The organism is Luteimonas sp. GW821-FHT14E02 (assembly GCF_058803905.1).
On the sequence record NZ_JBXAPK010000004.1, the window covers coordinates 340,958 to 381,743 of the forward strand.

Sequence of the window (40,786 nt, forward strand, 5' to 3'; positions counted from 1 at the left end):
CGTGGCGATCGCGGTCGCGAGGGTACCGGCCTCGGATTGACGATCACGCGTGGCATGATTGGCGCGCATGGCGGCGAGGTGGAGGCCTTACCTGGCCTTGACGGGCGCGGCACTATCATCCGCATTACATTGCCGTTGATCGAGCCGCCACGCTCCGAGGAACAAGACAGACTGCCGCATGGAGATCAGTAAAGTTCCGCAAGCGAATCGTCCTTCCCCGGCAAGCAGGAAAAGCATGTGCTTCGAGGTGCCGCATGAGCAATGAAACCACTGCTTCCGTGCCTCCGGCGCGCATCCTGGTGATCGACGACGAGCCGCAGATCCGACGTTTTCTCGACATCAGCCTGCGCTCGCAGGGATATGGCGTGGAGCTTGCCGAGAACGGCAAGAACGGCCTGTCCGCGCTTGCCACGCACGGCGCGGACCTGGTGATCCTGGATCTCGGCCTGCCCGATCTGGACGGGCATGAAGTCCTGCGCACGCTGCGCGAATGGTCGCAGGTGCCGGTGATCATGCTCACCGTGCGCGCGGGCGAGGCGGAGAAGGTGTCCGCGCTCGACGGCGGTGCGAACGATTATGTGACCAAGCCGTTCGGAATCCAGGAGTTGATGGCGCGCGTGCGCAATCTGCTGCGCCTGCATGCCGCGCCGTCCGAATCGCTGCCGCAGTTCGACGATGGCACGCTGCATATCGATCTGGCGCGTCGCGAGGTGCGCCTGTCGGGCGAGGCCGTTTCCCTGACGCGCAAGGAATTTGCGTTGTTATCGCTGTTGCTGCGCAATGCCGGCCGCGTGGTCACGCAACCGCAATTGCTGCGCGAGGTCTGGGGTCCGACGCATCAGGAGGACACGCATTACCTGCGTATCCTCGTCGGGAAACTGCGGCAGAAGCTTGGAGATGACGCTTCGTCGCCGCGCTATATCGCCACCGAGCCCGGAGTGGGGCTGCGATTCATCGAGGCTACATCCCAATCCTCTTCCCGCGAGCGGGACAAGGGTTGAAACAAGAACGACATCACTAAAACCCCTCTCCTGCGAGCAGGAGAGGGGTTGGGGCAGTGCAGGTTCTACCCCTCACTCGATGGGCTGATCCAGCATCAGCTGCCGCACGAACCGCACCGGCGGCGCGCCGTAGGACAGTACCTTGTCGTTGTAGGCCTTCAGGTTGAACTTGTCGCCGAGCTTGGCCTCGACGGCCTTACGCGTATCGAAGTGTTCCTGCACGCCGACGAAATACGTCGGCAGCTGCGTCGACGACAGTTGCGCGCGTACCCACTTGCCGGCCGCTTCGCGTTCTTGTTGGAACGCTTGCTTGGTCATCAGTTCCATCGCCTGCTCGCGCGTCCAGCCGTCCACGTGCACGCCCTGGTCGAGGATGGCGTTGGAGATCGTGCGCAGATAGAACTTCAGCTGCACCAGCTTGAACAGCGGATCGCCGCCGAGATAACCGGCATCGGTCATCATTTTCTCGGTGTAGACGGCCCAGCCTTCCGCGAACAGGCCCGAGCGCAGCACCGCCCGCAGTGTCGATGGGAACTGCGCCGAATGCGCGCCCTCGAGGTAATGCCCGGGCATCGCCTCGTGGATCGACAGCAGGTGGATCATGCGGTTGTTGTATTCGCGCAGGAACGATTCGACCTGCTCATCGCTCCAGTCATCCGGAATCGGAGAAATCGCGTAATAAGTGTCCAGGCCCTTGTCGAGCGGTCCAGGAGAATCGCAGTAGGCCACGGAGAATCCGCGCTGGAATTCCGGCATCAGGATGATCTTGACCGGATCGTTCGGCACGGTAACGAGATTCTTCTCGCGCGTGAAGGCGGTGGCCTGTGCCAGCGTCTGCTTGGCGAAATCGACGACCTGATCGCGCTTGGGATGCTCTTGGTAGGCCAGTTCGAGCGCGGCCTCGATCGCCTTCTGCTGTTGCTCGGGCGTGGGCTGCGCCGGCATCTCGGGCGCGTTGGGCTTGTCCTTCAGCACGGTTTGCGCGATGCCGTACATTTCCTCGCGCACGCGCTTCATCTCGGCTTCGGCGCGCTGGCGGATCTCGGTGCGGGACAGCGCTGAATTGAGCGAGAACTTCAGCTTCTGGTCGTAGTTCGCCGCGCCGATGCGGAAGTCGCCCTTGGCGTTGGGGACGAGCGTCTTGTCGAGCCAGGTCTGCTGTTCGGCGACGGCCTTGCGCAGGGCGGCCACTGCGTCGTCGAGCTGCTTGCGGTCATCACCCGAAAGTTTGTCGGCGTTCGGCGTGATGAACTGGTCGATCAGTTCCAGCAGGCCGTTGTTCTGCTTCGCCACGGTTTCGGCGTGGATCTTGGGTACGCGCGCCGGATCGAGGTTCTCGCGCATTTGTGCGAACAATCCCGGGATCTTGCCCATGCGCACGGTCGCGGATTTCAGTCGCTCCGGAATCGGTGCGAATTCGCGCGCCATCAGGTTGTAGATCGCGCCGCCCGCCAGGCCGCTGTAGATCTGCGGATCCCAGGCCCAGCTCTGCAGGGTGTCGGTGCTCCAGATGTCGCCCTGCAGCTGGTTGCGCAGGATCAGCGCGTCGACCTGGTTCTCGCGCGAGAGTTGCTTGGCGTCGATGGCATCCAGCTCGGCGAGGAGTTTCTTGTTGAACTCCAGCGCCTTCTGCCGGCCAGCGGCGCTGAGGTCGTCGACTTCACTGTCGAAGCGATGATCGCCAACCTGTGTGGCGTTGATCGGGTTCAGCTGCAGCCAGCCTTCGAGCCAGCGCTTGGAGAGGTCGGCGAAAGCGCGATCGGCCTGCGAAGGCTGCGTGGCTGTGGCGGATTCGGGCTTCCCGCTGTCGGCGGGCGCGGCATTCTGGGATTGCGGCTGGCAAGCGGCCAGCGCGACGGTCAGAAGGGCGAGGGGCAACAAATGTTTATGCATTGCGGGTTCCGGAAGCGACGAATGGGGCGCGGACGCGAGCGCCGGCGCGCGGCCGATAGCCTGCGGCAGCGCATGCGCAGCGCGCAAGTGCAATAGGTGCGACCGGAAGTCCGAAAGCGTATCTTGTAAGCCCCATGACTTGCTGGAGAGCGCATCATGAAATATCAGGGGAGCTGCCATTGCGGCGCGATCGCTTTCGATCTCGACGGCGATGCTGGCAAGGTCGATGAAGCGATCGATTGCAATTGCTCGATGTGTCGCCGGAAAGGCGCCTTGCTCGCCGCGTTCCCGCGTGAAGCCCTGACGCTGACGACACCGGAAGCGGAGATGGGCACCTATACCTTCAACAAGCATCACATCCAGCATCATTTCTGCCCGAAATGCGGTGTCGCGCCTTTCAGCGAAGCCGAGAATCCGACGACGGGCGCGAAAATGACGATGGTGAACCTGCGTTGCCTGCCGGATGTCGATCTGTCGGCCGTGAAGGTGACGCATTTCGATGGCGCCAGTTACTAGCATTACGGAAATACCGTTTGGTTGACCCGATATCCCTGCGGGAGAGGCGGCAGCGATCAGGGCGCAGATGGCCATTGGCCGATGCGGGCCAACAGGCGCGGATAACCCCGTTTGCCGGTGTCGAGCGTTGGCAGCGGCGATACGTCATCAGGCGTGGACTTCGGGAGAACGAAATGCGCGACACCGTGAAGTGGGCCGTACCGTTGCTGGCGATGGGCTTGCTCGCCGCCTGCAGCAAGCATGAGGAAGCGGCAGTGCTGGGGGGCGGGTATGCGACAGCGGCTTCCGCTCCGATGCGTGAAGTGGCGATGGCGGATGCCGCCGCGAACGGTGCGGCGAGCGCCGCTCGCGAAAGGGCAATGCTGGCCTACGAACACGATGTCGAGATCCGGTTGCCGGCCGGCGAGATTCCGGCCCGCCTTCAGGCCGCGCAGGCCGCCTGCAACAACAGCAAGTTCGGCGAATGCGTCGTGCTCAATGTCAGCCAGCGCGGAGGTGACGCGTTGCCCGGCGGGAGCCTGACAGTGCGGATCGTGCCGGCGGGCGTCGAACCGATGATCAAGCTGGCCAGCGCGGACGCCGAACTGGGCAATCGCAGCACGCGTGCCGAGGATCTCGCCGTGGTCGTGCGCGACAACAATGTCGCGCAGACGCGGCTGCGCAAGGAACTCGAACGCTTGCGGGAATTCCAGGAGCGCCGCGATCTCGCCGTCGCCGACATGATCGCGCTGTCGAAGCAGATCGCGGAATCCGAAGCGCAGCTGGAAGCGGCCGAGCAGGAAGGCGCGCAGCACAAGCGCAGGATCGATACGCAGCTGTTGACCTTGAACTTCCAGCCGCCAGGCGGGGAGAGCGGTCGCAGCGAGATCGGACAGGCGTTCCGCGATTTCGGAGAAATCCTCTCCTCGGGCACGGCATGGCTGATCCGCGCATTCGCGTTCCTGATTCCGCTTGCGGTGCTGCTGACCGTGCTCGTGGTCGTGGTGCGGCGGATGCGCAGGCGCAAGCATCAATAAGCGAGACTCGTCACACGTCACTCGGGTTTCGCCGAGGTGATGTGCGGCGGGCTCGGATGGCCCAGGAGGTGCGTGTCGATCCTCCCGGGCTTATTCGTCCTCATCGTCCTCGAACTCGACCAGCGCATCGAGATCGAACGCCAGCACTTCCACCGCGTCGCGAACCCTGCGCTCGGTGGAAGGATTCGGCACGTCGATTTCGATCTCGTGGACCTGCGGTCCTTCGACATCGCTGAGTCCGGCGGAACTGGAGTCGACATCGTCCATGTGCGGCATCAGATCGTCGATCTCCTCCACGTGCTCGATGCCGTCCAGGCTCTGCAGCAGGTTCATCACCGCGCGCACGGCATCGTCGCTGCCGGTGAGTCGGATACGGAGCAGGGACATGTTCTGACCTCGCCCATCGTGGGATGGCCGCAGGCTAGGCACGGTGGGGCTAAGTCGGTGTGATGGCGGGCCGTGTGGACGGCCACGCCGGGACAATCTGCAAAAATTTCGTTAGGCTGCATCCCCGGGGGGATTTTTTTCCATCGGGGAGAGTGGCATGAGGTCGATTCGCAAGACGGGCCGTGGGGCGGGAACGTTGACCCTCGGACTGATCGCCGCCGCCATGGCGGCACCGGCAGCAGCGCAGGAAGCCGCGGCCGCGGCAACGCAGCAGGGAGAGGAGACGCAGGCGAAAACGCTCGGCACCGTCAGCGTGCTGGGTTCGCGTCGCGTGCAACGTTCCTCGGACACGGAAACACCGGTGCCGGTGGACGTAATCCCGATGGAGAAGGCGGCTGAGCAGGGCGCGCAGTTCGATCTGGCGCAGACGCTGCAGTACACCGCGCCTTCCTTCACCTCCACCCGCCAGACCGGCGCCGATGGCGCCGACCTGATCGACGGCGCCGCCCTGCGTGGCCTCGGCTCCGACCAGACGCTGGTGCTGGTCAACGGCAAGCGCCACCACACCGTCTCGCTGGTCAACATCTACGGCGCGCGCAATCGCGGCAATACCGGCACCGATCTCAATGCGATTCCGCTGCTGGCGATCGAGCGTGTCGAGATTCTGCGCGATGGCGCCGCGGCGCAGTACGGTTCCGACGCCATCGCTGGCGTGATGAACATCGCGCTCAAGCGCCGGCCCGGATGCGAGACGATCGTCGGCTGGGGCCAGTATTCGCGCGGCGACGGTGATAACTGGCTGGCGTCTGCGTATTGCGGCCTGGAATTCTCGATGGGCGGCGGTCTCTCGGTGACCGGCGAATGGCAGGATCGCGGCCGCTCCAACCGCTCGACCGACGTCAATCCGCTGCGCATCATCGGCGACAGCAAGGTCAAGAACAAAACCGTCTACCTCAACGGCGACATGCCGCTCGGTGAATCCAGCGAGGCATACTTCACTGTCGGCATCCAGAGCCGCGCGGCCTCCTCGGCGGCGTTCGCGCGTGGCGGTATCGGTTCCGACGACATCCCTTCGCGCAATTCGGCGGCGATGTATCCCGATGGCTTCGTGCCCTTTATCGACGGTGATCTGGAAGACCGCTACGCCATCCTCGGCGCGCGCGGTGACGCCGGTGCCTGGCATTGGGACCTGTCGCACACCTACGGCTACAACGAACTGCGCTACACCATCAACCACACGATCAACGCCTCCATCGCCAATCTCGATCTGCAGAACGGCGGTCGCGGCATCAGCCCCGACAGCTTCGACGCAGGCGGGTTCTCGTTTGAGCAGAACACCACCAACTTCGACGTCTCCCGCTATTTCGATGGTGTGCTGAAAGGATTGAACGTGGCCTTCGGCGTCGAGCGTCGCGAGGAGAACTACCGCATTCGCGCCGGCGTGCCGGGTTCCTACGCCGATTACGATGGTGCCGGCGGTGGCAATCCTGGAAGCCAGGGGTTTCCGGGCTTCCAGCCGGGCGATGTCACCGACAAGAGCCGCGACAGCTGGGCGGGGTATGTCGACGTCGAACTCGATGTCACCGAACGCTTGCTGATCGCAGCCGCAGCGCGTTACGAGGACTACAGCGACTTCGGTTCCACGGTCAACGGCAAGCTGGCACTCGCCTTCCGCGCCACCGACAACCTGTTGCTGCGCGGTTCGGTGAGCACCGGGTTCCGCGCGCCGTCGTTGCAGCAGAAGTATTTCTCCTCGACGATCACCGAGTTCGCCAGCGGCACGCCGGAGGACATCGTGATCGCGGCCAACGACAGCGAACTGGTGCGGCTGGCCGGTCTTCCGCAACTCAAGGAAGAAACCTCCGAGAGCGCCACGCTCGGCTTCACCTGGACGCCCAGCGACAACCTGTCGCTGACGTTGGATGCCTATCGCATCGACATCGACGATCGCGTGGTGCTGGGTGGTGATTTCAGGGCGGACGATCCGGATAATCCGATTGCGCCGATCCTGCAGGAATTGCAGGTCGGCTCGGCGCGCTTCTTCGCCAACGCCGTGGACACCAAGACGCAGGGCGTGGACCTCACGCTGACGCACGACACCGAGCTGTGGGGTGGCAAACTCAACAGTTATCTCGGCGCCAGCTACAACAAGACTGAAGTGACCAAGGTGAACCTGCCGGCGGCGCTGGCCGGGCGCGAGGATACCTTCCTGCCGGAGCGTGACCGTCTCTTCATTGAGAACGGCGCCCCCCGCACCAAGGCCGTGATCGGTTTCGACTACACCTACGGCGCGTGGAATCCGAACCTGAAGGTGATCTACTTCGGATCGCAGACGCTCGGTACGTTCTCGGGCACGTCGGGCGGGGTGCCGAACCAGCGCTACGAGGCCAAGACGTCAGCCGATCTCAGCCTTACCTATGCCTTCAACGAGCGCGCCAAGCTGACGGTCGGTGCGACCAACATCTTCGATGTGTTCCCGACCAAGCAGGATCCGAACGAGACCGACAACGGGCATGTCTACGAGAGTGTGCAGTTCGGTCTCAACGGCCGGGCTTACTTCGCGCGCTTCTGGTACAAGTTCTGACGGTATTGGCAAGGCGTTTCATCGGGAGACTCGGATGAAGCGGGCGAAACTCCTCGCGGTGGCGATGCTTTCGTGCATCGCCACCGCGGGATCGCTGCATGCGGAGAAGAAAACGTCTGCCGCCGCGCAGCGATGGACGCCGCTGGCGATTTCGACATCGGACTACGAATCCACGCCGACATTCACGCCGGATGGGCGCGAGATGTATTTCTTTCGCGCGGATCGCAATTTCGGCAATTACCATCTGTTGTGGTCGCGTTGTATCGACGGCGCCTGGTCGATGCCGGTGGCGCCGGCTTTCGCCGCGAAACCGCCGATCCTCGAATCCGATCCGTTCGTGACCGCGGACGGCAAACGGCTCTACTACGTCTCGTCGCGACACAACCATGCGGCGAGCGGCGGCGAGGACCTGGACATCTGGTATGTCGAGCGCGGACGCGACGGTGCCTGGGGCGAGCCGCGGCGCCTGCCGGAACCGGTGAACTCGCCGGGTTCCGAACTGCTGCCGCGTGCGTTCGCGGATGGCCGCCTGATTTTCGGTTCCAACCGTCCGGGCGGGTTGGGGCAGGGCGACATCTACTTCGCCACGCCAAAGTCCGACGGAACATGGACGGTCACCAGTGCCGGCGCGCCGATCAGCACGTCCGCCTACGAATACGAAGCGGAAGTCTCGCGCGACGGACGCACGATGGTGGTCGTGGCCGATCGTGGCGATCGCTCGCACCTGTATCACTTCACGTTGCGCAAGGGGGCATGGGTGGAGCGGGGGCGTGTCCCGGCGCGTGGCGATGTTTTCCAGGTGGGGCCACTGCTGTCTCCGAACGGTGACCGGCTTCTGTTCGCACAGGCCGAAGGGGAGAGGTCGGGCGAATTCTTTCTCGTTGATCTCGAACCGAATCCACGGAAGGGTTGGCCGCCGGACTGCCGACGCTGAAATATCGCGGCTTTCTTCAAGCCGTCACGGCATTGCGCTAGAGTGGCGGGCATGGGCAAGGCCATCGCTCCGAAGATCTCGCTGCGGCCGCTGGAACGCGGCGATCTGCATTTCGTGCACGAGCTCAACAACAACCGCAGCGCGATGGGCTACTGGTTCGAGGAGCCTTACGAATCCTTCGTCGAGCTGGAGCAGCTCTACAGCAAGCACATCCACGATCAGAGCGAACGCCGCTTCATCGTCGAGCTTGAACCGCGCAGTCAGCGCGGTGAGGGCATGGGCGGCGAGGGCGAGCGTGCCGGCATGGTGGAACTGGTGGAGATCGACCATCTGCACCGACGCGCCGAGTTCCTGGTGATGATCGCGCCCGAGCGGCAGGGCCGCGGCTACGGCAGCGTGGCGACGCGGCTGGCGATCAACTACGCGTTCCGCGTGCTCAATCTCTACAAGCTGTATCTGCTGGTCGACGTCGACAACGTCGCCGCGATCCGCATCTATGAGAAATGCGGTTTCCAGCGGGAAGGCGTGCTGATCGACGAGTTCTTCAGCGACGGCCGCTACCACAGCGTGATCCGCATGTGCCTGTTCCAGCACCAGGTGCTCAACGGAACGGGCGACAAACGCGGCGCCTGAGGCGCCGACGATTCTTCACGCGGGCGGCTTGCGTACCGGGGTGCGCACGGGAATGGGCACGTTGCACAGGTCGATATGGCCGGCCGGGCGCTTGTACCAGTCGTCGCGGCGGTTGCGGCGGGATTCGACCACGCTGTCGAAGAAAGGCGTGTCGGTGCGCAGCACTTCGAGGGACGTGCGCTCGGATTCCGGTACTTCGGAAGCCAGTTTCACCGCCTTGATCGGCGCGCGCTGCTCGGCCTTTTCGTAGAAACCCAGCGGGCCGGTGCCGCGCGGCATCACGCTGAGCAGTTCCATGCCCTGCACGACGCGGCCGACAAGGGTGATGTTGCGATCGAGCGCGCGCGGCGATTGCCCCGTCACCACGTACAACTCGGCGCCAGTGCTCGAATCGGCGGCGACGTCACGACCGGCGCCGACCGCGCCGTAGCAGTGCGTCAGCCAGATCTTCTTGTCCTTCGGGTCGCGGGCGGCGGGGAAGCCTTCGGAGAACCCGGCTTGCGCCGCCCATCCGTCCTTGTCCGGCAACGCGTGGAAGGCGATGCCGTCGCTGGAACGCTCGAACTCGGCCGGCAGATGCGATTTGGCGCCACCGAGCGACTTGTGCGGCTGGCCTTCCTCGGCGGGATCACCCCATTGCACGACGTAGTTGTCCTGCGAGCGCAGGATGCTCAGGCCGTCCCAGTAGTGTTCCTTCGCCAGCGCGCGGATGTTGGCGACGTGTTCCGGTGCGAAGTCGGGTGCCAGTTCGATGATCACACGGCCGCTGTCGAGTTCCAGGTACAGCGTGCGCGCCGGGTCGAGCGTGCGCCAGTCGCCGGGCTTCGAGGCTTCAAGCAGCTCCTGCATGGTCTTCGGCTTGGGCGGCGCTTCCTCAGGGGAAAGTGCGAGTGCCGAGGTGGTGGTCAGCAGGGAAGCGATCAGCAAAGCGAGCGGGGCGAAACGCATCGGCGGCACCTCGGATTGCGGGTTGTGAGGATTGGCGAGTGTAAACGCCGCGCCAGCGCCCGGTGAAACGCGTCGCTCCGGCCTGCCGGGGGCCGAATTGGGGCTTGAGGCCCGGAATCGACGGCTAAGTCGCTGATATGACTACCGGCACATTCGCTATACCGAACTTAGCAATAGCATCCTCTCCAAGCCTGACAGGGGCAGGCTGGGTGAGGGACATGGGCGAAGCCGACGGCCAGTTGAAGAAGTTCCAGAAGGAGTTGAGCGCCGGCACTGTGTCGTTGGCCTTGCTCGCGGTACTGGGCACGGCGCGCGAGCCGATGTACGGCTACCAGATCGCCAAGCGGCTGGAACGTTTCGGTGATGGGGTGCTGAGCGGCAAGCAGAGCGCGTTGTATCCGGTGCTGCGCAATCTGGGCGCGGCCGGTTTGCTCGACAGCTTCGTCGAACCGTCCTTGTCCGGCCCGCCGCGCCGTTATTACCGCATCACCGACGCAGGACGCAGCACCTTGCATGATTGGGCCGAAGCCTGGCGCGCGACCCGCGATTCCGTCGATTCCATTCTTGGGGAACTGATTCCATGAACACCGCCAACTCGACACCTTCCGGCGAACCGCTGCCGAGGAGCATCCCCGAATATCTCGAACAGCTGCGCCACGCGCTGGCCGGTGCCGATCCGGCACTGTTACAGGATGCGCTGTACGACGCGGAGGAATATCTGCGCTCGGAACTGGCCGAGAACCCGGGCAAGTCGGAAGCCGAGGTGATCGCGGCGGTCGCCTCGAGCTATGGCGCGCCGGAGGAAGTCGCGGACATCTATCGCGACACCGAAGTGAAGGTACAGGCGGCGCTGCGCCCGCCGCGTCCGCCGAAGCAGCGCTCGCTGCTCGGTCGCTTCTTCGGCGTGGTGGCCGATCCGCGCGCCTATGCCGCGTTGTTCTACATGCTGCTGTCGCTGGTGACCGGTATTTTCTACTTCACCTGGGTGACGACGGGCGCGGCGCTGTCCCTGGGACTGGCGATCCTGATCATCGGCATTCCGTTCGTGATCCTGTTCTTCGCTTCGGTGCGCGTGCTGTCGCTGGTGGAGGGGCGCATCGTCGAGGTGATGCTGGGCGAACGCATGCCGAGGCGTCCGGTCTATGTGGATCGCGAGAAGTCCTTGCTGAGCCGCATCGGCGAGATGTTCACCGATCCGCGTACCTGGACGACGATGCTGTATTTCCTGTTGATGCAGCCGCTGGGGACGCTCTACTTCTCTGTCGCGATCACGCTGATCGCCCTGTCGCTGGCCTGCGTCGCGGTGCCGGTGCTGGTTTGGGTCGGCTTTGGTTCCATCGACACCAGCGGCGGCTGGCCGCTGGCGCTCTTCTCGGGCGAAGGGGTGACCACGACCTTGGCGGCCTGGATGCTGCCGCTGTGCCTGGTCGTGGGTGTGCTGTTGTTCTTCCTCACGCTGCATCTGTCGCGCGGCATCGGCAAGGTGCACGGCCTGATCGCCAAGCATCTGCTGGTGCGCGCGTGAGCGGACGATCGCGTGGGCGCATGAAGAGATGAAGCCGGTGGAGACGGTGAAGCTCTGAGGATTCAGGCTCAGCGATAGTCTCAACCATTCCAAAATCCGTCATCCCAGCTTTCGCTGGGATGATGGGGAAGGGGGCGGCCGAGTCAGCCCGCAGACTTGCGCTTGATCGGCGTCACCTTGCCATCGTCACTCGCGGCCTGCCGCTTCGCGGGCTGCGAGGAATGTGCGGCGATGAATTCCCGCACCTGCGGATAGACCTGCTCGCGCCAGCGGCGGCCGCTGAAGATGCCGTAATGCCCGGCGCCCTTCGCGGTGAGGTGCAGGCGATCGCCCTCGGCGATACCGGTGCAGAGCTTGTGCGCGGCGCGCGTCTGGCCCTGGCCGGAGATGTCGTCGAGTTCGCCCTCGATGGTCATCAGCGCGGTGCCGCGGATCGCCGACGGCTTCACGCGTTCGCCATTCACGTCCCAGGTGCCGCGCGGCAGCTTGAATTCCTGGAACACGGTCTGGATGGTGTCGAGGTAGTAGCGCGCCGGCATGTCGAGCACGGCGTTGTATTCGTCGTAGAAACGGCGGTGCGAGGCGGCGTCTTCGAGATCGCCCTTCACCAGATCCTGATAGAAGTCCCAGTGCGACTGGAAGTGGCGTTCCGGGTTCATCGCCATGAAGCCGGCGTGCTGCAGGAAGCCCGGATACACGCGCCGTCCGCGGCCGGGATAGTTGGCCGGCACGGTGTGGATGACGTTGGTCTCGAACCACCACAGCGGTTTCTCGGTGGCGAGGTTGTTCACCGCGGTCGGGTTTTCGCGCGGATCGATCGGGCCGCCCATCATCACCAGCGAGTTCGGCGTCGGTTCGCCGCGCGCGGCCATCAGCGAGACGGCCGCCAGTACCGGTACGGTCGGCTGGCACACGCTCATCACGTGCAGGCCGTCGGCACCGATGAAGCGGATGAATTCCTCGATGTAGGCGACGTAGTCGTCGAGCGAGAACGTGCCGTGTTCCTTCGGCACCATGCGCGCGTCGACCCAGTCGGTGATGTAGACCTTGTGCTCGGGCAGCAACGTGCGCACGGTGTCGCGCAGCAAGGTGGAGTGGTGGCCGGACAGCGGCGCCACCACCAGCACCGTGGGATCGTTCTTCATGTCCTTGATGTTGGACACGTCATCGGTGTAGCGCTTGAAGCGCAACAGGCGGCAGAAGGGCTTTTCCAGCGCCACCTTTTCCATCACCGGCACGTCGAACTCGTCGACCTTGACGGCGTGGATGCCGAACTCCGGCTTCTCGTAATCCTTGCCCAGCCGGTACAGCAGCTCGTTGCCGGCGGCGATGCGCGAGGCGCCGGGCAGGGCCGAGAGCCAGCTGTCGGGCGCCGAGAACACGCGTGCGTTGGCTTCGGCCCAGTAGGTGAGCGGGGCCATCCAGGCGCGGTTGAGTTCATGCAGCTGATAGAGCATGGGCAACTCTTTGGCGGATGCTGCGCCGCAGCATAGCGGATCGGGTCCGGGATGTCGCGGATCTGGGGAGTCGTATTCAGGTTGGTCGGATGCCGACAGGATCGCACTGTCCGCCCTTCCAGGAACCTGTCAGGACTTTCAGCCCGGCACTTCCAGCGCCGTGGCGCCTTCCGCCAGCGTCGACGAGAGCCAGCAATGGGAGCCGAGCGGCTTGAATCCGAGCGCGGCGAAATGCCTCCGATAGAAAGAAGCCGGGCGCGGCTGGTAGTCGTGGTTGTCGCCCTCGGTCTCGTCTTCGCGCGCGAAGATTTCGAGGAAGGCGACGCCGCCGCACAGCTCGGCCAGGCCGGGCAGGCCGCGGGCCAGTTCGCGCGTATCGAGGTAGTGCATGACGTCGCTGCAGATCAGCAGATCGACCGGCGCGCACGGACGCAGTTGCGCGAAATCGCCGAACTGCGCGAAGCGCAGATTGCGGCGGCGCCCATAGCGGGCAATTGCGTATTCGCTGCTGTCGAAGCCGAGGTAGTTCGCCTTCGGCCGCAGCTTGAGCAGCGGCGCGCGCCAGGCGCCTTCGCCGCAGCCGATGTCGAGCACGGTGCGCAGCGGCCGTTCGAGATGGTATTCGGCGGTGGCGACGGCCACGGCCACCTTGCGCGCGAGGCGTTGTTTTCCGCCGATGCCGCCGTGGCGGTACCAGCGATCGAAGTAGTTGCGGTCGTAGCGTTTGGTCATCGCGACAAGATACCTTGTCGCGCGGGTTCGTTATCGCGCGGCCGGACTATCGCGGGCTTTGCGTGCCCGCGAACGAGCGCCGCAATCCGAAGGCCGCCGCCACCCCGATCACCGCCGCCGCGACGACCGGAATCGACGCCGCCGGCCAGCCCGCGCTCTGCACGATGCTGCCGAACAGCGCCGGGCCGCTGACCTGGCCGAGATAGTTGCCCTGCATCGCCAGTCCCACGGCCACCGCGACCAGCGCCGGGCTCGACATCAGCTGCGCCGCACCGCCCATCACGTTGGCCGGAAGCATTCCGCCGACCGCCATGAACAGCACGGCGAGCGCGAACAGGGCGATCGGCGGCAGGCCGGAGGCGAAGACGCCGATCGCGCACACGGCCATCGTTACGCTAGCGATGGCGATCAGCGACCAGCGCGGCACGCCGCGACGCAGCAGCAGTCCGCTGGCGAGATTGCCGATCACGTTGGAGCCGACGGCGATCGCGCTCAGCAGTCCCGCCGTGAACGTCGAGGCCTGCATGCGTTCCATCAACAGCGTCGGCAGGAAGCTCAGCATCGCGTAGAACTGCAGCGCGTACATCGCGAACGCCAGCGCCAGCAGCAGCGGGCCACGCGCGGTGGCGACGGCGAGGGTGTCGCGGGCGATCGCGCGCCAGCGTGGCGGCACGATCGTGGCCTGTTGCGCGCGCACGCCGAAGGCGAGCAGCACGGCGGCGACGGCGCACAGCACCGCGTTGATCACCCAGAAACCACGCCAGCCCTCGAGCAGGGCGCCGGTGGCGAGCGCGATCGCCATGCCGGCCGGCATGTAGCAACTCCAGATCGAGAACACGAGATTGCGATCCTCCGGCCGCGACAGCCGTTGCAGCACGCTGGCGCCGGCCACCGCGAACAGCAGGAAGCCCGCGCCTTCGAGCACGCGCGTGGCGAGCAGTGTCATCAGTGTGTGCGCGAAACTGCCGAGCAGGCTGCCTAGGGACATCGCCAGCAGACCGACGACCTGCAACGTCTTGTCACCCAGGCGCGCCACCAGCGCACCCGCGGGCACGCTGGCGATGAGGCCGAGCACGCCGAACACCGCCATCACCCAGCCGCCGGCGCGCAGATCCAGGCCGAGATCGGCACTGAGCGCGGGCAACGCGATCGCGGTCTTGCCGACCTGCAGCGCGGCGACGAGGCCGGCGACGAACACCGTGGCGACGGCGGTCCAGTCGGTGCGCGCGACAATCACGGACGCGGGCCCGGATGCCCGGGCGGCGGGGATCGGGGCGTTGTTGCGCAAATTCATGGCAATGGGATGCATGGCGGAAGACGCGTGGTCCTGACGATGCGTGGCATTCTGTGACCTCAAGTGCGCTTGAGGTAAAGGACGATCGCTGGAACGATCCGATCCGCAGGTCCGTCGATTGCGATGCGGCGCGATGCGGATGGTGTGCACGACCGCGCAGATCGGCTCATGTCATGCTAATGCACGCATTTTTGTGGAAAGCCGCCATGCAGCACGCCTATTTCCTCGTCAAAACCTTTCATCTGCTGTTCGTGATCGCCTGGATGTCGGCGGTGTTCTATCTGCCGCGCATCCTGGTCAATCTGGCCGAGATCGGCGATTCGCCGGCGGTGCGCGAGCGCCTGCTGCTGATGGGGCGGCGGCTGTACCGCTTCGGCCACATGATGTTCGGCTTCGCCGTCGTGCTGGGGCTGGTGCTGTGGCTGTATTTCCACGTCACCGGCGGATGGCTGCATGCCAAGCTTGCGGTCGTGGTGTTGCTGCTGGGGCATTACATCTTCGCGGGGCGCTGGCTGAAGGGTGCGGCCGCGGGCAAGTCACTGCCGTCGTCGAAGACGCTGCGCTGGTTCAATGAGCTGCCGGTGGTGCTGGTGCTGGTCGTGATCTATCTGGTGCTCGCCAAGCCGTTCTGAGCAGCGTTTCGGGCAGGCAAAAGAAACCCGCGCCGACACGACGGCGCGGGTCTGGAAAGAAAACATCAATCGAACGGATTGACGAAGTCGATGACGGCTTCGGCACCATCCCCGATCTTGTCGGCGACATTGCTGATCAGGTCGCCAGCGGAATCAAACGCATCCTGGATCGTGTCGCCGCCAGGGATGTTGAGATAGTCGAACGCGGCATCGATGCCGCTGCCGAGTCCGTCGACGCCGAAGTTGGTGAGTTCGCCGACGACATCGACGCCGACATCCGCGGCATTGCCCGGGTCTTTGATCACGTTGCCGAGGGCCTGACCCCAGGATTCGAGCAGGTTGCTCGCCGAGAAATCGGTGCCGATGCCCTTGAAGTCGGGATCGCCGTTGAACTGCCCGTAGATTTCCTGATGCGCGTTCTGCCAGGCGATGTGCTGGCCGGTGGCGATCGGCGTGATCTGTTGCAGTTCCTCCGGCAGCTGCGAGCTGGCCTGGAAGCGGGCGTCCTGCGTCAGCACCGCGCCGCCGTTGCCATCGTCGGTGAAGGTGAAGGTCTGCTCGCCGCGCAGCACGTGGCCGTCGAGCGTCTGGATGCTGATCGCGTTGTTGGCCGGATCGAGATTGATCTGCACCGGCAGCCACGTCGGCACCGGCGTGCCGATCTCCAGCATGTAGCGTCCGCCATCCTCGAGGCGCTCGGTCGGCGGCCGGATTTCCATGCCGCCAGCGCCGAACACTTCGCCGGGATTGTTGACGAAATGGTCGTAGCCTTCCGCGGCGGTCGCATTCGGAATCTGGCTCTGATAGACCGCGTGGGTGACTTCTTCGCCATCCGTGCCGATCGGCGGGTTCGGATTGAGTCCGTCGAGGATGTCCTCGACCTGGCCATCGTTGGGCACGCGCGGCGTGGCGGGCGTGTGGCCGGTGGTGTAGCTGCCGAGCGCCAGCGTCGCCAGCGCCAGCAGTTTGTCGCGCTGGCCTTCCTGCTGATCATGGCTGCCGCCGACGGCCAGGTTCGGATCCGGCCCTTCGATACCGAGCTGGAACTGGTTGTCGCCACGCTGGACGTCGTCGCTGGGGCTGAGCCCGGGCGCGTAGGGGCTGGCGGGCGGATCCTCGCGCGGGGGCGGCGCAGGCGGGGGCGGAGGCGGCTGCTGCGGGAAATAACTCGGAGGGACGGACATGGCGGGCACCCGGATGCGTGGAATGCCGTGAACCTACCGCGATCCCTCACCCCGCGTAATCTGGGGCCGACCCTAGTGAAATGAGGGGAAGGGTGGCCTGGCGGCGGCGAATCAGCCGCCGTTCGCCGAGGCCGATCCGTTCTGCTCCAGCCGGTCCATCACGCGATGGACGTCGTGCGTGGCGACGCCGCGCCTGCGATCGGGCAGGGCGAAGAAGGCCGGGTGCTCGAGTGTCCGCGTCATGTCCTGCAGGCCGCTGCCCCAGTGCTGCCGCATGGTGGTGGTGGCGAAGGCGTAGTCCTTGAACTGTTCCTCGAGCGGCTTGGCCTGATAGATCAGCTGGATGATGTTGTAGACGCGATCGTCGAGATAGGGCGCGAGCGTGTCCTGCAGATGTTCGGGCGCCTTGCCGTCGGGCAGGGTCTGGATCAGTTCCGTCAGCGCCGCGCGCAGTTGCTGGATGCGCGCGACGAGCGTGGTGCCGCGGCGGGTGCGGCTGGAGTACTGGATGTCCTTCACGCGTTCCAGCACATCCATGATGGTTTGCGGACGTGGACCGCGCGCGCTCCATAGATCGACCTGCAGCGCGAGCGTGTCCTGCCGCGGCCATTCGCCGAGGACGCGTTCCAGCGGCGTGTTCGAGACCAGGCCGCCGTCCCAGTAACGCTTGCCGTCGATCTCGACAGCGGCGAAGGCGGGTGGCAGCGCGCCGGACGCCATGATGTGCTCGGGCCGGATGCGCGTGCTGGCGCTGTCGAAATATTCGAAGTTGCCGGTGTCGGCTTCGGTGGCGCCGACGGTCAGGCGCACGGTCTTGTCGCTGTGGATGCGGTCGAAGTCGACCAGGCGTTCGAGCGTTTCGCGCAGGGGCGCGGTGTCGTAGAAACTTACCGCGGCATCGCTGCCGTCCTGATAGAGGAACGGCGGCAGGTGGCGCGCGATGAAGAATCCGCGCTGCCCTTGCAGCAGCGCCGCCATCGCGCTCATCCAGCCGATCCAGGTATCGTGCTGCGCATTGCTCGGCGACATGCTGTTGGGCAGCAGACCGAGCGCGACGCGAATGATATCGGCGGGCAGACCGAGCGCGCCGGTGGGCCGGCAGATCAGTTCCCAGAATTCGCGCAGCCGGTCGAGACGATGCTCGGGGGCGTTGCCGGCGAGGATCGCCGCGTTGATCGCGCCGATGGAGATGCCGGCGAACCAGTTGGGACGGATGCCGGCCGTGTGCAGGCCTTCGTAGACACCGCATTGATAGGCGCCGAGCGCGCCGCCGCCTTGCAGGACGAGAGCGACGGAAGGATATTTCGCGACGGACGCACAGACCGCCGCGAGCGGATCGCGTGGCGGCGCGGCCTTCTTCACCGTCTTGCTGTCCGTGGAAGCGGCTTTCGCGGTTTTCTCTTTCGTGGCTTTGTCTTTCGCAGCTTTGTCTTTCGTAGCTTTGCCTTTCGCCGCGACAGCTTTCGTCGCTCGGCCTTTCGCGGCCTTGCGAGTGTCCATTGCCTGTTTTTTCACTGCATGTACCAGCCGTGGCTGACCACCAGGCTCTGCCCGGTCAGCGCATTGGTCTCGAACGCGGCCAGGAACAGCGCGGTGTTGGCGACGTCGTCGACGGTGGTGAACTCGCCGTCCACGGTGTCCTTGAGCATCACGTTCTTCACCACTTCCTGTTCGCTGATGCCGAACTCCTTGGCTTGTTCGGGAATCTGCTTCTCCACCAGCGGCGTGCGCACGAAGCCGGGGCAGATGACATTGGCGCGAACACCATATTCGGCGGCTTCCTTGGCCACCACGCGGGCCAGGCCGAGCAGGCCATGCTTCGCGGTGACGTAGGGCGCCTTCAGCTTGGAGGCTTCGTGCGAATGCACCGACCCCATGTAGATGATCGCGCCGCCCCCGCCGTTGCCTTGCGTGTGGCGCTTCTGCATGTCCTTCAGGCATTCGCGCGTGGTGAGGAAGGCGCCGTCGAGATGGATGGCGAGCATCTTCTTCCAGTCGGCGAGACTGAAGTCGGTGATGCGGTTGACGATCTGGATGCCGGCGTTGGACACCAGCACGTCGACGCGGCCGTAGTGCGCGACGGCCTTGGCGACGCCCTCCACGACCTGCTGTTCGTCGGTGACGTCCATCGCCACCGCGAGCGCGTCGCCGCCGGCGTTGCGGATTTCGGCGGCCGTGGCTTCGGCGGCGTCGAGCTTGAGGTCGGCGATCACCACCTTGCCGCCGTTGGCGGCGTACACCTCGGCGATGCGCTTGCCGATACCGCTGGCGGCGCCGGTGACGAGGCAGACTTTGTTGTCGAGACGGGACATCGGGAGTTCTCCGAACGGAATGACGAACTGCTTAGGATTCAGGCTGCGGGTTTAGGCCGCGGGTTCAGGCCGCGTAGCCTAGGAGCATGGATGTTCAAGGGCCGTCAGGGTTGCCGGCATGCACGCAACGGTTCGTTTCACTTCCCGTCGCGCGTGAAGCTGGCGGGTTCGGGCAATTCCACCGGCACGCCATCGGCGTTGCAGCCGCCCGCCGCGCACAGGCGCGCGCGCAGCGTCGGCATGGCCTGCACGATGAAGTGGTAGATCGTGTTCTGCTCCACCGAACCACGCACCGCGTCGCTGCCCGGGCCGCGTGCCCAGATGCCGACGTCGTCGCCGCCGTGCGATTCGGCCTTGGTCGGCACCAGCGCTTCCTGCAGGTAGTCGGGATCCTCGGTATTGACGTTGGTGAGGTCGGGGCGGCCTTGCACGGGCTCGAAGCTGCTGGCGACGTGGTCGTAGCGCTTGGGTCCGGCCGGCTGCTGGTTGCTGGCGCCCGTGTTGCCGGGGCCGTTGCTGTAGTTGAGCGTGGTGTAGGGCAGGCCGGTGGCATCGCGCGCATAGTCGCCGGCGTTGTCGTCCTCGCCGCTGCTGCCACGCACCTTGCCGAGGATGGGATTGCCGCGCACCGGATAGCCGACGAAGCTCAGCGTATGCGAATGATCGGCGGTGACGATGATCAGGGTGTCATCGCTGGAGGTCGCATCGGCCGCCGCCCGCACCGCTTCGGAGAGCGCGATGGTATCGGTGAGCGCGCGATAGGCGTTGCCGTAATGGTTGGCGTGATCGATGCGGCCGCCTTCGACCATCAGCACGTAACCCTTGGGATTGCGCGACAGGATGTGGATGGCGCTGCGCGTCATCTCGGCGAGGCTGGGTTCGCCGCCCTTGTCTTGCGGCCGGTCGTGTTCGAACTGCATGTGGTCGTAGTTGAACAGGCCGAACAGCGAGGGCGCGTCCCGCGCTTCCTGCAGCTGTTTCGCGTTCCAGACGTAGCGACCCTGCGGATGTGCGCGCTGCCACTCTTCGATCAGGTTGCGGCCGTCGAGGCGCTGGCCGACCTTGTCGTCGTCTTCGGCGTCCTGCAGCGTCGCGGGCGCGAATTCGCCGCGTCCGCCGCCCATGACCACGGTCGGGCCCGAACCGAAGCGCGGCGCCAGCAACTGTTGCGCGATGTCCTTGCAGCCTTGCTCGATCGCGGTCGCCGGCATCTCGGCGTCGTTCTCCCAGTTGCGCTCCGGCACGTGCGCGTAGGTGGCGGCAGGCGTGGCATGGGTGAGGCGCGTGGTGGTGACGACGCCGGTGCTGAGGCCGGCGCTGTCGGCCAGTTCCAGCCAGGTGAGCCTGGGATGCTGCAGCGCCGTCGCGCAGTCGCCGCGCTTGCCGGTGCCGTCGACGCTGATCACACCGGCACGCGTTTTCACGCCGGTCATGATCGCGCTCATGGTGCCGGCCGAATCCGGCGTCTGCGCGTCGGTGTTGTAGGTGTGGCTGAACGCCGTCGCCGGGAAGCGTTCCCACGAAAGCTGGCTCTCCTCGCCCGACTGGCCCTTGCGCTGGCCGTCGAGAATGCGCGCGGCGGCGACCGTGGTGAGGCTCATGCCGTCGCCGAGGAACAGGATCACGTTTTTGGCGCGGCCGCGCATGGCGCCGTTGGCCACCGCGCGCGCCGCGCCGTTGCGATACCACCAGGCCGGGGTCTCGCCTTGCGGGTGCTTCACGGCCGGGACTTCGATTGCCGCCACGTTGGCGGTGGCCGGCGCGGGACCGCTTTCGCGAACGTTGCCGCTGCAGGCGGCCAGCAGGGTGGTGAGACAGGCGATCGGCAGCGGGCGCATGCAAGGGTCCTGGATTGCGAGCGCGCCATTATGCCGCCTGGAGATGACATTCCGGCCTTTTGGACGCTGTGTCGCGCCCGCAACGCTGCGCCGGGGCCGAGGCTGCGCTATCGTGCGGCGTCTCCTGTGCGGTGTGCGGAAACAAGAATGATGAAGCTGGTCTCGGCCTGGTTGAGGATCCCGTTCTGGCAGCGCGTGGTCGCCGGCTTCGTGCTCGGCGCGCTGTCCGGCTGGCTGCTCGGGCCGGCGGCGAAGACGTGGCTGGAACCGCTCGGCGATCTCTACGTCACGCTGATCAAGATGATCGCGATTCCGCTGGTGTTTTTCGCGGTGATCAATGCCGTGTCATCGCTGCACGGGCAGAAGTCAGTGGCGGCGCTGGGCGGACGCACCTTCCTCTGGTTCGTGATCACCGCCGTCTTCGCCGTTGCCGTGGGATTGGCGATCGGCACGCTGCTGCAGCCGGGCGTCGGCGTGATGAATCTGAGTGTCGATGCCAGCTATACGCCGCGTGACGTTCCAAGCATTGCGAAAGTGCTGCTGGACGTGGTGCCGTCGAACCCGTTCTACGCCCTGGCCGGCATCGGCACCAAGACCAATGCCGCGGGCGAAACCGTGCTGGCGGCGGGCCGCGGCTCGATCCTGCCGGTGATCTTCTTCGCCGCCTTGCTCGGTTTCGCCATGGTCAAGCTCGGCGATCGCGTGGCCGGCGCGCGCAAGCTCACCGCGGAGATGAGCGAGATCATGGTGCAGGTCACGCGCTTCGTGCTCGAAGTGACGCCGATCGGCACCTTCGGCCTGATCGCGGGGCTGGTGGGCGCCTACGGCTTCGGCAAGCTGCTGCCGCTCGGCAATTTCGTGTTCGCGCTGTATCTGGCCTGCGCGCTGCACATCATTGTGGTGTACAGCGGTTTGCTGCTCGCGCATGGGCTGAACCCGCTGAAGTTCTTCCGTGGCGCGGCGCCGGCGATGCAGGTCGGGTTCGTGGCCTCGTCGAGTTTCGCGGCGATGCCGGCGGCGATCCGTTCGGTCACCCACAACCTTGGCGTCAACAAGGATTACGCGTCCTTCGCCGTGCCGCTCGGCGCCAGCATCAAGATGGACGGCTGCGGCGCGATCTATCCGGCGCTATGCGCGGTCTTCATCTCGCAGTACACCGGTACGCCACTGACCGCCGATCAATATCTGATCGTGCTGATTGCCTCCGTGCTCGGCAGCTTCGGCACCGCCGGCGTTCCCGGCACGGCGGTGGTGATGGCGACCGTGGTGCTGAGCGCGGCCGGATTGCCGCTGGAAACGATCGGCTATCTGTACGCGATCGACCGTGTCCTCGACATGATGCGCACGATGACCAATGTCACCGGCCAGATGCTGGTGCCGGTGCTGGTGGCGAAGGAAACCGGATTGCTCGACCGGCAGGTGTACGACGCGGCGTCGAGCAACATCGGTCTGGTCGAAGGCGATCAAACCGATCCGGACAGGAAAGCATCGTGAGCCTGGAAGAGATCGTGCTGATCGAACGGTTTCCCGATGCGGAAACCTATTGCCGCATGCGCGTGGCGGCCGGGTTGTCGCCGAAAACTCTGGAAGCGGCACGACGCGGACTTCCCAACACGCTCTACGGCGTGAGCCTGCTGCGCGAGGACGAAGTGGTCGGCATGGGCCGGATCATCGGCGACAACGGCACCGTGTTCACGGTGGCGGACATCGCGGTGCAGCCCGCGTTGCAGGGCAGAGGCCTGGGAAAACGCATCCTCGCGGCGTTGGATGCGTGGTTGCGGGCCAATGTGCCCGAATCGGCATACGTGACCCTGGTCGCCGACGGCGATGCGAAGCATCTCTACGCCAAGTTCGGCTTCGTCGAGACCGCGCCGCATTCGGTGAACATGGAATACGTGATGGGCACGGGCGGAAAGCGCCTCAGCGGCCCGGGATATTCCTGACGCGCCGACAGGCCTCCGTCAGAGGCGGGACACCGCCACGACACCATGCGCCCGTCGCGAGATAGACCACACGTGGAGGAAAGCGAAGCGAAACCCGGAGGGCGGGCGTGTGCGGAGCGGCCCGATCTGCGTTTGATATCTCGTATTGCAGGCGCTTGCCTATTGACCGGCACCGCGGGAAGTCGTTGGCTCGTCGTACATCGTTTCGCCGATGGCCTTGAGCAGGAACCAGTCGTAATCCGTCTTCGCCAGCGTGTCGTGGAGTTGCGCGGTGAACGTGGCGATATGGGGTTCCTTCACATGCTGGTCGAACGCCGCTTGATCGACAAAGCCCTGGAAGATAACGAATTGCAAGGGATTGTCCGCCGAGCGATAGATGTTGTAGCCAAGATTGCCGGGCTCGCCACGCGTGCCCTTGCGGATGGCGCGTAGCTGGTCGAGCAGGGCTTCGGCTTTGCCTTCTTTGGCGAGCAGAATGGCTTGGGCATAGACGCGTTTGGCCCTGTCGGCGGCATTGGTTTTGCCTGTTGGCCGGAGGGTGTCGAAGACGAGATCGTCCATCGGACGCAGCACGATGGCGTCGAAACGGCCACCCTGTAAAGTCTCGTGCGACTCGCGGCCAACGAAGTCGGTGATCAGCGGAGTCTTGATATGCCGCTGCAGCGCTCCCGTGTCGCGCCAGGCTTCGATGACGATGAAGGTGTCCGGAGTTTTGACCGCGCGGAAGATGTCGTAGGCAAGATTTCCTTCCTCGGCACGGGTGGCGCGTTGAATGGATTGCAGTCGCGCCGAGAGTTGCTCAGCCTTGCCCGATTGCGCGCGCAAGAGGGGGGTGGCGAATACGGTGGCGCTAGCGCTGGTCTGGGTGAAGTCGCTGGATTCAGCTGGTCTTTTCGTTTGATGCATCGAGGTGTTCTCCGCTCGCGCCGTCGTATGGGCCGCTGCCGTACACAGGGCGAGCACGATGGCTGCTGTGGGAAGACAAGTCAGGTTCCGCATGTCGGATGGCTCCTATCGCGTCCTGGGAGGGCGTGGCCGCCTTGATTCATCGAGTTCCGGCGGATATTTCGAGGTGGCGTGGCTTGCGCGGTCTCGAACGAAGCGCACTATAGTTGGATAAAAGCCAGTGATAACCTAGGATTCTCCCCATAGATTGATGCCAATAGGCCATTAATGCGCGGATTCGAGTTCGCGGAGCTGACAGCCTTCGTGGCGATTGCCGAAGAGCGCAGCTTTCGGCGAGCGGCCGCGCGGCTTGGCCTGATGCCGTCGACGCTGAGCCATGCTTGCGGGATCTGGAGGAGCGCCTGGGCGTCCGACTCATCAACCGCACCACACGCAGCGTGTCGCCGACCGAGGCCGGGGAGCGCCTGCTACTGACATTGGCGCCCGCGCTGCGCGACGTCAGGCATGCGGTCGAAACGGTCAACGATTTTCGCGAGACCCCGGCGGGCACCGTGCGCCTGAGCGTGCCGCGCATGGCCGCGATGATGATTCTTGCTCCGGCCTTTGAGCGCTTCGCCTGCGATTATCCGGACGTCATCCTGGAAGTGGCCCTCGAGGAAGGCTTCGTCGACATCGTCGAGCGGGGATTCGATGCAGGCATCCGGCTGCGCGAAAGCGTTGCGGCCAATATGATCGCGGTTCCGGTCTCGCCCGATCAGCGCATTGCCGTGGTGGCATCGCCTGCGTATCTTGCCGATCGTCCGCCGCCGCAGACTCCCTTCGATCTTGCGCATCACCGCTGCATCGGCTATCGCCAGGTCGCCAGCGGCGCGCTCTATCGCTGGGAGTTCGAGAAGCAGCGGGAGGAAATCGCCATTCCCGTGCCGGGCGCTTTCATCCTCGACGATCCCGAATTGATGATCGCGGCGGCGTTGGCCGGGGCGGGACTGGCCTATACCACGCAGGCGTATGTGGCCCAGCACTTGCAGGAGGGCCGTCTGGTACGCGTGCTTGAGGACTGGTGTCCGTTTTTTCCGGGCTTCGTGCTCTATTACCCCAGCCGTCGGCAAGTGCCGGGGGCTTTGCGGGCACTGATCGAAGTGCTGCGGATCTGACCGTCGGAGCGAATGTCGGGCGTCACGCCCGCGAGTACCGCCACGACACCATGCGCCCGTCGCGATACGGCATCACGCCGTGGAACGGGCGCGGATCGTCGTCGAAGACCAGCGGTAGGAAGTTGCGGTCGCCTTCCCACATCGGCAGGGTGGAAAGATCTTCGATCGCAACCCATTCCAGCGTGCCTTCCGGATTGCGCTCGAAGGGCGTGCCGGAGAAGCGCGTCACCACGAACACGAAGCCGAGCCAGTCTTCGCCATGCTTGCCGAATCCCGGCCAGCTGATCGTGCCGCGCAGCGACATCGCCTCGCATTCGATGCCGGCTTCTTCCAGGATTTCGCGACGCATGCCGGCGAGTACGTCCTCGTCCGGCTCGATCTTGCCGCCGAGGCCGTTGTACTTGCCGAGATGGTGATCGTCGACGCGCGTGTTGCGGTGGAGCATCAACACGCGCTTGCCGTCGGGCGAAAGCACATAACCGAGGGTGGCGACGATCGGGGTATAGGGCATCAGGGCTTGTCTTGCTTGCGTTGTTCGGACAGCTGCGCGTTGAACTTGCGCTCGGCATTGTCGGCGACAGTGCGACAGGATATCGGAGACGGATGTGGACGGGCGGTGTTGGTGAAATCCCAGCCGCTGAGATCGGCATGCGGCGTGATCGCGATGTCGCAGGGCAGGGCGCGCACGGTGGCGAAGCTGCGGCGGAAGTCGTCGATGATATGCGGGTAGCGCGAGTTGCCGATCAGCTGGTAGCCGGGAGCGCTGAGGCTGTCGACGTAGGCGATGCGTGCCGGCTTGCCGTCCCGGGTGTCGGTCCAGGTCCAGCTCATGCTGCCGGGCGTGTGTCCGGGTGTGAAATGCACAGTGAAGGTGGTGCTGCCGAGCGTGACGGTTTCGCCGTCCTGGAGGATGCGGTCGGGCTGCACCGGCGGATAGAGGATGCCGTCGCCGAAGTGGATGTCGTCGGTGCCGCCGTGCGTGAGCAGGACGGCGGATTCGGCATTGGTGAGCAGCTGTGCGCCGGTGGCGCGTTTGATCGCGGCCAGTGGTCCGACGTGATCGCCGTGCGCGTGGCTGTGCAGGATGAGCTTGAGATCGCCGGGTTCGACACCGAGTGCGCGCATGTGCGCGAGCAGCATGTCGGATGCCTGCATCAGGCCGCCGTCGATCAGGACCGCGCCCGCATCGGTCTTGATCAGCAGCGAAGTGATCGCGGCCGTGCCGATCTGCCAGGTGTGATCGGCGATGCGCACGGGGGCGACCGGCTGTCGCCACGATTCATCCGTTTCATAGCGCTGGCCTTGCGGCAGCGGCGCTTCGGCGGCGAGGGAAAACGAGGAAGCCAACAACAGGCCGCATGCGGCGAGGAACGAGGAGAGTCTGGGCATGTGCGACGGAGACGTGTGCGCGAAAAGGAGCGCTAGTGTCGACGGTCGCGAGGCGCATAAGCCAGTGTCGATGTCCTGCGTCGCCGCATCCGCGACGTAACCGCCGTCACCTGCATCACACGCGAAGACGATGCGAACGACGAAAGTGTCGCGTGATGTGCGAGGCGATCAGAACTCGTGCCGCGGCATCGCCAGGCGTCCGCCGAGCAACGCGAACGGCATCGGCAGCAGCACACCGAGGACGGTGACCCAGGGCGGTCCGGGAATCAGCGTGCCGTACACGATCACGAGCACGGTGAGCAGCGCGCCGATCAGGGTCGCCGTGCCGCCACGATGCGGTCTGGCGATGGCCGCGCCGAGCCAGCCGCCGAGCAGGGCCGCCAGCGCCCAGCCGGTGAGCAGGAGGGAAAGGGCTTCCGTCGGCGCCGTGTTGACGTAATTCAGCACGTCGCTCGGTCTCCCGTTCGTGATGAACGACGCCACCGCTTCAGGCGTGCCCGGCGCTGTTCCAGGCGGGGAGGGATGGAAATAGGCGTAGCCGTACTGCGCGCCGTACAAAGCCAGCGCGGCCAGGATGACGCCGGCCAGAATCCCCAGGGTGGTGCGTAGCATCGCGCTTCCTCTGCGTTGATTGCTTCATAAGCATGGCGCGCACGGGTCGAACTGGCAACTGTTTGGTGTTGGTGCCGATTCTGTCGGTGCGTCCTGGCGGCACGGCACCGGCCGAGGCTGTCGGCGATTGCGTGCATCCGTCACAATGACGGCATGCACAGTGACAGCCTGCACAATGACAGCGCGGCTATCCCCCGCCGCATCCCGGAGCCCGCATGAGCGGTCGTCAGCGCGAACTCAATTTCCGTTTCCTCGCCGAACCGGCCGACGTCAACTACGGCGGCAAGGTCCACGGCGGCGTGGTGATGAAGTGGATCGACCAGGCCGGCTACGCCGCGGCCGTGGGTTGGAGCGGGCATTACAGCGTCACGGTCGCCGTTGGCGGCATCCGCTTCGTGGCGCCGATCCGCATCGGTGATCTGGTGACCGTCTCGGCCAAGCTGGTGTACACCGGCACGACCAGCATGCATTTTTCCATCGACGTGCGCGCCCGCGACCCCATGCACGAAGGCAGCGACCGCCTGTGCACGCATTGCGTGATCGTGTTCGTCGCGATGGATGCGGTCGAGGGCAAGCCGACGCCGGTGCCGGCCTGGGCGCCGCAGAACGACGAGGACCGGCGTCTGGCCGAATACGCCATCCAGGTGATGGCGCTGAGCAAGGACATCGAGGAGACCGTCGCCCGCTATCGCAACGGCGGTGAATAAGAAAACAGGGCCGCCGTTTCAGGCGACCCTGCCGGATCTCACGGCTTCATCCGTGATTATTCGACCGGCGGTTCTCCGTTGGTGTTCGGGCAGTCCAACACCTCGACGGTGCTATAGGGAGAGCTCTGCGCGCCCCAGGTGGTGTGATAGATCTGGCACTGCGAGCCCCTCGCCACGTTCCTGACGCCGATGACGTTCGTGCGCGCGGCATCGCCGTAATACGTGACGATCGTTTCCTGTCCCGGTCCGGGCATCGGATATGCCCAGCAGGCCAGCGACACCAGGATCCCCCCTGCGAAGGTGCTCAACGCGACAACCTTCTTCATTCGACTCATGCTGCTTCTCCTTCGGTTAGATGATTCAACGATTTGTTTCACCTACACCTCGGCGCGCCCATGGAAAGCAGGAGCGGCCGGGCTGCATCCATCGCACAGCAGCCGGAGCATAAAAGGGCGGAAAAAAGAAAACCGCCACATAGGGCGGTTTTTTCGATGCTGCGGTCGCGGCGGAATTCAGATGCCGGAGACGCGTCGCGCCTGCATGAACTTGCGGCTCCAGTAGCCTTCGGTGAGGCTGGAGATCGTCACGTCCTTGCCAGTGCGCGGGGCGTGCACGAAGTTGCCGTTGCCGACGTAGATGCCGACATGGTCGACGCGACGGCCACGGCGGCTGAAGAACACGAGGTCGCCGGCGGTGAGCGAGTCGCGGTCGATCTTCTCGCCGCTGGCCGCCATCTCGCGCGAGACGCGCGGCAGCTCGATGCCGAGCGCACTGCGGAACACGTAGCCGACCAGTCCGCTGCAGTCGAAGCCTTCGGTCGAGGTGCCGCCCCAGCGATAGGGCGTGCCGAGCAGGGCGAGGGCGCGCTTGAGCACGTTCTGCACGCGGCCGCCGGTCTCGGCCGGTCCGGCCAGGGCCGGGGTGACGGCGCTGGACTGGGTGGCGGCGATCTGACGGCTGACGTCGTTCGCGAACAGGCCACGGTCGGGCGCGGCGGCCTGCAGCACCGGAACCGGTGCAGTGGCCGTCTGGCTGAGGGAGGTATCGGGGGGCGGCTGATCGGCCGAGTCACCGGTCAGGCCGGTGCTGGCCATAGCCGGCGCGGCGGCCAGAAGACCGATGAGGAAGAGGGGAAATGTTCTCGCGAGGGGGGAAGTCGAGACGGCGCGGCGGCCTGAGGATGGGTCGATAGTCGTCACGCGCAATTAATGAATGAATCGATGAGCAGGGATAGTGCCTTAGCAAACCGTTGATTTGGTTCAAAATTCGTTATAAATATGTAAAGCGGGGTGTCAAAATGTAATAAAATTACTTCAGCACCCGTTTAGCTCCGCTGTAATGGTCGCGCCAGTAGTAGCCGTCCAGATAGTCCAGCCGGACGGTGCCGCCGGTGCTCGGGGCATGCACGAAACGGCCCTCGCCGACGTAGATTCCGACATGGCTGACCTGCCCGCCGCTGCCGAAGAAAACCAGATCGCCACTGGCCAGCCGCTCGGGCGGGATGCGGGGGCCCTGGTAGGCGGCAAGGTCGCGAGAGGTGCGGGGCAGGCGCAGGTCGAGCATGTCGCGATAGACGTAGTTGACCAGCCCGCTGCAGTCGAAACCGCCTTCCGGCGTGTTGCCGCCATAGCGATAGGGCGTGCCCACTAGCCCCAGCGCCCGCATCAGCACGGCGTTCGCGGCGACCGGATTGTCCGGCTGCACGGTCGCCCAGGTGCGCGAGGGCGGCGGGGGCGCGTGCGGTCGCGCCTTGCGGATCTGCTTGTGTCCGCCGCAACCGGCCAGCGCCAGCAGCATGGTGCCGACAAGAAGCCACCTGAGAAGTCGAGACAAGGACGAGCGGAAGCGGCGTGCGGGAGCCCCTTGCATGCCGCCCTGGTCCGTGAGGATTGGCGTCGGGTCGGCGGAGCCGGGATAATGCGCGGCATGGTTCGTCACGGCCGCATCTTGGCCGAATCCCCTTCACGTTCACAAGCGGCGGTTGCGCCGCCTCAGCGAGTTGCCTGCCCATGAAAATAGCGAAAGACAGCGTCGTCCGTTTCCACTACACCGTGTCCGAGCAAGGGCAGGAGCCGCTCGAGACCTCGAAGGAGCGCGATCCGCTGGCGATCCTGATCGGCCACGGCAACATCATCCCTGGCCTGGAGAACGCCCTCGACGGCCACGAGGCTGGCGACAGCTTCGGCGTCGACGTCCCCGCCGCGGAAGCCTACGGCGAGCGCCGTGATGGACTCACCCAGCGCGTGCCGAAGAAGCATTTCGGCGACCAGAAGCTGGCGCCGGGCCAACAGGTCGTGCTCAACACCAACTTCGGCCCGCGCGCGGTCACCATCGAGAAGGTCGGCATGAGCGTGGTCGACGTCGACCTCAACCATCCGATGGCCGGCAAGGACCTGCATTTCGACATCGAGATCGTCGACGTGCGCGAGGCCAGCCAGGAAGAGCTCGAGCACGGCCACGTGCATGGCGACGGCGGACACGCGCACTGAGCCGACCCTCCAGCGAATGAAAAAACGGCCCGCTCGCGCGGGCCGTTTTCTTTTGCGCGCTACCGCAGGGCGGATGGATCAATTGACGCTGACGGCGCTCCAGGCACGGGCGACCGCGCTGTACTCGGCCGACCCCGAACCGTAGAGATCGCTGGCTGCGTTGAGCGTGGCGGTACGGGCGCCCGGATAGGTGGTGGAAGAAGTGAAATAGACGGTCAACGCGCGATACCAGATCTTGCCGGCCTTCTCGCGACCGATGCCGGTGATCGTGGTGTCGCCGTTGCAGACCAGATTGGACGAAGTGAGGTTGTAGCTCGTGCCCGTGCCGAAGCCGGCCGGCACCACCGCGCCTTCCGCCAGCAGATAGAAGAAGCGGTTGGCCACGCCCGAGGTGTAGTGCGGATCGTATGGGCCGTTCTGGTAGGTCTGACTTGCGGTAAAGCCGTTGGAGGGATAGCAGCCATAGGAGCCGCCATCGAGATCCGGCTTGAACATGTAGCGCAGTGCCTTGGTGTTGTTCGGATTGGAGACGTAGATCTCCTCGCCGATCAGGTAGTCGCCCGGGTCGCTGGCATTGTTGACCGAATACTCGACCAGCGTGCCCATGATGTCGGAGTTGCCCTCGTTCAGGCCGCCGGAATCCTTGATGTTGTAGTAGCCGAGGTTGGCGGTGGCCGAGTTCACACCATGGCTCATCTCGTGGCCGGCGACGTCGAGCGCGGTCAGCGGGCGGTAAGTGGACGCACTGTTGCCGTCGCCGTAGTACATGGCGCCGTTGTACCACGCGGCGTTCTGCCAGCTGTTGCCGACATGCACGTAGCTGGTGACGCCGGAGCCATTGTTGAAGATGCCGTTGCGGCCATGGGTATTCTTGTAATAGTCCCAGGTCGCGGCGACGCCGAAGTGTGCTTCGGCGGCGGCCGTGGCGCGATCGGAAGTGGCGTTGTTGCCCCAGATATTGTCGGTATCCGAGAACTTGACCGAATTGCTGGCGGCGTTGGTATAGGAATAATTCCTGCCGTCCTTGGTGGTGCCGTTGCCGCGCGAGGGATCCGTCAGTTCGTATCCGCCGGTGACCGAGTTGGTGGTGATGCCGACGTTGCCCAGACTGATCGTCTTGCCTGTGCCCGCCGCTGCGGCCGTGCGGACTTGGTCGTCCTCGGCGAGAATCCTGCCGTTGTTGGCGTCGATGTAATAGATGATGTCACCGACCGGAAGCTCGCGGTTGGCGGGACGGTCGCCCAGCAGGCGGACCTGGTAGATCAGCGATGGTTTGTCCTCGCGCGCGTAGATGGCAAGGCTGGCGTCGCGCACTTCGTTGACTGTGCCGGGGAAGGCCGCGCCGGCGATCTCGACGGCTTCGTCGCGGCCGATCTTCGGTGTCACCGACGGGCGCGAGGTCGTCTTCAAGGTCAGGCTGGCCGGGATGGACACACTGTTCGTGCCGATCAGGCGAGCCTGCTTGAGCTTGCCGTTCTTGGAATGCACCACCACATCGCCGCCGATCACGGGAAGGCCGCGATAGGTGCGGTCGAAACGCACATGCTCGGTGCCATCGGCATCGACGATGGTGTCCTTGGCGACGAAGCCGTCGTAGTCCGCGCGCTGCAGGACCTTGGCGTTGGCGGGAACCTCGATCAGTCCTTGCGCGCGCTGCGCAACGGCGGAGTGCAGGGCAGGCGGGGCGGCAATGGCGGACAGCGGAAACGCGATCGCGGACAGGATGGCGAGCTTGAGGGGAGAGGCTTGCATTTGCATTTTTATGCCCTGTGAAAGATGGGGGGACATGTCGTTCGCGATCGACGTGGGAGTGGCGTGTTCATATCGCGACCGCATTTACGGCGGTGGAATTGCCTGCACCGTGCGCGCATTGATTTAGGATCGAAGTGCTTCGGTTCTGGCGCGTCCGACCTTAGGAGAAGCCGATGGCGGCTGTCATGTTGCGTGCGCAGCAGTGATGACTTGTGTCGCGCACGAATCGTCACGCAGTCTTCACGTTGTGGCGTATCGATGCATGGAGTCCGTTGTGTTTTGCAGTACGAAAAAAACGGCCGGCGAATGCCGGCCGTTTTCGACGCATGTAGAAGTGAAAAAAGTGATCAGTTGACGTTGACCGCGCTCCATGCGCGACCCACCGCGTTGTACTCGGCCGAACCCGTGCCGTAGAGATCACGCGCGGCATTGAGCGTCGCCGTGCGGGCGCCCGGATAGTTCGTGGTGGACGTCATGTAGACGGTCAGGGCGCGATACCAGATCTTGCCGGCCTTCTCGCGTCCGATGCCGGTGATCGTGGTGTCGGCGTTGCACACCAGGCTCGAAGCCGTCAGGTTGTAGCTCGTGCCCGAACCGAAGCCGGCCGGTACCACCGCGCCTTCGGCCAGCAGGTAGAAGAAGTGATTGGCGACGCCGGAGGAGTAGTGATTGTTGGTGTTGGTGAAGCCGCGCTTCGGATAGCAGTCGGAGGATCTGGTGTCGATCGACGGCTTGAACATGTAGCGGAGCGCCTTGGTGCCGTTAGGATTGTTGAGATAGATCTTCTCGCCGACCAGGTAGTCGCCGGCATCGGCGCTGTTGTTGGCGTAGTACTCCACCAGTGCGCCCATGATGTCGGACGTTCCTTCGTTCAGACCGCCGGAGTCCTTGGTGTTGTAGGCCAGGTTGGCCGTGGCACCAGTCACGCCGTGGGTCATTTCGTGTCCGGCGACATCGATGGCGACGACCGGGGCAATCCCCTGCGCGGCATTGCCGACGCCGTACTTCATGTAGGAGCCGTTCCAGGACGCGTTGACGCCACTGTACGCGGCGAAAGCGACATGGGTGTAGCTCTTCACGCCGACGCCATCGTTGAAGATGCCGTTACGGCCATGCACGTTCTTGTAGTAGTCCCAGGTGGTGGCGACGCCGAAATGCGCGTCCGCGGCTTCGCTGGCGCGATCGGAAGTGGTGTTGTTGCCCCAGTTGTTGTCGGCATCGGTGAACAGCGTGGCGCCGGTGAGCGTGTCCGAGTCGTGGGCGTCGTAGGTGGAGCCGCCGCCGCGGGTCGGATCGACCAGCTGATAGCCGCTGCTCGTCGAGTCGGTGGTGATGTTGATGTCGCCCAGGAGCAGGCTCTGGCCGACGCCGGTGACGGCGGCGGTCTGGATCTGGTTCCACGCATCCAGCACGCGGCCATTTTGTGCGTCGATGAAGTAGCGGATGTCCGATTCGCCTTGCGACTTCGACACGCCCCGCACATTGATTTCATACGCGAGCACCGGCTTTTCGCCGCCCGCATAGACCACCAGGCCCTTGCTGCTGATGCCGCTGATGCTGCCGTCGAAGTCGGCGCCGGCTTCCACCTTGGCCTGGTCGGCGTCGATGCGCGGCGTCACGTCGGGACGTCCCTTGGTTTTCAGCGCCTGGCTGGCTTCCTTGAACCTGCCATTCCGGGAGTGCACCACCACATCGCCGCCGATCACCGGCAGGCCACGGAAAGTACGGCTGAAGCGCACGTGCTCGGTGCCGTCGGCGTCAATGATGGTGTCCTTGGCAGCGAAGCCATCCTGATCGGCGCGCTGCAGAGCATTGGCATTGGCGGGGCTGTCGATCAACCCTTGCGCGCGTTGCGCAACCGCGGAATGCACGTTGGGGGACGCGGCAAAGGCGGACAGCGGCAGCGCGATCGCGGACAGGATGGCGAGCTTCAACGGATGAACTGACATTTGCATTTCGTAGGCCCTGTGAAAGAAGAACGAGGAACATGCCGTTCGCGACCCGTGCCCGAGAGCTGCACGTCACGGCCGCGCATGCATTGCGTTGGGGTTGCCTGCGTCAAGCGTGTTCTGCTCACGAAGCAGCTTGTCTTGGTTTCGGCGGTAACGAACTTAGGAGAAACGATCGATCGCTGTCATGTTGCGAATGCAGCAGCGACGGTCCGTGCTGCGGACGCAGCAACGCATGCATTTGTTCTGTTTCCGACGGCTGCATTCGCATGCGAGGCGATGGCCGTGCAAAAAAAGAACGGCCGGCGAATGCCGGCCGTCTTTTACGCATGAGGAAATGAAGAAAAGTGATCAGTTGACGCTGGCCGCACTCCAGGCACGTGCCACCGTGTTGTATTCGGCGGAACCCGTTCCATACAGCTCGCTCGCCGCTTCCAGTGTCAGTGCGCGCGCCTGCGGATAGGTGGTGCTCGACGTGAATTTCGTGGTCAGGGCGCGATACCAGATCTTGCCGGCCTTGTCGCGTCCGATGCCGGCGATGGTGGTGTCGCCGTTGCAGACCAGTTGCGATGGCGTGAGGCCGGAGCCGGCAGGCACGACCGCGCCTTCGGCGAGCAGATAGAAGAAGCGGTTGGCGACGCCGGAGGTGTAGTGCGGGTTGTGCGCGCCGTCGGACTGATTCGGATCGAAGCCGCCCGTGATGTAGCAGTTGAACGACCTGCCGTCGGCGGCCTGGTTGTACATGTCGCGCAGCGCGCCACCATCGGTGCGCAGCGTTTCGCCGATGCGGTAGTCGCCAGGATCGGCGGCGTTGTTGGTGTAGTACTCGACCAGGGTGCCGAAGATGTCGGAATTGGCCTCGTTGAGACCGCCCGCGTCGCCGGAGTAGGCGAGGTTGGCCGTGGCGGCGTTCACGCCATGCGACATTTCGTGGCCGGCGACATCGATGGCGACCACCGGGCCATATCCGCGCGAGGCGTCGCCGTCGCCGTAGAACATCGACTTGAACAGGGCGACGTAGGCGGCGTTGACGCCGGAGGTGCCGCCGCTGGCCGTCCGGAAGGTGGCGTGAGCGTAGCTCTTGATGCCCTTGCCGTCGTTGTAGAGGCCATTGCGACCGTGGACGTTCTTGTAGTAGTCCCAAGTGGCGCCGACGCCGTAATGGATGTCGGTGGCGACCGTGGCGCGGTCGCTGGTCGTGTTGTTGCCCCAGACGTTGTCGCTGTCGGTGAACAGGGTCGCGCCGAGCGTCGCCAGCAGGATGTCGAAGACGTTGGAGATCGTGGCGCCCTTGACGTCGTAGACGCTGCCGCCGCCGCGCGTGGTGTCGATGAGATCGTACTTGGTCGTGCTCTTCTGGTCGGTGGAGATGCTCAGGTTGCCGTAGTAGTACGACTTGCCGGTGCCGACCGCAGCGGCGGTCTGGATCTGGTCCTGCAGATCGAGCACTTTGCCGCTGTTCGCATCAATGTAATAGGTCACGAATCCCGAGTGCCGGCGGGTGTCATCGCCTTGCAGCGTCACCTCGTAGGCCAACACAGGTTTGGCGCCGCGCGCGTAGATCACCAGCTCGTTGCTGAAGACCTGCTGGACCTTGCCATTGAAGCGTGCGCCGGCTTCCACGGCGGCATCGTCCTTACCGATGCGCGCGGCCAGCGAGGGGCGCAGCTTGGTGCGCAAGGTCATTTGCGCCGACTTCATCAGGCCGCGTTGCGAGGTGACCACCGTGTCGCCGCCGATGACGCGCAGGCCGCGGTAGGTGCGGTCGAAACGCACGTGCTCGGTGCCGTCGGCGTCGACGACGGTGTCCCTGGCGACGAAGCCGTCGTCGTCGGCGCGCTGCAGGACCCGGGTGTTGGCGGGAACGCCGATCAGCCCCTGCGCGCGCTGCGCGGCGGCGGGCGACATGCCGGGCGAGGTGGCGACGGCGGACAGCGGCAGTGCCAGTGCGGTCAGGATGGCGAGCTTGAGCGGGCGGACTTGCATGTGCATGGGAATCTCCTTCGGCAGAGTGATGCGGGACATGCGGTTCGCGATCGGCGCGGCGATACGTTGCGGTCGCGTTCGTGCTTGTATTACGGGGATTGCCTTGGCCAGATGCCTGTGAAACAGGCGTGGATCGATGGGAGGGCCAAGCCCGATCGACCTTAGGGCAATCCTGAGACGTCTGTCATGTTGCGCGCGCAGCAGCCCCGGTGAAGCCCACGAATGCCAGCGCACCTGGCGGCACGATGGCCAAAATCCCCTTCGCGACCGCCGGTTCCGCACCCGGCCGGTCTTGGCCGCACGCAGCCGTCACCGCGGGGCGATACGCAGCGATGCGCGAATGAACGGCGAAACTCCCACGCGGCCCATTAAACTGGTGTCATGAACCAACCCGATGACGTCCTGATCATTGGCGGCGGGGTGATCGGGCTGACCAGCGCGCTGGCACTGCTCGACGCCGGCCGCAGCGTGCGCGTGCTGGAAGCGAAGACCGTGGGCAGCGGCAGTTCGCACGGCAACTGCGGCACCATCACGCCCAGCCATGCCGCGCCGCTGGCGGCCCCCGGCGCGATCACCAAGGCGCTGCGCTGGATGCTGACGCCGGACGCGCCGTTCTATCTGAAGCCGAGGCTCGATTCCGCGCTGTGGTCGTGGGCGCTGCATTTCGCCTCGCGCTGCAACGCGCGTGACTGGCGCGCGGCGATGATCGCGCGCGCGGCCATCTTGAAAGCGTCCCGGCAATCGCTGCCGCAATGGATCGAGCGTTACGGACTGGATTGCGAATACGCCGAGCAGGGCGTGGACTACGTGTTCCGTGATGCGCATGCGCTGGAGCATCTGGCGCAGGAACTGCCGTCATTGGCCGAACTGGGCATCGTCTCCGAAGTCATCGATGGCACCGCCTACCTGCGCAACGAACCCGCCCTGCGCGAGGGCGTGCGCGGAGCGATCCGTTTTCCCGGCGACGCGCGTCTGCGCCCCGACCGCTACGTGGCGGAGCTGGCCCGCGCGGTGCGCGAGGCCGGCGGCGTGATCGAGGAACAATGCCAGGTGCATGGCCTGCGCGAGGCCGGCGACCGTGTGCGGGCTGCCACGTCGCGCGGCGAGTTCGACGGCCGCGAACTGATCGTCGCCACCGGCGCCTGGTCGCCGCTGCTGGCGAAAACGACGGGCCTGGCGCGAATTCCGCTGCAGCCGGGCAAGGGTTACTCGATCACCTACGATCGTCCGGCGCTGACGCCGAAGCAGCCGATCGTGCTGTACGAGCGCAGCGTTTGCGTCACCGTGTGGGACAGCGGTTATCGCCTTGGCAGCACGATGGAATTCTCCGGCTACGACGACACGCTCAACCGTCGCCGCCTCGATGCGCTCGAACGCGGGGCGCGCGAGTACCTGCACGATCCGGTCGGGCCGGTGAAGCGTGAGGAATGGTTCGGCTGGCGTCCGATCGCCGCCGACGATATCCCGATCATCGGCCGGGCGCCGGGCCGCAATCGCATCTGGCTCGCCACCGGGCACGGCATGCTGGGCGTGAGCATGAGCACCGGCACCGCGGAGCTCGTCGCCGACCTGATTTGCGGCCGCACGCCGCGATTCGATCCGAAACCCTACGCACCGGAGCGTTTCGCATGAGCGCACGAAAGAATGGCGGCGCCTTCGATTTCGATCTGATCGTGATCGGCGGCGGCTCCGGCGGCCTCGCCGCGGCCTTTCGCGCCAGCGAGCACGGCGCGCGCGTGGCAATGCTGGAACCGGGCGAACTCGGCGGCACCTGCGTCAACGTCGGCTGTGTTCCCAAGAAGGCAATGTGGCTGGCGGCGCAGCTGTCCGAACACATCGAGCTGGCACAGCAGGTGGGATTCGAGGTCGCGCGGCCGCAGCTGGACTGGTGCGAATTCGTCGCCCATCGCCAGCGCTACATCAACAACATCCATGCCAGCTACCGGCGCCGCCTGGACAACAGCGGGATCGTCACGATCCAGGCGCGTGGACGGCTGGCCGATGCGCACACCGTGGTGACCGATGATGGCGCGCGCCTGTCGGCGCCGCACGTGGTGATCGCCACGGGAGCACATCCGCAGAGGCCGCAGATTCCGGGCGCGGAACTCGGGCTGGTGTCCGACGATTTCTTCCACCTGGTCGAGGCGCCGAAGCGCGTGGCTGTCGTGGGCGGTGGCTACATCGGCGTGGAGTTGTCCGGCGTGTTGCAGGCACTGGGCAGCAGCGTGGAACTGTTCGTGCGCGGTGAGCGCGTGCTCGGTCATTTCGAGGCCGAACTGGCGTCGCGCCTGGAAGAAAACTACCGCCAGTCCGGCGTGACCCTGCATCACGGATTCGCGCCGGCCGGCGTCGAGCGCGACGCGGATGGCCGCATCAAGATCACGGCTGGCAGCGGCAAGGCCGCGGAAGGTTTCGATGTCCTGATCTTCGCGACCGGCCGCGCACCGAACAGCGAGAACCTTGGCCTCGAAACCGCCGGAGTGGCACTCGACAAAGGCGGCCATATCCATGTCGACGATTGGCAGAACACCAGCGTGCAAGGCATCTATGCGATCGGCGACATCACCAACCGTCTTGCGTTGACGCCGGTGGCGATCGCCGCGTCGCGTCGCCTGATGGATCGCGTGTTCGGTGGCAAAGCCGAGTCGCGGCTCGATTATCACAATGTGCCGACCGTGGTGTTCGCGCATCCGCCGCTAGGCGGCGTCGGTTTGACCGAAGCCGAGGCGCGCGCGCGTCACGGCGACGATGTGCATGCGTATCGCGCCGATTTCCGCACCATGCTGCATGCCCTGGCCGATTCGCCGCAGCGCAGCCTGTTCAAGCTGGTCTGCGTGGGTGCGGAGCGGCGCGTGGTTGGCATCCATCTGCTCGGTGACGGCGCCGACGAGATCCTGCAAGGCTTCGCCGTGGCGCTCAAGCGCGGCATCGTGCTCGACGATCTGCGCGACACGGTGGCGATCCATCCCACCTCGGCGGAAGAAGTGGTGTTGATGAAATGACAGGATTTCGATTCCGCACCGTGCGATCCGGTTGCAAGTCGGCTGCTGTCCGACGGCGTTTATCTGGCGAGTTTTGAATCATGACCGACCCCATCTTCCATTTGCATCGCGGCACCGCGCCTTTGTTGATCAGCATTCCGCACAATGGCACGCAGGTGCCCGCGGACATCGCCGCGCGCCTGACCGACAGCGCGCGCCGCGTGCCCGATACCGATTGGCACGTGGCTGATCTCTATGCGGTCGCGCGCGAGCGGCTGGGCGCGTCGATGATCGTGCCGACGCATTCGCGCTACGTCGTTGATCTCAATCGCCCCGAGGACGACGTATCCCTGTATCCCGGCCAGAACACCACCGGCCTGTGCCCGGTGGTGCAGTTCACCGGCGAGCCGGTGTATCGCGAAGGACAGGCGCCTTCGGAAGACGAAGTGCGCGCCCGTGTCGAGACGTACTGGCGGCCTTATCACGTCGCGTTGCGCGAGGAACTCGATCGCCTCCTGGCCGAGCACGGTCGCGTCGTGCTGTGGGAGGCGCATTCGATCCGCAGCGTCGTGCCGTTCCTGTTCGAAGGACGATTGCCCGATCTCAATCTCGGCACCGCCGGTGGCACGAGTTGCTCGCCGGAACTGCAGGAACGATTGACGGAATTGTTGAAGGGCCAGGACGACTACAGCCACATCGTCAACGGCCGCTTCAAGGGTGGCTACATCACGCGGCATTACGGTAATCCGGCGGCCGGCATCCAGGCCGTGCAGCTGGAACTGGCGCAGCTCAACTACATGGACGAGGACAGCTTCGCCTGGGTACCCGAGCGCGCGGAACAACTTCAAAAGCTGATCGGTCGACTGCTGGAAGCCACGCTGGAATGAAGTGGCCGCTGGCATGACCCGGCCGGAGGAGCCTCGGGCGAAATCCCCCGGCCAGCCCGGCGCGACACCGGCCGTCGCGCATCATCTCGACGCCGTCGGCATGCTGCTGGCGACGTTCGGCGCGATCGCGTTCTCGGGCAAGGCGATCATCGTCAAGCTCGGCTATCGCTACGGCGTCGACGCGGTGACGTTGCTGGCCCTGCGCATGCTGGTGGCGATGCCGTTCTTCCTGCTGATGGGCGTGTGGGCGGCACGGCGCGCACAGCCGCTGTCGGGCGGCGATCGCTGGCGCATCCTGATGCTGGGCTTCTTCGGCTATTACCTGGCCAGCTTTCTCGATTTCGCCGGACTGGAATACATCACGGCGACATTGGAACGCCTGATTCTCTATCTCACGCCGACTCTGGTGCTGCTGATCGGCGTGGTGGTGGCCAGGCGCCGTCCGACGCGGTTGCAGCTGCTGGCGCTGGCGATCAGCTATGCCGGTGTGCTGCTCGCCTTCGGTCATGACCTGCAGGCCGGGAGCGGCAGCATCGTGCTCGGAAGCGCGCTGGTGTTCGGCAGTGCGCTGGCTTACGCGATCTATCTGTTTGGCAGCGGCGAGATCGTCGCGCGCGTGGGCGCGGTGCGCCTGACCGCGTATGCGAGCGTGGTGGCGAGCGTGCTGTGCATTGCCCAGTTCCTGCTGACGCGACCGTTGCAGGCTTTGCGGCTGCCGGTCGAGGTTTACTGGCTGTCGCTGCTCAACGGTACCGCCTGCACGGTGTTGCCGGTGCTGGCGGTGATGATGGGCGTGGCCCGGATCGGTTCATCGCTGGCGTCGCAGATCGGCATGATCGGGCCGGTGTCGACGATCGTGCTCAGCCTGTTGATCCTGCACGAGCCGATGGGGTCGTGGCAGGTGGCCGGAACGGTGCTGGTGTTGCTGGGCGTGCTGGCGGTGACGCGGGTGCGGTCGCGGTAATGGCTGGTCATCCATGGACCTTGTCGTTGCTTCTGATCGTCGTCCCAGCGGAAGCTGGGATCCATTTGGATGTTGCTTCTGCCGTGACTAAGGCAAAGTCAAACGCGTTTCGTCCGCTACGCGGCCGAGTTCATTTCTTTTGATAAGCGTCAAAAGAAACGAACCAAAGAAAAACGCTTTT

Annotated in this window: 39 protein-coding genes and 1 pseudogene (1 of these 40 only partly in view); 20 read left to right on the forward strand and 20 right to left on the reverse strand. The window is 64.9% G+C overall.

Annotated features, from left to right (window positions below; all coding sequences use genetic code 11):
- Together AC1RNP_RS09245 and AC1RNP_RS09250 are read left to right on the forward strand one after the other, a co-directional pair.
- Positions 1 to 192, forward strand: the final stretch of a protein-coding gene (locus tag AC1RNP_RS09245; RefSeq protein ID WP_493050954.1) for a DUF4118 domain-containing protein. 2,553 nt of this gene lie to the left of the window's left edge; only the last 192 of its 2,745 coding nucleotides appear in the window; its start codon lies beyond the left edge, outside the window; the stop codon is at positions 190 to 192.
- A gap of 62 nt (positions 193 to 254) precedes the next feature.
- Positions 255 to 1,001, forward strand: a complete 747-nt coding sequence (locus AC1RNP_RS09250; protein ID WP_493050955.1) for a response regulator — start codon at positions 255 to 257, stop codon at positions 999 to 1,001.
- Positions 1,002 to 1,073: 72 nt separating this feature from the next.
- On the opposite strand, the gene AC1RNP_RS09255 is transcribed toward AC1RNP_RS09250, so the two are convergent.
- Positions 1,074 to 2,894 (reverse strand): DUF885 domain-containing protein, encoded by a 1,821-nt coding sequence (locus AC1RNP_RS09255; protein WP_493050956.1) that lies wholly within the window; start codon positions 2,892 to 2,894, stop codon positions 1,074 to 1,076.
- 156 nt (positions 2,895 to 3,050) lie between these two features.
- Between AC1RNP_RS09255 and AC1RNP_RS09260 the strand changes: the two genes are divergently transcribed.
- A complete protein-coding gene (locus AC1RNP_RS09260) occupies positions 3,051 to 3,410 on the forward strand; it encodes a GFA family protein (protein ID WP_493050957.1) in 360 nt (119 codons plus the stop codon).
- Positions 3,411 to 3,583: 173 nt separating this feature from the next.
- A complete protein-coding gene (locus AC1RNP_RS09265) occupies positions 3,584 to 4,426 on the forward strand; it encodes a DUF4349 domain-containing protein (RefSeq protein ID WP_493050958.1) in 843 nt (280 codons plus the stop codon).
- A 90-nt stretch (positions 4,427 to 4,516) separates the two neighbouring features.
- Here the strand turns inward: AC1RNP_RS09265 and AC1RNP_RS09270 are convergent, their stop codons facing one another.
- Positions 4,517 to 4,813, reverse strand: a complete 297-nt coding sequence (locus tag AC1RNP_RS09270) for a hypothetical protein (protein WP_493050959.1) — start codon at positions 4,811 to 4,813, stop codon at positions 4,517 to 4,519.
- Positions 4,814 to 4,970: 157 nt separating this feature from the next.
- On the opposite strand from AC1RNP_RS09270, the gene AC1RNP_RS09275 reads away from it, so the two are divergent.
- Genes AC1RNP_RS09275 through speG form a run of 3 tightly spaced genes read left to right on the forward strand, consistent with a single transcriptional unit; the run spans position 4,971 to position 8,964 of the window.
- On the forward strand, positions 4,971 to 7,397 hold the full coding sequence (locus AC1RNP_RS09275) for a TonB-dependent receptor plug domain-containing protein (protein WP_493050960.1): 2,427 nt from the start codon (positions 4,971 to 4,973) through the stop codon (positions 7,395 to 7,397).
- 34 nt (positions 7,398 to 7,431) lie between these two features.
- Entirely contained in the window at positions 7,432 to 8,331 is a 900-nt protein-coding gene (locus AC1RNP_RS09280) for a TolB family protein (protein WP_493050961.1), read from the forward strand.
- A gap of 51 nt (positions 8,332 to 8,382) precedes the next feature.
- On the forward strand, positions 8,383 to 8,964 hold the full coding sequence (gene speG, locus AC1RNP_RS09285; protein WP_493050962.1) for a spermidine N1-acetyltransferase: 582 nt from the start codon (positions 8,383 to 8,385) through the stop codon (positions 8,962 to 8,964).
- A gap of 15 nt (positions 8,965 to 8,979) precedes the next feature.
- Here the strand turns inward: speG and AC1RNP_RS09290 are convergent, their stop codons facing one another.
- A complete protein-coding gene (locus AC1RNP_RS09290) occupies positions 8,980 to 9,912 on the reverse strand; it encodes a peptidylprolyl isomerase (protein ID WP_493050963.1) in 933 nt (310 codons plus the stop codon).
- A 218-nt stretch (positions 9,913 to 10,130) separates the two neighbouring features.
- Here AC1RNP_RS09290 and AC1RNP_RS09295 point away from each other — a divergent pair, with 218 nt between their 5' ends.
- Positions 10,131 to 10,496 carry a PadR family transcriptional regulator gene (locus AC1RNP_RS09295; RefSeq protein ID WP_226469755.1) on the forward strand — a complete coding sequence of 122 codons (366 nt, stop codon included), beginning with the start codon at positions 10,131 to 10,133 and terminating at the stop codon, positions 10,494 to 10,496.
- The gene (locus tag AC1RNP_RS09300; RefSeq protein ID WP_493050964.1) at positions 10,493 to 11,437 is read left to right on the forward strand and encodes a sensor domain-containing protein; all 945 of its coding nucleotides are present in this window, start codon (positions 10,493 to 10,495) and stop codon (positions 11,435 to 11,437) included. The genes AC1RNP_RS09295 and AC1RNP_RS09300 overlap by 4 nt, the downstream gene beginning before the upstream one ends.
- Before the next feature lie 143 nt (positions 11,438 to 11,580).
- Here AC1RNP_RS09300 and AC1RNP_RS09305 read toward each other — a convergent pair whose 3' ends face one another.
- The 3 genes from AC1RNP_RS09305 to AC1RNP_RS09315 form a co-directional block, all read right to left on the reverse strand.
- On the reverse strand, positions 11,581 to 12,894 hold the full coding sequence (locus AC1RNP_RS09305) for a polyhydroxyalkanoate depolymerase (protein WP_493050965.1): 1,314 nt from the start codon (positions 12,892 to 12,894) through the stop codon (positions 11,581 to 11,583).
- Between the two features lie 138 nt (positions 12,895 to 13,032).
- Positions 13,033 to 13,626 (reverse strand): class I SAM-dependent DNA methyltransferase, encoded by a 594-nt coding sequence (locus AC1RNP_RS09310; RefSeq protein ID WP_493050966.1) that lies wholly within the window; start codon positions 13,624 to 13,626, stop codon positions 13,033 to 13,035.
- Between the two features lie 46 nt (positions 13,627 to 13,672).
- Entirely contained in the window at positions 13,673 to 14,920 is a 1,248-nt protein-coding gene (locus AC1RNP_RS09315) for an MFS transporter (protein ID WP_493050967.1), read from the reverse strand.
- 206 nt (positions 14,921 to 15,126) lie between these two features.
- Between AC1RNP_RS09315 and AC1RNP_RS09320 the strand changes: the two genes are divergently transcribed.
- Positions 15,127 to 15,552, forward strand: coding sequence for a CopD family protein (locus tag AC1RNP_RS09320; RefSeq protein ID WP_493050968.1), 426 nt, complete (start codon positions 15,127 to 15,129; stop codon positions 15,550 to 15,552).
- Positions 15,553 to 15,617: 65 nt separating this feature from the next.
- Here AC1RNP_RS09320 and AC1RNP_RS09325 read toward each other — a convergent pair whose 3' ends face one another.
- The 4 genes from AC1RNP_RS09325 to AC1RNP_RS09340 all read right to left on the reverse strand — a co-directional run bounded on the left by AC1RNP_RS09325 (position 15,618) and on the right by AC1RNP_RS09340 (position 20,886).
- Positions 15,618 to 16,736 (reverse strand): DUF1990 domain-containing protein, encoded by a 1,119-nt coding sequence (locus AC1RNP_RS09325; protein WP_493050969.1) that lies wholly within the window; start codon positions 16,734 to 16,736, stop codon positions 15,618 to 15,620.
- Between the two features lie 111 nt (positions 16,737 to 16,847).
- Positions 16,848 to 18,098 (reverse strand): patatin-like phospholipase family protein, encoded by a 1,251-nt coding sequence (locus tag AC1RNP_RS09330; RefSeq protein ID WP_493050970.1) that lies wholly within the window; start codon positions 18,096 to 18,098, stop codon positions 16,848 to 16,850.
- A gap of 149 nt (positions 18,099 to 18,247) precedes the next feature.
- Positions 18,248 to 19,048 (reverse strand): 3-hydroxybutyrate dehydrogenase, encoded by an 801-nt coding sequence (locus AC1RNP_RS09335; RefSeq protein ID WP_493050971.1) that lies wholly within the window; start codon positions 19,046 to 19,048, stop codon positions 18,248 to 18,250.
- A gap of 137 nt (positions 19,049 to 19,185) precedes the next feature.
- The gene (locus AC1RNP_RS09340) at positions 19,186 to 20,886 is read right to left on the reverse strand and encodes an alkaline phosphatase (protein ID WP_493050972.1); all 1,701 of its coding nucleotides are present in this window, start codon (positions 20,884 to 20,886) and stop codon (positions 19,186 to 19,188) included.
- A 150-nt stretch (positions 20,887 to 21,036) separates the two neighbouring features.
- On the opposite strand from AC1RNP_RS09340, the gene AC1RNP_RS09345 reads away from it, so the two are divergent.
- Together AC1RNP_RS09345 and AC1RNP_RS09350 are read left to right on the forward strand one after the other, a co-directional pair.
- Positions 21,037 to 22,380 (forward strand): dicarboxylate/amino acid:cation symporter, encoded by a 1,344-nt coding sequence (locus AC1RNP_RS09345; protein WP_493051002.1) that lies wholly within the window; start codon positions 21,037 to 21,039, stop codon positions 22,378 to 22,380.
- Positions 22,377 to 22,829, forward strand: coding sequence for a GNAT family N-acetyltransferase (locus tag AC1RNP_RS09350; RefSeq protein ID WP_493050973.1), 453 nt, complete (start codon positions 22,377 to 22,379; stop codon positions 22,827 to 22,829). Before AC1RNP_RS09345 ends, AC1RNP_RS09350 begins: the two co-directional genes overlap by 4 nt.
- Before the next feature lie 159 nt (positions 22,830 to 22,988).
- Here the strand turns inward: AC1RNP_RS09350 and AC1RNP_RS09355 are convergent, their stop codons facing one another.
- Positions 22,989 to 23,828 carry a putative quinol monooxygenase gene (locus AC1RNP_RS09355; RefSeq protein ID WP_493050974.1) on the reverse strand — a complete coding sequence of 280 codons (840 nt, stop codon included), beginning with the start codon at positions 23,826 to 23,828 and terminating at the stop codon, positions 22,989 to 22,991.
- A gap of 174 nt (positions 23,829 to 24,002) precedes the next feature.
- Between AC1RNP_RS09355 and AC1RNP_RS09360 the strand changes: the two are divergent.
- Together AC1RNP_RS09360 and AC1RNP_RS09365 are read left to right on the forward strand one after the other, a co-directional pair.
- Positions 24,003 to 24,136 (forward strand): annotated as a pseudogene (locus AC1RNP_RS09360) (helix-turn-helix domain-containing protein); the annotation flags it as partial.
- A 183-nt stretch (positions 24,137 to 24,319) separates the two neighbouring features.
- Entirely contained in the window at positions 24,320 to 24,889 is a 570-nt protein-coding gene (locus AC1RNP_RS09365; RefSeq protein WP_493051003.1) for a LysR substrate-binding domain-containing protein, read from the forward strand.
- 22 nt (positions 24,890 to 24,911) lie between these two features.
- On the opposite strand, the gene AC1RNP_RS09370 is transcribed toward AC1RNP_RS09365, so the two are convergent.
- The 3 genes from AC1RNP_RS09370 to AC1RNP_RS09380 form a co-directional block, all read right to left on the reverse strand.
- Entirely contained in the window at positions 24,912 to 25,400 is a 489-nt protein-coding gene (locus tag AC1RNP_RS09370) for an NUDIX hydrolase (RefSeq protein WP_493050975.1), read from the reverse strand.
- A complete protein-coding gene (gene bla, locus AC1RNP_RS09375) occupies positions 25,400 to 26,278 on the reverse strand; it encodes a subclass B3 metallo-beta-lactamase (RefSeq protein ID WP_493050976.1) in 879 nt (292 codons plus the stop codon). Before bla ends, AC1RNP_RS09370 begins: the two co-directional genes overlap by 1 nt.
- A 168-nt stretch (positions 26,279 to 26,446) precedes the next feature.
- A complete protein-coding gene (locus AC1RNP_RS09380; RefSeq protein WP_493050977.1) occupies positions 26,447 to 26,890 on the reverse strand; it encodes a hypothetical protein in 444 nt (147 codons plus the stop codon).
- A gap of 215 nt (positions 26,891 to 27,105) precedes the next feature.
- On the opposite strand from AC1RNP_RS09380, the gene AC1RNP_RS09385 reads away from it, so the two are divergent.
- Positions 27,106 to 27,597, forward strand: coding sequence for an acyl-CoA thioesterase (locus AC1RNP_RS09385; RefSeq protein WP_493050978.1), 492 nt, complete (start codon positions 27,106 to 27,108; stop codon positions 27,595 to 27,597).
- 56 nt (positions 27,598 to 27,653) lie between these two features.
- On the opposite strand, the gene AC1RNP_RS09390 is transcribed toward AC1RNP_RS09385, so the two are convergent.
- The 3 genes from AC1RNP_RS09390 to AC1RNP_RS09400 form a co-directional block, all read right to left on the reverse strand.
- Positions 27,654 to 27,932 carry a hypothetical protein gene (locus AC1RNP_RS09390; protein WP_493050979.1) on the reverse strand — a complete coding sequence of 93 codons (279 nt, stop codon included), beginning with the start codon at positions 27,930 to 27,932 and terminating at the stop codon, positions 27,654 to 27,656.
- A 177-nt stretch (positions 27,933 to 28,109) separates the two neighbouring features.
- A complete protein-coding gene (locus AC1RNP_RS09395; protein WP_493050980.1) occupies positions 28,110 to 28,691 on the reverse strand; it encodes a C40 family peptidase in 582 nt (193 codons plus the stop codon).
- Between the two features lie 214 nt (positions 28,692 to 28,905).
- Entirely contained in the window at positions 28,906 to 29,466 is a 561-nt protein-coding gene (locus AC1RNP_RS09400) for a C40 family peptidase (RefSeq protein ID WP_493050981.1), read from the reverse strand.
- Positions 29,467 to 29,606: 140 nt separating this feature from the next.
- Between AC1RNP_RS09400 and AC1RNP_RS09405 the strand changes: the two genes are divergently transcribed.
- On the forward strand, positions 29,607 to 30,086 hold the full coding sequence (locus AC1RNP_RS09405; protein ID WP_493050982.1) for an FKBP-type peptidyl-prolyl cis-trans isomerase: 480 nt from the start codon (positions 29,607 to 29,609) through the stop codon (positions 30,084 to 30,086).
- A 78-nt stretch (positions 30,087 to 30,164) separates the two neighbouring features.
- On the opposite strand, the gene AC1RNP_RS09410 is transcribed toward AC1RNP_RS09405, so the two are convergent.
- From AC1RNP_RS09410 to AC1RNP_RS09420, 3 genes are all read right to left on the reverse strand, one after another.
- The gene (locus AC1RNP_RS09410; RefSeq protein ID WP_493050983.1) at positions 30,165 to 31,838 is read right to left on the reverse strand and encodes a M4 family metallopeptidase; all 1,674 of its coding nucleotides are present in this window, start codon (positions 31,836 to 31,838) and stop codon (positions 30,165 to 30,167) included.
- Positions 31,839 to 32,185: 347 nt separating this feature from the next.
- Positions 32,186 to 33,787, reverse strand: a complete 1,602-nt coding sequence (locus tag AC1RNP_RS09415; protein WP_493050984.1) for a M4 family metallopeptidase — start codon at positions 33,785 to 33,787, stop codon at positions 32,186 to 32,188.
- Positions 33,788 to 34,138: 351 nt separating this feature from the next.
- Positions 34,139 to 35,812 (reverse strand): M4 family metallopeptidase, encoded by a 1,674-nt coding sequence (locus tag AC1RNP_RS09420; protein WP_493050985.1) that lies wholly within the window; start codon positions 35,810 to 35,812, stop codon positions 34,139 to 34,141.
- Between the two features lie 342 nt (positions 35,813 to 36,154).
- Here AC1RNP_RS09420 and AC1RNP_RS09425 point away from each other — a divergent pair, with 342 nt between their 5' ends.
- From AC1RNP_RS09425 to AC1RNP_RS09440, 4 genes are all read left to right on the forward strand, one after another.
- The gene (locus AC1RNP_RS09425; protein ID WP_493050986.1) at positions 36,155 to 37,405 is read left to right on the forward strand and encodes an NAD(P)/FAD-dependent oxidoreductase; all 1,251 of its coding nucleotides are present in this window, start codon (positions 36,155 to 36,157) and stop codon (positions 37,403 to 37,405) included.
- Positions 37,402 to 38,775 (forward strand): glutathione-disulfide reductase, encoded by a 1,374-nt coding sequence (gene gorA, locus AC1RNP_RS09430; protein ID WP_493050987.1) that lies wholly within the window; start codon positions 37,402 to 37,404, stop codon positions 38,773 to 38,775. The genes AC1RNP_RS09425 and gorA overlap by 4 nt, the downstream gene beginning before the upstream one ends.
- An 80-nt stretch (positions 38,776 to 38,855) precedes the next feature.
- Entirely contained in the window at positions 38,856 to 39,641 is a 786-nt protein-coding gene (gene hutG / locus AC1RNP_RS09435; RefSeq protein WP_493050988.1) for an N-formylglutamate deformylase, read from the forward strand.
- A 100-nt stretch (positions 39,642 to 39,741) separates the two neighbouring features.
- Complete coding sequence (locus AC1RNP_RS09440; protein WP_493051004.1) at positions 39,742 to 40,605, forward strand: DMT family transporter; 864 nt, start codon at positions 39,742 to 39,744, stop codon at positions 40,603 to 40,605.
- The last annotated feature ends 181 nt before the right edge of the window (positions 40,606 to 40,786 follow it).

Excerpts from the sequence above, each read along its gene's own strand:
- AC1RNP_RS09405 (WP_493050982.1), top strand. The coding sequence starts at position 29,607 with ATGAAAATAGCGAAAGACAGCGTCGTCCGTTTCCACTACACCGTGTCC.
- AC1RNP_RS09395 (WP_493050980.1), bottom strand. The coding sequence starts at position 28,691 with ATGGCCAGCACCGGCCTGACCGGTGACTCGGCCGATCAGCCGCCCCCC.
- AC1RNP_RS09400 (WP_493050981.1), bottom strand. The coding sequence starts at position 29,466 with ATGCAAGGGGCTCCCGCACGCCGCTTCCGCTCGTCCTTGTCTCGACTT.
- AC1RNP_RS09280 (WP_493050961.1), top strand. The coding sequence starts at position 7,432 with ATGAAGCGGGCGAAACTCCTCGCGGTGGCGATGCTTTCGTGCATCGCC.
- AC1RNP_RS09420 (WP_493050985.1), bottom strand. The coding sequence starts at position 35,812 with ATGTCCCGCATCACTCTGCCGAAGGAGATTCCCATGCACATGCAAGTC.
- AC1RNP_RS09290 (WP_493050963.1), bottom strand. The coding sequence starts at position 9,912 with ATGCGTTTCGCCCCGCTCGCTTTGCTGATCGCTTCCCTGCTGACCACC.
- AC1RNP_RS09390 (WP_493050979.1), bottom strand. The coding sequence starts at position 27,932 with ATGAGTCGAATGAAGAAGGTTGTCGCGTTGAGCACCTTCGCAGGGGGG.
- AC1RNP_RS09380 (WP_493050977.1), bottom strand. The coding sequence starts at position 26,890 with ATGCTACGCACCACCCTGGGGATTCTGGCCGGCGTCATCCTGGCCGCG.
- AC1RNP_RS09270 (WP_493050959.1), bottom strand. The coding sequence starts at position 4,813 with ATGTCCCTGCTCCGTATCCGACTCACCGGCAGCGACGATGCCGTGCGC.
- AC1RNP_RS09260 (WP_493050957.1), top strand. The coding sequence starts at position 3,051 with ATGAAATATCAGGGGAGCTGCCATTGCGGCGCGATCGCTTTCGATCTC.
- AC1RNP_RS09335 (WP_493050971.1), bottom strand. The coding sequence starts at position 19,048 with ATGTCCCGTCTCGACAACAAAGTCTGCCTCGTCACCGGCGCCGCCAGC.
- AC1RNP_RS09355 (WP_493050974.1), bottom strand. The coding sequence starts at position 23,828 with ATGCGGAACCTGACTTGTCTTCCCACAGCAGCCATCGTGCTCGCCCTG.
- speG (WP_493050962.1), top strand. The coding sequence starts at position 8,383 with ATGGGCAAGGCCATCGCTCCGAAGATCTCGCTGCGGCCGCTGGAACGC.
- AC1RNP_RS09325 (WP_493050969.1), bottom strand. The coding sequence starts at position 16,736 with ATGTCCGTCCCTCCGAGTTATTTCCCGCAGCAGCCGCCTCCGCCCCCG.
- AC1RNP_RS09320 (WP_493050968.1), top strand. The coding sequence starts at position 15,127 with ATGCAGCACGCCTATTTCCTCGTCAAAACCTTTCATCTGCTGTTCGTG.
- AC1RNP_RS09410 (WP_493050983.1), bottom strand. The coding sequence starts at position 31,838 with ATGCAAGCCTCTCCCCTCAAGCTCGCCATCCTGTCCGCGATCGCGTTT.
- AC1RNP_RS09275 (WP_493050960.1), top strand. The coding sequence starts at position 4,971 with ATGAGGTCGATTCGCAAGACGGGCCGTGGGGCGGGAACGTTGACCCTC.
- AC1RNP_RS09295 (WP_226469755.1), top strand. The coding sequence starts at position 10,131 with ATGGGCGAAGCCGACGGCCAGTTGAAGAAGTTCCAGAAGGAGTTGAGC.
- AC1RNP_RS09370 (WP_493050975.1), bottom strand. The coding sequence starts at position 25,400 with ATGCCCTATACCCCGATCGTCGCCACCCTCGGTTATGTGCTTTCGCCC.
- AC1RNP_RS09315 (WP_493050967.1), bottom strand. The coding sequence starts at position 14,920 with ATGAATTTGCGCAACAACGCCCCGATCCCCGCCGCCCGGGCATCCGGG.
- AC1RNP_RS09385 (WP_493050978.1), top strand. The coding sequence starts at position 27,106 with ATGAGCGGTCGTCAGCGCGAACTCAATTTCCGTTTCCTCGCCGAACCG.
- AC1RNP_RS09265 (WP_493050958.1), top strand. The coding sequence starts at position 3,584 with ATGCGCGACACCGTGAAGTGGGCCGTACCGTTGCTGGCGATGGGCTTG.
- AC1RNP_RS09305 (WP_493050965.1), bottom strand. The coding sequence starts at position 12,894 with ATGCTCTATCAGCTGCATGAACTCAACCGCGCCTGGATGGCCCCGCTC.
- hutG (WP_493050988.1), top strand. The coding sequence starts at position 38,856 with ATGACCGACCCCATCTTCCATTTGCATCGCGGCACCGCGCCTTTGTTG.
- AC1RNP_RS09250 (WP_493050955.1), top strand. The coding sequence starts at position 255 with ATGAGCAATGAAACCACTGCTTCCGTGCCTCCGGCGCGCATCCTGGTG.
- AC1RNP_RS09255 (WP_493050956.1), bottom strand. The coding sequence starts at position 2,894 with ATGCATAAACATTTGTTGCCCCTCGCCCTTCTGACCGTCGCGCTGGCC.
- AC1RNP_RS09300 (WP_493050964.1), top strand. The coding sequence starts at position 10,493 with ATGAACACCGCCAACTCGACACCTTCCGGCGAACCGCTGCCGAGGAGC.
- AC1RNP_RS09415 (WP_493050984.1), bottom strand. The coding sequence starts at position 33,787 with ATGTCAGTTCATCCGTTGAAGCTCGCCATCCTGTCCGCGATCGCGCTG.
- gorA (WP_493050987.1), top strand. The coding sequence starts at position 37,402 with ATGAGCGCACGAAAGAATGGCGGCGCCTTCGATTTCGATCTGATCGTG.
- AC1RNP_RS09310 (WP_493050966.1), bottom strand. The coding sequence starts at position 13,626 with ATGACCAAACGCTACGACCGCAACTACTTCGATCGCTGGTACCGCCAC.
- AC1RNP_RS09345 (WP_493051002.1), top strand. The coding sequence starts at position 21,037 with ATGAAGCTGGTCTCGGCCTGGTTGAGGATCCCGTTCTGGCAGCGCGTG.
- bla (WP_493050976.1), bottom strand. The coding sequence starts at position 26,278 with ATGCCCAGACTCTCCTCGTTCCTCGCCGCATGCGGCCTGTTGTTGGCT.
- AC1RNP_RS09340 (WP_493050972.1), bottom strand. The coding sequence starts at position 20,886 with ATGCGCCCGCTGCCGATCGCCTGTCTCACCACCCTGCTGGCCGCCTGC.
- AC1RNP_RS09440 (WP_493051004.1), top strand. The coding sequence starts at position 39,742 with ATGCTGCTGGCGACGTTCGGCGCGATCGCGTTCTCGGGCAAGGCGATC.
- AC1RNP_RS09365 (WP_493051003.1), top strand. The coding sequence starts at position 24,320 with ATGATTCTTGCTCCGGCCTTTGAGCGCTTCGCCTGCGATTATCCGGAC.
- AC1RNP_RS09425 (WP_493050986.1), top strand. The coding sequence starts at position 36,155 with ATGAACCAACCCGATGACGTCCTGATCATTGGCGGCGGGGTGATCGGG.